At 68.6% G+C, this 55,001-nt stretch carries 52 protein-coding genes and 1 tRNA gene; 25 read left to right on the top strand and 28 right to left on the bottom strand.

The features are described 5' to 3' along the window. Positions 1 to 96: 96 nt before the first annotated feature. The gene (gene xseA, locus AVAK2825_RS17555; protein WP_284401209.1) at positions 97 to 1,416 is read right to left on the bottom strand and encodes an exodeoxyribonuclease VII large subunit; all 1,320 of its coding nucleotides are present in this window, start codon (positions 1,414 to 1,416) and stop codon (positions 97 to 99) included. 4 nt (positions 1,417 to 1,420) lie between these two features. Then, positions 1,421 to 1,804, bottom strand: coding sequence for a hypothetical protein (locus AVAK2825_RS17550; RefSeq protein WP_284401207.1), 384 nt, complete (start codon positions 1,802 to 1,804; stop codon positions 1,421 to 1,423). Here AVAK2825_RS17550 and AVAK2825_RS17545 point away from each other — a divergent pair. The 6 genes from AVAK2825_RS17545 to adk all read left to right on the top strand — a co-directional run bounded on the left by AVAK2825_RS17545 (position 1,791) and on the right by adk (position 5,738). Further along, entirely contained in the window at positions 1,791 to 2,420 is a 630-nt protein-coding gene (locus tag AVAK2825_RS17545) for a MotA/TolQ/ExbB proton channel family protein (RefSeq protein WP_272569077.1), read from the top strand. The genes AVAK2825_RS17550 and AVAK2825_RS17545 overlap by 14 nt on opposite strands. Before the next feature lie 32 nt (positions 2,421 to 2,452). Continuing rightward, the gene (locus AVAK2825_RS17540; protein ID WP_272569076.1) at positions 2,453 to 2,878 is read left to right on the top strand and encodes an ExbD/TolR family protein; all 426 of its coding nucleotides are present in this window, start codon (positions 2,453 to 2,455) and stop codon (positions 2,876 to 2,878) included. A gap of 5 nt (positions 2,879 to 2,883) precedes the next feature. Further along, positions 2,884 to 3,945, top strand: a complete 1,062-nt coding sequence (gene lpxK / locus AVAK2825_RS17535) for a tetraacyldisaccharide 4'-kinase (protein WP_284401204.1) — start codon at positions 2,884 to 2,886, stop codon at positions 3,943 to 3,945. Between the two features lie 19 nt (positions 3,946 to 3,964). Continuing rightward, positions 3,965 to 4,147, top strand: coding sequence for a Trm112 family protein (locus AVAK2825_RS17530; protein ID WP_272547767.1), 183 nt, complete (start codon positions 3,965 to 3,967; stop codon positions 4,145 to 4,147). Then, the gene (gene kdsB / locus AVAK2825_RS17525; RefSeq protein WP_284401203.1) at positions 4,144 to 4,941 is read left to right on the top strand and encodes a 3-deoxy-manno-octulosonate cytidylyltransferase; all 798 of its coding nucleotides are present in this window, start codon (positions 4,144 to 4,146) and stop codon (positions 4,939 to 4,941) included. The genes AVAK2825_RS17530 and kdsB overlap by 4 nt, the downstream gene beginning before the upstream one ends. Before the next feature lie 140 nt (positions 4,942 to 5,081). Continuing rightward, positions 5,082 to 5,738 (top strand): adenylate kinase, encoded by a 657-nt coding sequence (adk, locus tag AVAK2825_RS17520; protein ID WP_284401202.1) that lies wholly within the window; start codon positions 5,082 to 5,084, stop codon positions 5,736 to 5,738. 68 nt (positions 5,739 to 5,806) lie between these two features. On the opposite strand, the gene AVAK2825_RS17515 is transcribed toward adk, so the two are convergent. After that, on the bottom strand, positions 5,807 to 6,775 hold the full coding sequence (locus AVAK2825_RS17515; RefSeq protein WP_284401201.1) for an asparaginase: 969 nt from the start codon (positions 6,773 to 6,775) through the stop codon (positions 5,807 to 5,809). A gap of 84 nt (positions 6,776 to 6,859) precedes the next feature. Here AVAK2825_RS17515 and lexA point away from each other — a divergent pair, with 84 nt between their 5' ends. Both lexA and AVAK2825_RS17505 read left to right on the top strand, forming a co-directional pair. Next, on the top strand, positions 6,860 to 7,534 hold the full coding sequence (gene lexA, locus AVAK2825_RS17510) for a transcriptional repressor LexA (RefSeq protein WP_284401200.1): 675 nt from the start codon (positions 6,860 to 6,862) through the stop codon (positions 7,532 to 7,534). A gap of 139 nt (positions 7,535 to 7,673) precedes the next feature. Next, complete coding sequence (locus tag AVAK2825_RS17505) at positions 7,674 to 8,267, top strand: hypothetical protein (RefSeq protein ID WP_284401199.1); 594 nt, start codon at positions 7,674 to 7,676, stop codon at positions 8,265 to 8,267. Between the two features lie 200 nt (positions 8,268 to 8,467). Here AVAK2825_RS17505 and hrpA read toward each other — a convergent pair whose 3' ends face one another. Then, the gene (gene hrpA, locus AVAK2825_RS17500) at positions 8,468 to 12,649 is read right to left on the bottom strand and encodes an ATP-dependent RNA helicase HrpA (RefSeq protein ID WP_284401198.1); all 4,182 of its coding nucleotides are present in this window, start codon (positions 12,647 to 12,649) and stop codon (positions 8,468 to 8,470) included. 342 nt (positions 12,650 to 12,991) lie between these two features. Here hrpA and AVAK2825_RS17495 point away from each other — a divergent pair, with 342 nt between their 5' ends. The 3 genes from AVAK2825_RS17495 to argA all read left to right on the top strand — a co-directional run bounded on the left by AVAK2825_RS17495 (position 12,992) and on the right by argA (position 16,156). Then, positions 12,992 to 13,234: a hypothetical protein gene (locus tag AVAK2825_RS17495; protein WP_284401197.1), complete on the top strand. Its 243-nt coding sequence runs from the start codon at positions 12,992 to 12,994 to the stop codon at positions 13,232 to 13,234. A gap of 126 nt (positions 13,235 to 13,360) precedes the next feature. Further along, the gene (locus AVAK2825_RS17490; RefSeq protein WP_284401196.1) at positions 13,361 to 14,722 is read left to right on the top strand and encodes an NAD(P)/FAD-dependent oxidoreductase; all 1,362 of its coding nucleotides are present in this window, start codon (positions 13,361 to 13,363) and stop codon (positions 14,720 to 14,722) included. An 87-nt stretch (positions 14,723 to 14,809) separates the two neighbouring features. Then, positions 14,810 to 16,156: an amino-acid N-acetyltransferase gene (argA, locus tag AVAK2825_RS17485; protein WP_284401195.1), complete on the top strand. Its 1,347-nt coding sequence runs from the start codon at positions 14,810 to 14,812 to the stop codon at positions 16,154 to 16,156. 28 nt (positions 16,157 to 16,184) lie between these two features. Here argA and bla read toward each other — a convergent pair whose 3' ends face one another. Further along, entirely contained in the window at positions 16,185 to 17,111 is a 927-nt protein-coding gene (gene bla / locus AVAK2825_RS17480) for a class A beta-lactamase (RefSeq protein ID WP_284401194.1), read from the bottom strand. 129 nt (positions 17,112 to 17,240) lie between these two features. On the opposite strand from bla, the gene AVAK2825_RS17475 reads away from it, so the two are divergent. Together AVAK2825_RS17475 and trhO are read left to right on the top strand one after the other, a co-directional pair. Beyond that, on the top strand, positions 17,241 to 18,119 hold the full coding sequence (locus AVAK2825_RS17475; protein ID WP_284401193.1) for a LysR family transcriptional regulator: 879 nt from the start codon (positions 17,241 to 17,243) through the stop codon (positions 18,117 to 18,119). 53 nt (positions 18,120 to 18,172) lie between these two features. Further along, positions 18,173 to 19,846, top strand: a complete 1,674-nt coding sequence (gene trhO / locus AVAK2825_RS24820; RefSeq protein WP_349817180.1) for an oxygen-dependent tRNA uridine(34) hydroxylase TrhO — start codon at positions 18,173 to 18,175, stop codon at positions 19,844 to 19,846. Between the two features lie 71 nt (positions 19,847 to 19,917). Here the strand turns inward: trhO and AVAK2825_RS17460 are convergent, their stop codons facing one another. From AVAK2825_RS17460 to AVAK2825_RS17430, 7 genes are all read right to left on the bottom strand, one after another. Continuing rightward, positions 19,918 to 20,451 (bottom strand): disulfide bond formation protein B, encoded by a 534-nt coding sequence (locus AVAK2825_RS17460; protein ID WP_284401192.1) that lies wholly within the window; start codon positions 20,449 to 20,451, stop codon positions 19,918 to 19,920. 46 nt (positions 20,452 to 20,497) lie between these two features. Further along, complete coding sequence (locus AVAK2825_RS17455; protein ID WP_284401190.1) at positions 20,498 to 21,622, bottom strand: sulfate/molybdate ABC transporter ATP-binding protein; 1,125 nt, start codon at positions 21,620 to 21,622, stop codon at positions 20,498 to 20,500. Positions 21,623 to 21,635: 13 nt separating this feature from the next. After that, entirely contained in the window at positions 21,636 to 22,562 is a 927-nt protein-coding gene (gene cysW, locus AVAK2825_RS17450) for a sulfate ABC transporter permease subunit CysW (protein ID WP_284401188.1), read from the bottom strand. Next, complete coding sequence (cysT, locus tag AVAK2825_RS17445; RefSeq protein ID WP_272569058.1) at positions 22,559 to 23,446, bottom strand: sulfate ABC transporter permease subunit CysT; 888 nt, start codon at positions 23,444 to 23,446, stop codon at positions 22,559 to 22,561. The genes cysW and cysT overlap by 4 nt, the downstream gene beginning before the upstream one ends. A 3-nt stretch (positions 23,447 to 23,449) precedes the next feature. Next, a complete protein-coding gene (locus AVAK2825_RS17440; RefSeq protein WP_272569056.1) occupies positions 23,450 to 24,460 on the bottom strand; it encodes a sulfate ABC transporter substrate-binding protein in 1,011 nt (336 codons plus the stop codon). A 204-nt stretch (positions 24,461 to 24,664) separates the two neighbouring features. Then, positions 24,665 to 25,342 carry an RBBP9/YdeN family alpha/beta hydrolase gene (locus AVAK2825_RS17435; RefSeq protein WP_284401186.1) on the bottom strand — a complete coding sequence of 226 codons (678 nt, stop codon included), beginning with the start codon at positions 25,340 to 25,342 and terminating at the stop codon, positions 24,665 to 24,667. Between the two features lie 181 nt (positions 25,343 to 25,523). Continuing rightward, positions 25,524 to 26,480 carry a LysR substrate-binding domain-containing protein gene (locus tag AVAK2825_RS17430; RefSeq protein ID WP_284401348.1) on the bottom strand — a complete coding sequence of 319 codons (957 nt, stop codon included), beginning with the start codon at positions 26,478 to 26,480 and terminating at the stop codon, positions 25,524 to 25,526. Between the two features lie 135 nt (positions 26,481 to 26,615). Here AVAK2825_RS17430 and AVAK2825_RS17425 point away from each other — a divergent pair, with 135 nt between their 5' ends. Next, positions 26,616 to 27,260: an FMN-dependent NADH-azoreductase gene (locus tag AVAK2825_RS17425; RefSeq protein ID WP_284401184.1), complete on the top strand. Its 645-nt coding sequence runs from the start codon at positions 26,616 to 26,618 to the stop codon at positions 27,258 to 27,260. 71 nt (positions 27,261 to 27,331) lie between these two features. On the opposite strand, the gene AVAK2825_RS17420 is transcribed toward AVAK2825_RS17425, so the two are convergent. The 8 genes from AVAK2825_RS17420 to AVAK2825_RS17385 form a co-directional block, all read right to left on the bottom strand. Next, complete coding sequence (locus tag AVAK2825_RS17420) at positions 27,332 to 28,288, bottom strand: bifunctional helix-turn-helix transcriptional regulator/GNAT family N-acetyltransferase (RefSeq protein WP_502870558.1); 957 nt, start codon at positions 28,286 to 28,288, stop codon at positions 27,332 to 27,334. 122 nt (positions 28,289 to 28,410) lie between these two features. Then, positions 28,411 to 28,965 carry an NADPH-dependent FMN reductase gene (locus AVAK2825_RS17415; protein WP_284401180.1) on the bottom strand — a complete coding sequence of 185 codons (555 nt, stop codon included), beginning with the start codon at positions 28,963 to 28,965 and terminating at the stop codon, positions 28,411 to 28,413. 263 nt (positions 28,966 to 29,228) lie between these two features. Continuing rightward, entirely contained in the window at positions 29,229 to 31,277 is a 2,049-nt protein-coding gene (locus AVAK2825_RS17410; RefSeq protein WP_284401178.1) for a family 2A encapsulin nanocompartment cargo protein cysteine desulfurase, read from the bottom strand. Positions 31,278 to 31,293: 16 nt separating this feature from the next. Further along, on the bottom strand, positions 31,294 to 32,226 hold the full coding sequence (locus AVAK2825_RS17405) for a family 2A encapsulin nanocompartment shell protein (RefSeq protein WP_272547788.1): 933 nt from the start codon (positions 32,224 to 32,226) through the stop codon (positions 31,294 to 31,296). Positions 32,227 to 32,286: 60 nt separating this feature from the next. Next, a complete protein-coding gene (locus tag AVAK2825_RS17400; protein WP_284401174.1) occupies positions 32,287 to 32,556 on the bottom strand; it encodes a helix-turn-helix domain-containing protein in 270 nt (89 codons plus the stop codon). A gap of 69 nt (positions 32,557 to 32,625) precedes the next feature. Further along, the gene (epsC, locus tag AVAK2825_RS17395) at positions 32,626 to 33,525 is read right to left on the bottom strand and encodes a serine O-acetyltransferase EpsC (RefSeq protein ID WP_284401172.1); all 900 of its coding nucleotides are present in this window, start codon (positions 33,523 to 33,525) and stop codon (positions 32,626 to 32,628) included. Between the two features lie 70 nt (positions 33,526 to 33,595). After that, a complete protein-coding gene (locus tag AVAK2825_RS17390) occupies positions 33,596 to 34,075 on the bottom strand; it encodes a rhodanese-like domain-containing protein (RefSeq protein ID WP_284401170.1) in 480 nt (159 codons plus the stop codon). A 244-nt stretch (positions 34,076 to 34,319) separates the two neighbouring features. After that, positions 34,320 to 35,117 (bottom strand): MetQ/NlpA family ABC transporter substrate-binding protein, encoded by a 798-nt coding sequence (locus AVAK2825_RS17385; protein ID WP_284401167.1) that lies wholly within the window; start codon positions 35,115 to 35,117, stop codon positions 34,320 to 34,322. Between the two features lie 131 nt (positions 35,118 to 35,248). Between AVAK2825_RS17385 and AVAK2825_RS17380 the strand changes: the two genes are divergently transcribed. Beyond that, complete coding sequence (locus AVAK2825_RS17380) at positions 35,249 to 36,034, top strand: GNAT family N-acetyltransferase (protein WP_284401165.1); 786 nt, start codon at positions 35,249 to 35,251, stop codon at positions 36,032 to 36,034. A gap of 54 nt (positions 36,035 to 36,088) precedes the next feature. Here AVAK2825_RS17380 and AVAK2825_RS17375 read toward each other — a convergent pair whose 3' ends face one another. The 5 genes from AVAK2825_RS17375 to AVAK2825_RS17355 form a co-directional block, all read right to left on the bottom strand. Further along, complete coding sequence (locus tag AVAK2825_RS17375; RefSeq protein WP_272547794.1) at positions 36,089 to 36,754, bottom strand: methionine ABC transporter permease; 666 nt, start codon at positions 36,752 to 36,754, stop codon at positions 36,089 to 36,091. Position 36,755: 1 nt separating this feature from the next. Beyond that, entirely contained in the window at positions 36,756 to 37,823 is a 1,068-nt protein-coding gene (locus AVAK2825_RS17370) for a methionine ABC transporter ATP-binding protein (protein ID WP_284401157.1), read from the bottom strand. 344 nt (positions 37,824 to 38,167) lie between these two features. After that, positions 38,168 to 39,127, bottom strand: a complete 960-nt coding sequence (locus AVAK2825_RS17365) for an ABC transporter substrate-binding protein (protein ID WP_284401155.1) — start codon at positions 39,125 to 39,127, stop codon at positions 38,168 to 38,170. Positions 39,128 to 39,209: 82 nt separating this feature from the next. After that, entirely contained in the window at positions 39,210 to 40,355 is a 1,146-nt protein-coding gene (locus tag AVAK2825_RS17360) for an acyl-CoA dehydrogenase family protein (protein ID WP_284401154.1), read from the bottom strand. Next, positions 40,352 to 41,167: a class II aldolase/adducin family protein gene (locus AVAK2825_RS17355; protein ID WP_284401153.1), complete on the bottom strand. Its 816-nt coding sequence runs from the start codon at positions 41,165 to 41,167 to the stop codon at positions 40,352 to 40,354. Before AVAK2825_RS17355 ends, AVAK2825_RS17360 begins: the two co-directional genes overlap by 4 nt. A 235-nt stretch (positions 41,168 to 41,402) precedes the next feature. Here AVAK2825_RS17355 and AVAK2825_RS17350 point away from each other — a divergent pair, with 235 nt between their 5' ends. Further along, positions 41,403 to 42,437, top strand: a complete 1,035-nt coding sequence (locus AVAK2825_RS17350; protein WP_284401152.1) for an ABC transporter substrate-binding protein — start codon at positions 41,403 to 41,405, stop codon at positions 42,435 to 42,437. Positions 42,438 to 42,455: 18 nt separating this feature from the next. On the opposite strand, the gene AVAK2825_RS17345 is transcribed toward AVAK2825_RS17350, so the two are convergent. Further along, positions 42,456 to 43,694, bottom strand: coding sequence for an MFS transporter (locus tag AVAK2825_RS17345; RefSeq protein ID WP_284401149.1), 1,239 nt, complete (start codon positions 43,692 to 43,694; stop codon positions 42,456 to 42,458). A 98-nt stretch (positions 43,695 to 43,792) separates the two neighbouring features. On the opposite strand from AVAK2825_RS17345, the gene AVAK2825_RS17340 reads away from it, so the two are divergent. The 4 genes from AVAK2825_RS17340 to AVAK2825_RS17325 all read left to right on the top strand — a co-directional run bounded on the left by AVAK2825_RS17340 (position 43,793) and on the right by AVAK2825_RS17325 (position 48,967). Then, positions 43,793 to 44,749: a LysR family transcriptional regulator gene (locus AVAK2825_RS17340; protein WP_284401147.1), complete on the top strand. Its 957-nt coding sequence runs from the start codon at positions 43,793 to 43,795 to the stop codon at positions 44,747 to 44,749. 71 nt (positions 44,750 to 44,820) lie between these two features. Further along, positions 44,821 to 45,333, top strand: coding sequence for a sigma-70 family RNA polymerase sigma factor (locus AVAK2825_RS17335; protein WP_284401145.1), 513 nt, complete (start codon positions 44,821 to 44,823; stop codon positions 45,331 to 45,333). After that, the gene (locus tag AVAK2825_RS17330) at positions 45,330 to 46,334 is read left to right on the top strand and encodes a FecR family protein (RefSeq protein ID WP_284401143.1); all 1,005 of its coding nucleotides are present in this window, start codon (positions 45,330 to 45,332) and stop codon (positions 46,332 to 46,334) included. Before AVAK2825_RS17335 ends, AVAK2825_RS17330 begins: the two co-directional genes overlap by 4 nt. Positions 46,335 to 46,420: 86 nt before the next feature. Beyond that, the gene (locus AVAK2825_RS17325) at positions 46,421 to 48,967 is read left to right on the top strand and encodes a TonB-dependent siderophore receptor (protein WP_284401141.1); all 2,547 of its coding nucleotides are present in this window, start codon (positions 46,421 to 46,423) and stop codon (positions 48,965 to 48,967) included. A 66-nt stretch (positions 48,968 to 49,033) separates the two neighbouring features. On the opposite strand, the gene AVAK2825_RS17320 is transcribed toward AVAK2825_RS17325, so the two are convergent. After that, positions 49,034 to 50,140 (bottom strand): LLM class flavin-dependent oxidoreductase, encoded by a 1,107-nt coding sequence (locus tag AVAK2825_RS17320; RefSeq protein ID WP_284401139.1) that lies wholly within the window; start codon positions 50,138 to 50,140, stop codon positions 49,034 to 49,036. A 207-nt stretch (positions 50,141 to 50,347) separates the two neighbouring features. On the opposite strand from AVAK2825_RS17320, the gene AVAK2825_RS17315 reads away from it, so the two are divergent. Both AVAK2825_RS17315 and AVAK2825_RS17310 read left to right on the top strand, forming a co-directional pair. Continuing rightward, entirely contained in the window at positions 50,348 to 51,016 is a 669-nt protein-coding gene (locus tag AVAK2825_RS17315) for a cysteine dioxygenase family protein (protein WP_284401138.1), read from the top strand. 5 nt (positions 51,017 to 51,021) lie between these two features. Beyond that, the gene (locus AVAK2825_RS17310; protein WP_284401135.1) at positions 51,022 to 52,626 is read left to right on the top strand and encodes a rhodanese-related sulfurtransferase; all 1,605 of its coding nucleotides are present in this window, start codon (positions 51,022 to 51,024) and stop codon (positions 52,624 to 52,626) included. 73 nt (positions 52,627 to 52,699) lie between these two features. On the opposite strand, the gene AVAK2825_RS17305 is transcribed toward AVAK2825_RS17310, so the two are convergent. Further along, positions 52,700 to 53,167, bottom strand: coding sequence for a hypothetical protein (locus AVAK2825_RS17305; RefSeq protein ID WP_284401133.1), 468 nt, complete (start codon positions 53,165 to 53,167; stop codon positions 52,700 to 52,702). 147 nt (positions 53,168 to 53,314) lie between these two features. Between AVAK2825_RS17305 and AVAK2825_RS17300 the strand changes: the two genes are divergently transcribed. The 3 genes from AVAK2825_RS17300 to AVAK2825_RS17290 all read left to right on the top strand — a co-directional run. Continuing rightward, on the top strand, positions 53,315 to 54,265 hold the full coding sequence (locus AVAK2825_RS17300; protein WP_284401131.1) for a pseudouridine synthase: 951 nt from the start codon (positions 53,315 to 53,317) through the stop codon (positions 54,263 to 54,265). 11 nt (positions 54,266 to 54,276) lie between these two features. Next, positions 54,277 to 54,350: transfer RNA gene (locus tag AVAK2825_RS17295), tRNA-Gly, on the top strand. A 121-nt stretch (positions 54,351 to 54,471) separates the two neighbouring features. Next, positions 54,472 to 55,001: DUF6538 domain-containing protein (locus AVAK2825_RS17290; protein ID WP_284401128.1), on the top strand; the 530-nt coding region annotated here is incomplete at its 3' end.

Below are 55,001 nucleotides of genomic sequence, written 5' to 3'. Positions count from 1 at the left end.
GGGCCGGAGCGATCCGAACGGGCATTGTAGAAAGTAATAGCAGCGCCTGCTGTAGGCGAGGGCCAATGGCAGAAAAAGCGCCGCAGCCGCTCCCATTCACAGCAAGCGGCGTGGAGACACCTGCAGATCGATCTCACCGTCGGTCACCGCCGCCCAGACAGCGTCGCCTGGTCGGACCTGGGCCACCTTCGTCACCGGCTGGCCTTGCGCATCGGTGAGCAGTGCATAGCCCCGCTGCAGGACGAGATGCGGGTCCAGCAACTGCAGGCGCAGCGCCGCACGATCCAAGCGTTCGGACTGGCGGGCCATCCGTCTCTGCAGCATCTGCGGCATTTCTGCCTCCAGCGCTCGCTGGTCCTGGGCCAGGCGCTGCATTTTCAATAGCACGCTGTGGCGCATGCGCTCCGCCAGCCGTGCCAGGCGCGTCTGCTGGCGCACCACCAAGCCGGAAGGCCGGCCCAGGCGCTGGGCCACCAGGTCCAGGCGTTGATGGCGCACGTCGAATTGCGCCTGAACGCCGTCCGACAATCGATCGGCCAACAGGTCGATGGCGCCCAGCCAGACGGCCCGTGGCTGGGAGATGAGTTCAGCGGCGGCGGTCGGCGTCGGTGCGCGCAGATCGGCGCAAAAATCGGCAATCGTGAAGTCGGTTTCGTGCCCCACACCGCAAACCAACGGCACCGGACTCTGGACGATGGTGCGAGCCAACTGCTCGTCATTGAATGCCCACAGGTCCTCCATGGACCCGCCGCCCCGCACCAGAAGGATGACATCGATGGTGCACGGGGGCTGGCGGGACGCCGTGCCCTGCGCCCCGTTGCCCGCGTCTACCAGTGCGTAGAGCTTGGACAGCGCGGCACGCATCGACGCGGGGGCATTGGCACCTTGCACCAGCGCTGGCACCAGCGTGACCGGAATGTGCGGCACGCGCCGGCGCAAGGCGGTCACGACGTCATGCAGGGCAGCCGCCCCCGGGGAGGTGACCAGGCCGATGCCACGCGGTATCAGGGGCAAGGGCCGCTTTCGCGCGTTGTCGAAGAGCCCTTCGGCCTCCAGTTGCGACTTCAGCCGAAGGAATTGCTCGAACAAGGCCCCCTGGCCGGCCCGCTGCATGCTTTCGACGATGAGCTGCAGATCGCCGCGCGCCTCGTACACCCCCAGGCGGCCGCGCAGCTCGACCAGTTCCCCGTCCCGCGGGGCGAAGTCGAGCAACAGGGCGGCACGGCGGAACATGGCGCAGCGGATCTGGCCCTGGCCGTCCTTGATCGTGAAATAGCAATGCCCGCTGGACGCGCGCGAAAAGCCCGTGATCTCGCCCTGCACGGCCACGGGATTGAAGCGGGCCTCCAGGGTGTCAGCAATGGCGCGGCATAGCGCCCCAACCTGCCAGATACGTGGCGCCGTTGCGAGGTTCATGCCGTCAGACACCGATGGCGCAAGGGGTTGCAGGCCATTGCCAAGTGGCACTAGTCCACAGCGCGTGAGGATGGCCAATTTGCCTGGCATCCACGCACACATCCCCGCGCATCGCTAGCAGATACGTGCAACCCATTGATTTCAAACGTTTTTTCGGTGCGTTATTTTTCATCAATCTGTCAAATTCACGGGCTGGTGCCGCTTGGCGGGCCATCGCAGCCCGGTTGCCCACAAAGTTATCCACAGAAAATGTGGGTGACGGCAGGGGATGGGAAGGCGCAGAACGGGCCGGGCCGGCCGGCCGTTTTTCGGCACGGACCCCCGCATCAACTGGGCCATAATCGCGGATTGCTTCCATCTGCGCGGAGAGAGAATTGCTGTCGATCATACAAGCCGCAGGCTGGCCGATCTGGCCCTTGATAGCCTGCTCCGTCCTGGCGCTGGCACTCGTCGTGGAGCGCTTCATCGCCCTCAAAACCGCGCGGGTCGCACCTCCCAAGCTGCTGGATGAAGCGATCACCGTGTCTTCCCGCTCCGTTCCCACACCCGATGTGGTGAACCAGCTGGCGCAGAACTCCGCCTTGGGTGAGGTGCTGGCCAGCGGCCTGCGCACGCTCAACAGCAATCCGCAAAGCACCGAAGCCGACGTGCGCGCTGCGATGGAGAGTTCCGGCCGGGCCGTGGCCCACCGCCTCGAAAAATACCTCAGTGCGCTCGCCACCATCGCGTCCGCCGCCCCGTTGCTCGGCCTGCTGGGCACGGTGATCGGCATGATCGAGATTTTCGGCTCCCAGGCGGGTGCTGGGCAGTCCGGCGGCGGCAACCCGGCTCAGTTGGCGCAGGGCATTTCCATTGCGCTGTACAACACGGCGTTCGGCCTGATCGTGGCCATTCCGGCGCTGATCTTCTGGCGGTACTTCCGCAGCCGCGTGGACGCCTATCTGCTGACCCTCGAATTGGCCTCCGAGCAGTTCGTGCGGCACATCAGCCGGCTGCGCAAATAAATCATGGCCCACCTCCCATCGGCTGAACGGACATGAACTTTCGCTCCCGCCCCACCGAAGCGCCGGAAATCAACCTGATTCCGTTCATCGACGTGCTGCTCGTGGTGCTCATCTTCCTGATGCTGTCCACCACCTACAGCAAGTTCACCGAGCTGCAACTGACGCTGCCCGTGGCCGATGCCGAGCAGCAGCGCGATCACCCCAAGGAAGTGATCGTGGCCGTCGCCGCAGATGGCCGCTATGCCATCAACAAGCTGGCGGTCGAGGGCAAGAGCGTGGACGTGGTGGCCCAGGCATTGGCCACAGCGGCCAGCGCCGGCAAGGACAGCGTCGTCATCATCAGTGCCGACGCCAATTCGCCGCACCAGGCGGTGGTCACCGTCATGGAAGCCGCGCGCCGCGTGGGCCTGTCGCAGATCACCTTCGCCACCCAGTCCACGGCCAGCGCCGGCAAGTAGCCGCGATGGCTGCCGCCGGGCCGCAGCCGCCCTCTGCACCCTCTTCCACCGCCCCCCATACCCAGGCATCCACCCTGCAAGCGGCCTGGAAACGGCGTGGACCGCTGGCTTGGGCGCTGTGGCCGCTGTCCTGCCTGTATCGGACCGCTGTGGCCATCCGGCGAGCGCTTTATCGGCTGGGCGTCCTGCGCGCCGAGCGCATGGCGGTGCCGGTGATCGTGGTGGGCAACGTGATCGCCGGAGGGGCCGGCAAGACCCCGGTCACGCAGGCCATCGTGCGGCATCTCGTGGCGCGCGGATGGCAGCCTGGCGTGGTGTCGCGCGGCTACGGGCGGTCCACCGACGACTGCCGCGAAGTGTTCGCGGACAGCCGCGCGACCGAAGTGGGCGACGAGCCGTTGCTGATCGCGAAGCGCACGGGCGTTCCCGTGTTCGTGGCGCGGCACCGGGCAAAGGCGGGGCGCGCACTGCTGGCGCAGCATCCCCGCACCGATGTGATCGTTTGCGACGACGGCCTGCAGCATCTGGCACTTGCCCGCGACATCGAGGTCTGCGTGTTCAACGACGACGGCGTGGGCAACGGATTCCTCTTGCCCGCCGGCCCGCTGCGCGAACCCTGGCCCCGCCGTGTCGACTGCGTGCTTCATGCGGGAGGAGCGCCGGCCGGCGCATCCCCGGCGTTCTCCCTGAGACGCTCGCTCGGGCCGGACGCCATGCGTGCGGACGGCAGTGCCGCGCCGCTGGCGCAGTGGCGCCACCAGCCCTTGCACGCCGTGGCCGCCATCGCGAGGCCACAGGAATTCTTTGCCATGCTGCGGGCAAAAGGGCTCACGCTGCAGCAGACCACCGCCTTGCCGGATCACTATGATTTTGATAGCTGGAAAGGCAATCAACCCGCCGGCATGACGCTCGTTTGCACCGAAAAAGACGCCACCAAACTGTGGCGACTCCACCCCGAAGCGCTGGCCGTGCCGCTGCACCTGGAAATCGACAGCGCTTTTTTCTCCCTGCTGGACGAGCGTTTGCGGGCCGCCACGCGCCGCTCGCTATCATCGCCCTCCGAATGACCCCGAAGCCACTACCGCCATGGATCCCAAACTGCTCGAACTGCTGGTCTGCCCCGTCACCAAGGGCTCGCTCACTTTCAACCGGGAGCGGCAGGAACTGGTGTCGCGCAGCGCCCGCCTGGCCTACCCGGTGCGCGACGGCATTCCGGTGCTGCTCGAAAACGAAGCACGCACCCTGACGGACGAGGAGCTGGAGGCGTGACCGCGCCTGCCACGCCCTTCACCATCCTGATACCGGCGCGGCTGGCCTCCACGCGGCTGCCCGACAAGCCGCTGGCCGACATCGCCGGGCTGCCCATGGTGGTGCGCGTGGCGCAACGCGCGGCGCAAAGCCAGGCCACCCGCGTGGTCGTGGCCACGGACGATGCCCGCATCCTTGCAGCCTGCCAGGCGCATGGCGTGCAGGCCCTGCTCACGCGGCCCGACCATCCGAGCGGCAGCGACCGCCTGGCTGAGGCCTGCGAACAACTGGGCCTGGCAGGCGACGACATCGTGGTGAACGTGCAGGGCGACGAACCGCTGATCGATCCCGCGCTGATCAATGCCGTGGCCGCCCTGCTTCCGGCCCGCACGGACGCCAGCATGGGGACCGCCGCCCATGCCATCGGCACGCTGGCCGACTACACCAACCCCAATGTCGTGAAGGTCGTGCTCGATGCGCGCGGTCTGGCGCACTACTTCAGCCGGGCGCCCATTCCGCATGCACGCGACCATGCCGGCGCTGCCTGGTGGACGCAGGGGCCCGATGGCGCGGCCCCCGGCGTGCCGCCAGGGTATACGCCGCTGCGCCACATCGGCCTCTACAGCTATCGCGCCGCATTCCTTCGGCAGTTTCCGGCCCTGCCGCCTGCGCCCACTGAAGCGGTCGAGGCACTGGAGCAGTTGCGGGCGCTGTGGCACGGCCACCGCATCGCCGTGCATGTGACCGCTTCGGCACCTGGCCCCGGCGTGGACACCCCCCAGGATCTGGAACGCGTGCGAGCGCTGTTTTCCTAGCGTTTTCAAAGTCCCCGCCGTGTCAGGAAAGCGCGTGGACCCGCGTGCTATCCTTGCCCGCGATCAGAGCGCCGCATCCCGGGCCGGAGGCAAGCCCGTGGCCAGTGGCGCCAGCCGAATTCAACACTTAGAGGACATCCATGAGACTGATTCTTTTGGGCGCACCCGGCGCCGGAAAGGGCACGCAGGCCGCATTCATTTGCCAGAAATACGGTATTCCGCAAATCTCCACCGGTGACATGCTGCGCGCCGCCGTCAAGGCGGGCACGCCGCTGGGGCAGCAGGCCAAGGCCGTCATGGATGCGGGGGCGCTGGTCAGCGACGACCTCATCATCAATCTCGTGAAAGAGCGCATTGCACAGCCCGACTGCACGTCCGGCTTCCTGTTCGACGGATTTCCCCGCACCATCCCGCAGGCCGACGCCATGAAGGCCGCGGGCGTCAAGCTCGACTATGTGCTCGAGATCGACGTGCCCTTCGATGCCATCATCGAACGCATGAGCGGCCGCCGCTCCCACCCGGCCAGCGGTCGCACGTACCACGTCAAGTTCAACCCGCCCAAGGTGGAAGGCAAGGACGACGTGACCGGCGAAGACCTCATCCAGCGCGAAGACGACAAGGAGGCCACCGTCAAGAAGCGCCTGGATGTGTACAGCGCCCAGACCCGTCCGCTGGTGGAGTACTACTCCAGCTGGGCCAAGTCCGATCCGGCCGGCGCGCCCAAATACCGCGCCATCAGCGGCACGGGCAGCGTGGAAGAGATCACCCAGCGCGCGCTGGCCGCACTGGCTGGTTGATTTCTGACTGAACCCACACGGCACCTCGGCCGTGCCTGAAACGCCCCGCTCTGCGGGGCGTTGCCGTTTCAGGGGCGCCGAGGCCGGGCCAGCAGATCGAGCAGCAGGCTGATGCGGGCCTTCACCGGGCTCAACCCCTCCGAATGGGGCAAGGCGTCCCCCGGCTTGGGCAGCACCCGGCCCAGCGGGCAGCGGGTGGCCACGCGCACTTCCACTCCGCTCTCGTGCGCGCGCTCCAGGGCTTTGCCCAGGGCGTGGTGCAGCGTGCCGTTGCCCGTCGCCGCTACCACAAGGCCGTCCACGCCGTCGAGTACCAGCAGGTCGACGATGCGGCCGTCGGCGCCGACATGGTTCATGAGCACCTCCACCCGCGGCCAAAGGTAGGTATTGGCGATGTGGTGAAGCGCATCCGATCTCGGAACCGAAGGGGCTGGCCAGCCATTGGTCAGGCGAACCGCGCCCTCCTCCACCCAGCCCAGCGGCCCGGCGTCCCCTGAACTGAAGGCATCCACGCGATAGGGGTGCACTTTCTGCACGTTGCGCGCGGTGTGGATCGTGCCCGCCACCACGGCCAGCACCCCGCGCGCCCCGGGCGTGGCCGCCAGTGCCACCGCATCGAGCAGGTTCTGCGGGCCGTCCGGGGCGATCGCCGTCGCCGGCCGCATGGCGCAGGCCAGCACCACGGGGCGTTGGGTAGTGTCCAGGACCGAATCCAGGAACCATGCCGTCTCCTCCAGCGTGTCGGTGCCGTGCGTGACCACGATCCCGCGCACGTCGGGGTCCGCCAGCAGCTGCGTGCAGCGGTGGGCCAGTTGCCGCCATACGGCGAAATCCATGTCCTTGCTGTCGATCTGTGCGATCTGCTCGGCCTCGATCCGGCCACGGGCCGCCTGCGCCAACCCGGGAATCGCCTCCAGCAGCTGCCCCACGCCCACCTGACCGGCGGTATAGCCGATGTTGTCTCCGGCCTCGGCGGCCTTGCCCGCGATGGTTCCGCCGGTGCCCAGCACCACGATTTTTCCTGTGCCCACTTGCACGCTCCAAAAAACTGGTTAAAAATACAGTGACTGGATTAAAAAACAGGCCTCTCTCTGCCTATCCGTTCAGCACCGGAGTCACTCATGTTCGACAGTCCCAAGCTCACCGCCCGCCAGCAGCAGATCCTCGATCTGATCCAGACCGCCATCTCCCGCACCGGCGCGCCCCCCACCCGGGCGGAAATTGCCGCCGAGTTCGGCTTCAAATCCGCCAACGCGGCAGAAGAGCACTTGCAGGCCCTGGCCCGCAAGGGCGTCATCGAACTGGTCAGCGGCACGTCGCGCGGCATCCGGCTGCGCAGCGACACGGTGCGCTCCATCAATGCCGCCCGCGGCACCCAGTTCAACCTGCCCATCCCGGGTCTTTCGCAGCTGTCGCTTCCCCTGGTGGGGCGGGTGGCGGCAGGGTCGCCCATTCTCGCGCAGGAACATGTCGACCAGACCTACAGCGTGGAGGGCAGCCTGTTCCAGCACAAGCCGGATTACCTGCTCAAGGTGCGCGGCATGTCCATGCGCGATGCGGGCATCATGGACGGCGACCTGCTCGCCGTGCAATCCACCCGCGAGGCGCGCAACGGCCAGATCATCGTGGCCCGGCTGGGCGATGACGTCACCGTCAAGCGCCTGCGCCGCACGGCCACGGCCATCGAGCTGCTGCCCGAAAACCCCGACTACCCCGTCATCACCGTGCATCCGGGCGAGCCTTTCGAAATCGAAGGGCTCGCCGTGGGCCTGATCCGCAACACCATGCTGATGTAGCCCAGCGCACACCGCCGCAGGTGGCGGGCGTCTGGCGGCCAGGGGCATGAAGCCCTGGCCAGCCAACCCTGCGGCAGTGTGTTTTTCCTCGGCAATCCTGCCTGTGTTCAACCCCCTCGCACTTCGCTGGAGTTTTCACATGGGATTTGCCCTGCTCGCTTTTTCTTCCTTTTCGCAACCGCTGAATGCGTTGGCGCGGTGGCTGCGTGCCCCTGCCTGCCGCCCTCCGCAGCAGGACCGCAGGGCCGCCGCAGGCCAGCCGGGCGGCGGCGCCAGCGGCAGAGGCACGGTGCATGCCGTTGCCCCGGGCCTCCATGCCGACGCCATCGGCCCGTCCGCCACGCGGCGGGCAGCCATCGAACCGCTGCCATGCACCGCCTTGGAAAGTGCGGCGGCAGAGGGCCTGCCGTGTCCTCCAGCGCTTGCTCCGCTGCCCCGGCGCTTCGTGGTGGTTCGGCCGCGGCAGGTACCGCCCGACCAGCCCGTTTCAGCATGGCCTCCCACGCCGGCGGCCACCCCGTCTGCACGGGCATGGTCCAGTACCAGCGCCAATGACAGTGCGGCATTTGCGGGTTGCAGCCGCCCCCGGCCCGCTGTGCGCCCGCTGCGGGTGCTGGATCGCCGCGGTCCCGGTGCGGCGGCGCGCGTGCTGATCTCCGGCCGCATGGCCGATGTCTGCGCGGAACTGGACCGCCTCGTGCGGGCCGAGGCGGCCTTGCAGGCGCCCCATTGAGGCCGCACATCCCGGCCGCACCGAAAGCCCGGCAGCGCTGAAGCACCCGGAGGTGCTTGGTGGGTGCTCAGGAGAAGCCGCTCCGCGATGAATGGGGACAAGCAGCATTGGGCGAGTCATCCACCATGGGTCCCGTGCCCCGCCGCCCACCGTACCGGTGTCGATGCGAAGCGCCGCGCGGCACAGCCTGGCTGCCCGCCTCAGCTGTTGAGTTGCGCCCAGAGCTTGTCCAGCCGCTTCACGCTCACCGGCTGCGGGGTTCGCAACTCCTGGGCGAAAAAGCTCACCCGCAACTCTTCCAGCAGCCAGCGCAGTTCCTGCATGCGCGCATCCACCGCGCCCTTGCGTTCGGCCACCAGGCGCCAGTAGCGCTGCTCCTGCGGGCGCAGTTCGGCAAGCTTGGCGGCGTCGCGCGCCGGATCGGCGCGGTATTTGTCCAGCCGCAGCGTGATCGCCTTGAGGTAGCGGGCAAAGTGCGCCAGTTGCGCCCACGGTGCCGCGGCCAGGAACGCCTTGGGCATGAGGCGCTGCAACTGCTGCTGCGCGTCCTGCACGGCTTCGGGTGCGTTCTTGGTGTCCTTGATCTTGCGGGCTGCGGCAGCGTACTCCAGCAAGATCGTGCCGGCGAGCCGAGCGACCTCGTTGGCGATCAGGGTGAGCCGGCCGCGCCCCTCGTCCACCCGGCGCTTGAATGCGGCTTCATCGGTGGGCAACGGATCGAGCAGGAAGGCCCGGTCCAGCGCCACGTCGATGATCTGGCTGCGCAGTTCTTCCTGCGTGCCCAGCGGCATGTAGGCCACGGCCATCTTCTGCAGGTCGGGAATGTTCTTTTCCAGGTACTTGAGCGCGTCCTTGATCTGCAGCGCGAACAGGCGGCGCAGGCCCGCACGGTGCCGGGCGGCGGCCAGCTCGGGCTCGTCGAACACCTCGATCGTGACGGCATCGCCGCCGTCGATGAGCGCGGGAAAGCCGATCAGCGTCTGGCCGCCCTTGCGGATCTCCATCAGCTCGGGCAGCTCGCCAAAGGTCCATGCGGTGTGGCGCTGACCGGCGGGCGCCTGCCGGGCCGCAGCGGCGGCTGGCGCGAAAGCGGCCGGAGCCGTCACCGCCGCAGCGCTGCGGCGCCCCGCTGCATCGGGAGATGCTTCACTTTTGATAGCAGCATGCCCTAGTACTTCTTGCGCTGGAGCCTGTTTTTCTTCAAAACCCTTGGCATCGCCACCCAGCTTGAGCCCTGCCAGGGCCTGGAAGGCGCCGCGCGCCTTCGCACCCCATTCGGCCTTGAGGGCGCCCAGGTTGCGCCCATGGCCGAGCTGGCGCCCGTGTTCGTCCACCACGCGGAAGTTCATGAACAGGTGCGGGCTCAGCATGTCGAGCTTGAAATCGGCCCGCTTGACGTCGAGCGAGGTCTCATCGCGCACCTGCTTGAGCAGCACCTCGACCAGGCCGCCGTGGCCGAAGCGTTCGGGCGTGCCGAGCAGCCCGGCCAGCCGGGCGGCGCTGTCGGGCAACGGCACGAACCGGCTGCGGGGGCGCTGCGGCAGGCTCTTGAGCAGGGCCTGGATCTTGGGCTGCAGCATGCCGGGCACCAGCCATTCGCAGCGCTCGTCGCTCACCTGGTTGAGCACGAACAGCGGCACGGTGACCGTGATGCCGTCGCGCGCATCGCCCGGCTCGTGCAGGTAGCTCGCGGCGCAATCCACGCCGCCCAGCCGCACCGTGCGCGGGAAGGCATTGCCGGTGATGCCCGCGGCCTCGTGGCGCATGAGTTCTTCGCGCGTCAGCTTGAGCAGGTCGGGGTTCGACGCGCTCGCCTCGCGGTACCACGCCTCAAAGCTGTGCCCGCTGCACACGTCGGCCGGCAACTGCTGGTCGTAGAAGGCATAGATCAGTTCGTCGTCCACCAGCACGTCCTGTCGGCGCGACTTGTGTTCGAGCTCTTCGACCTTGGCGATGAGCTTGTGGTTGGCAGCCAGAAAAGGCAGACGGGTTTCCCACTGCCCGCCGATCAGCGCCTCGCGAATGAAGATGTCGCGCGCTGCATAAGGGTCCACCTTGCCGAAGTTCACCCGCCGGTTGTTGTAGATGACGATGCCGTACAGCGTGGCGCGCTCCAGCGCGTTGACCTCGGCCGCCTTCTTTTCCCAATGCGGGTCGAGCAGCTGCTTCTTGAGCAGGTGCCCGCCCAGTTGCTCGATCCACTGCGGCTCGATGGCCGCGATGCCCCGGCCGAAGAGGCGCGTGGTCTCCACCAGCTCGGCCGCGACGATCCAGCGCCCGGGCTTCTTGGACAGGTGCGCGCCCGGGTGCTTGTAGAACTTGATGCCGCGTGCGCCCAGGTACCAGTCGTCCTCGTCGCTCTTGACGCCGATGTTGCCCAACAACCCGGCCAGCATGGACAGGTGGATCTGCTCGTAGCTGGCAGGGCGGTCGTTGATGCGCCAGCGGTGTTCGGTCACCACGGTCAGCAACTGCGTGTGGATGTCGCGCCACTCGCGCAGTCGGCGCACGCTGATGAAGTTCTGGCGCAGCAGCGATTCGTACTGGCGGTTGCTGAGCTTGTGGGTGGGCGCAGCCGCTGCGGCCTCGGTGGCCGCTGGCGGCATCACGGCCGCCGCGGCCATGCGCTGTGCCACGGGCAGCACGGCCTGCGAGGGTGCGCCCTTGCGTGCGGCCTGCTTCTGCATGCGCGCCGACGGCAGGGTGGTCGCGCCACCCCGCGCTTCGTTGATCCATTTCCACAGCTTGAGGTAGCCGCTGAACTCGCTCTTTTCGTCGTCGAACTTGGCGTGGGCCTGGTCGGCCTGCTGCTGCGCATCCATGGGGCGGTCGCGCACGTCCTGCACGCTCAGGGCGCTGGCGATGATGAGCACCTCGTCCAGCGCCTGGCGCTCCCTCGCCTCCAGGATCATGCGGCCCACGCGCGGGTCGAGCGGCAGGCGCGACAGCTCCTGGCCCATCGGCGTGAGTTCGTTGGATTCGTCCACCGCGCCCAGTTCGCCCAGCAACTGGTAGCCGTCGGCGATCGCGCGGCCCGAAGGCGCCTCGATGAAAGGGAACTGCGCCACGTCGCCCAGGTGCAGCGACTTCATGCGCAGGATGACGCCGGCCAGCGAGGACCGCAAAATTTCTGGGTCGGTGAACCGGGGCCGGCCGTTGAAGTCGGCCTCGTCGTAGAGCCGGATGCAGATGCCGTTGGCCACTCGGCCGCAACGGCCCGCGCGCTGGTTGGCGGCGGCCTGGCTGACGGGCTCGACCATCAGCTGTTCCACCTTGCTGCGGAAGCTGTAGCGCTTGACGCGCGCGGTGCCGGCATCGATCACGTAGCGGACGCCAGGCACGGTGAGCGAGGTCTCGGCCACGTTGGTGGCCAGCACGATGCGCCGGCCCGTGTGCCCGTCGAAGATGCGGTCCTGCTCGGCCTGCGACAGCCGCGCGAACAGGGGCAGCACCTCGGCATTGCGCATCACCGGCTGGTGCGCCAGGTGCTTGCGCAGATGGTCGGCCGCCTCGCGGATCTCGCGCTCGCCGGGCAGGAAGACGAGGATGTCGCCGCCCGCGTTGCCGGCCCACAGCTCGTCCACGCCGTCGGCGATGGCTTCGTTCAGGCCGTAGTCGCGCGACTCTTCGAACGGGCGCCAGCGCTGCTCGACCGGAAAGGTCCGGCCCGACACGTAGATGATGGGCGCCGGAATCAGCTCCGCGCCCTGCGGCCCTGCGGTGTGGGGCGCATCGCCTGGTTTGGAGCGGCCCGGCAGGCGCCGCGGCAAGGCGAAATGTTTGGCAAAGCGGTCGGCATCGATGGTGGCCGACGTGACGATCACCTTCAGGTCGGGCCGGCGCGGCAGGATTTGCCGCAGGTAGCCCAACAGGAAATCGATGTTCAGGCTGCGCTCGTGCGCCTCGTCGATGATGAGCGTGTCGTAGGCCTTGAGCAGCGGGTCGGTCTGGGTCTCCGCCAGCAGGATGCCGTCCGTCATGAGCTTGACCGAGGCGTCGCGCGACAGCCGGTCCTGGAACCGCACCTTGTAGCCCACCACGTCGCCCAGCGGGGTCTGCAGCTCTTCGGCGATGCGCTTGGCCACGCTGCTGGCAGCGATGCGCCGCGGCTGCGTGTGGCCGATGAGCTGGCCTTTCTGTCCCGGCGCGGCGTTGCATTTGCCGCGCCCCAATGCCAGCGCGATCTTGGGCAGTTGCGTGGTCTTGCCCGAGCCGGTCTCCCCGCACACGATGATGACCTGGTGCTCCCGCATCGCCGCCATGATTTCGTCGCGCCGCGCCGAGACGGGCAGCGACGGCGGGAAGGTGATGCGCAACGGCGCGTTGGGCGCCCCGGGGGTGGAGGAAGAAGGGGAAGAAGAGGAAGGCGCGGATTCGGTCATGAAGGGCTGCATTATCCGAGCCCGCCGTTGGCCCTGCACAACAAGGGCCGCCAGGGGCCACGGCAGGCCTTGCCACGCCCGCGAAGCCGCTTCGATAATCGCGCCTTCGCTTCACCAGCGCAGCAACGAGCACCCTTGCTGCGCACCTTTCAGGAGCTGTCTTTCCATGCCTCATTTGTTCAACACCCCCCACTGAACACGGTTCCTCGCCCCGGCTGAACCGTGTCGCTCACACACCGTTCAGCCAAGGCTGCTGCGCTCCCCCGCCCATTCGAATGGGGGTGCGCCGCACGAAAGCCCTGGCTTGCTCAGCCGGGGCTTTTTGCTTTTCAGGAATCGCACATGAGTGCTCAGAAACGTTCCCGCGCCTTCCAGCAAGGCCGGGTCAAGGCCTTGCGCCGCATGAAGCAGCCGATGGTGCTGCACCTCGAAGCCAGCGCAGCGCCGCGCAACCCGGTGGCCCGCGCGCTGGCGGCGCGCGGCACCAGCGCCGCGGCGGGCAAGCACATCCGCAGCCAGGGCGCGCAGCGCCGCGCCGACCGAGTGGCGCTGCAGCGTGCCGTGCGCCGCGGCGCGGACGGCTGATCCGCCGGTGCTCACCGGGCACCAGGCCGGCAGGGCACCGTGGACCGGACCCTTCCGTGGAAAAATGACACGATCGGGTCCGGCCCACACCCCCTCTTCTCCTCGCTGCCCTGCGCAGCCGCACACATGCCCGCCACAGCCTCCGCCACTCCCGCCCTTGCCGAACACGCCACCCAGGCCAGGGCGGCCGGGCCCGCCGACCGGCGCCGGCACGTCGTGGTGATCGGGGCCGGCATCGTAGGCACGGTGTGCGCGATCGAGATGCTGCGCTCCGGCCGCCAGGTCACGCTGCTCAACCCCCATGCCCCCGCCGGCGAAGAAGCCACCAGCTACGGCAATGCGGGCTGGCTGTCTTCCCACTCCATTCTTCCGCCCGCAGGGCCCGGCATGTGGAAGCAGGTGCCTGGCTACCTGCTGGACCCGCAGGGCCCGCTCACCGTGCGCTGGGGCTACCTGCCCCGCGCCCTGCCGTGGCTGTGGCGCTTCTTGCGCTCGGGCCGCACGCCCGCGCACGTGGCCCGCACCGCGCATGCCCTGCGCCAATTGCTGCGCGATGCGCCGGCGCTGCATGCCCGGCTGGCCAGCGAAGCCGGCGTCCCGCATCTGGTGGCCCAGCGCGGCCTGCTGCACGCCTACCGCTCGCGGGCGGACTTCGAGGCAGATGCGCTGGGCTGGCGGCTTCGCGGCGAGGAAGGCATCGCGTTCGAGACGGTGGAAGGCGCCAGCCTGCGCGCGCAGGAGCCCGACCTGGCCTCGGCTTACGGCTTCGGCGTGCGCGTGGCCGAAGCCGGCCACTGCGCCAACCCCGGCGCCTACCTCGCTGCCCTGGTGGCCCATGCGCAATCCCTCGGCGCGCGCTGGGTCACGGGCCAGGCCACCGGGCTGCACATCGAGGCAGGCCGTCTGCACGCCGTGCGGACCGACCAGGGCGACCTGCCCTGCCAGGGTGCGGTCATCGCGGCGGGCGCCTATTCGCGGCCGCTGGCCCGAGCCGCCGGCGACCGTGTGTGGCTGGACACCGAGCGCGGGTACCATGCGATGCTGGACGTGCAGGCCCGCGCCGGGGAGCGCCCGCCCGCCGGCCCCCGTACCTCCACGATGGTGATGGACCGCAAACTCATCGTGCACCAGATGGCGCACGGCCTGCGGGTGGCGGGCCAGGTGGAGATCGCCGGCCTGCACGCCGCACCCGACTGGCGCCGCGCCCGCATCCTGCTGGGACACCTATTCGATCTGTACCCTTCGCTGCCCCGCGCCGCACTGGAGGACGGCGCCCGCTTCTGGATGGGTCGGCGTCCGAGCACCAGCGACGGACTGCCCTGCATCGGCCCCGCCAGCGCCTGTGCTGACGTCATCCATGCCTATGGCCACGGCCATGTAGGCCTGGGCGCTTCGGCCCGCACGGGACGGGTGGTGGCGCAGTGCATGGACGGGCAGCCTCCCGAGATCGACCTGGCGCCGTTCCGTCCGCAGCGATGGCGACGATAATTCGGCCGCAGCGGAAAACGCCCCGCCCTCCCCACGCAACCTGCGCCGCTCCGCAGGGTGCAGTCCCCGCTCTCTTCACCTTTCGCCATGTCCGCCGTCTTCAACTTCACCTTCGTCCCCTGGTTCCGCTCGGTTGCGCCGTACATCCACAAGTTCCGCCACCAGACCTTCGTGATCGGGCTCACGGGCGAGGCCATCGCGGCCGGCAAGCTCCAGGCCATCGCGCAGGACCTGGCCATGATCCAGGCGATGGGCGTGAAGATCGTGCTCGTGCACGGCTTTCGCCCGCAGGTGAACGAGCAGCTCGCGGCCAAGGGGCATGCCGAGAAGTATTCGCACGGCATCCGCGTCACCGATTCGGTGGCGCTCGACTGCGCGCAGGAGGCCGCGGGCCAGTTGCGCTACGAGATCGAGGCCGCCTTCAGCCAGGGCCTGCCCAACACGCCGATGGCGGGCTCCACGGTGCGCGTGATCTCCGGCAACTTTCTGACGGCCCGGCCCGTGGGCATCGTGGACGGGGTGGATTTCCAGCATTCGGGCCTGGTCCGCAAGGTGGATGTGGCGGGCATCCGGCGCTCGCTCGACATGGATGCGCTGGTGCTGCTGTCGCCCTTCGGCTTCTCGCCCACCGGCGAGGCCTTCAACCTGACGATGGAAGAGGTCGCGACCTCGGTGGCGATCGCGCTCAAGGCCGACAAGCTGGTCTTCGTGTGCGAGGTGCCCGGCATCCGCATGAACCCCGACGAACCCGAAAGCGACGACAACCCCATCGACACGGAACTGCCGCTGGCCCAGGCCCGGCAGATGCTGGCCCGCGTGCCGCCCAGCCAGCGGCCGACCGACACCGCGTTCTATCTGCAGCACTGCGTGAAGGCCTGCCAGAACGGCGTGGAGCGCAGCCACATCATTCCTTTCGCGGTGGACGGTGCGCTGCTGCTGGAGATCTACGTGCACGACGGCATCGGCACCATGGTGGTCGATGAAAAACTGGAAGAACTGCGCGAGGCGACGCCGGACGACGTGGGCGGCATCCTGCAGCTGATCGAGCCGTTCGAGAAGGACGGCACGCTCGTCAAGCGCGACCGCACCGAGATCGAACGCGACATCGCCAACTACACCATCATCGAACACGACGGCGTGATCTTCGGCTGCGCGGCGCTCTACCCCTATCCGGAGGGCCGCACGGCCGAGATGGCGGCCGTGACCGTGTCGCCGCACAGCCAGGGCACGGGCGATGGCGAAAAGCTGCTCAAGCGCATCGAGCAGCGGGCGCGGGGGATGGGGCTGACCAGCCTGTTCGTGCTGACGACACGCACCATGCACTGGTTCATCAAGCGCGGCTTCCAGCCCGTGGACCCCGAGTGGCTGCCCGAAGCCCGCAAGCGCAAGTACAACTGGGACCGCCGCAGCCAGGTGCTCGTCAAGAAACTGTAGGCGGCGGCCCGGCCTGCGGCCACACCGCTCAGGCAGCGACCGCCCGGGCCACCTGGCGCGCCACCTCGGCGATGGTGGCATCGCGCTTTTCAGGTGCCGCCGTGGTCTGGGTCATGTAGCAGGTGACCACGATGGGGGCGCCGCCGCCGGGCGGCCACAGCACGCCGATGTCGTTGGAAGAACCCTGGTTGCCCGTGCCTGTCTTGTCGCCCACCTGCCAGCCCGGCACGCCGGCACGCAGCCGCTTGTCGCCCGTCTTCGTGGCCACGATCCATTCGACCAGCTGGGCGCGCGAGGCCGGGCTCAGTGCATCGCCCAACGCCACCTTGCGCAGCGACTGCAGCATGGCCTGCGGCGTGGTGGTGTCGCGCGGATCGCCCGCGATGGCCTCGTTCAGCGTGGGCTCGGTGCGGTCCAGCCGCGTCACCGTGTCGCCCAGGCTCCGCGCGAAGGCGGTGAAGCCCTGCGGGCCGCCGTGGCGCGACAGCAGCAGGTTGGCCGCGGTGTTGTCGCTCAGCGTGACGGTGCCTTCGCACAGCTCGCCGACCGTGATGCCGACGTCGCCCACGCGCTTTTCCGTCACCGGCGAATAGGCCACGAGCGCCGACCCGTCGAAATGCACCCGGCGGTCCAACGCCTCCTGGCCCCGGTCGACCCGCTCCAGCATCCACGCGGCCAGCAGCAGCTTGAAGGTGCTGGCCATGGGAAAGCGCTCGTCCTGGCGCCAGCCCAGCGACAGCCCGGAGCCCGTGTCGAGCATGGCGACCCCGAGCCGCGCCTTGGGGTGGCCGTCCAGTGCCGATTCAAGCTGCCGCATGGCGGCCTGCCAGGCCACCTCCCGCGCGTTGCGCTGGCCCGCTGGCGCGGCGGCATGGGCCGGGCCGGCCCACAAGGCGGCCGTCGAAGCGGCGGCCACGGCGGCGAAGAGATCAAAGGAAAACTGGCGTCTTTGCATGGAATGAACCTGTCGTTGGAAGCAAGAAGACCCGAACGATAGAGACATGTCGGCCAGAGCACCATCGACAATAATCGGGAAGAGCCCCAAGAAAAACTACTTGCTACTTGCCTGCCTGATTCCGACGCCATGCACCTGCCCCTCAATGCCCTGCGCGCCTTCGAGGTCTCGGCGCGCCACCTCAACCTCACCCGTGCAGCCCAGGAGCTGTGCGTGACCCAGACCGCGGTCAGCCAGCACATCCGCAACCTCGAAGAGCGCCTGGGCAAACCGCTGTTTCGGCGCCTGCCGCGTGGACTGGCACTGACGGACGAAGGCCTGGCTCTGCTGCCGGTGCTGGCCGACGCGTTCGGCCGCATTGCCGGTGCCCTGGAACAGTTCAGCGACACCCGCCCCCGCGAAGTGCTCACCGTCGGCGCCGTGGGCACCTTCGCCGTGGGGTGGCTGCTGCCGCGGCTGCGCGAGTTCCAGCAGGCGTGCCCCTTCGTGGACCTGCGCCTGCTGACGCACAACAACCGGGTGGACATCGCGGGCGAGGGACTGGACTGCGCCATCCGGTTCGGGGACGGCGCCTGGCATGGCACCGAGGCCGACCGCCTGCTGGAAGCGCCGCTGTCCGCCATGTGCGCGCCCTCCATCGCACCCCGGCTGCGGGCGCCGGCCGACCTGGCGCACGAATCGCTGCTGCGTTCTTACCGCGCGGACGAGTGGGCCGCCTGGTTCAGCGCCGCCGGTGTGCCCTGCCCGCTCGTGCGGGGCACGGTGTTCGACTCCTCCCTGGCCTTGGCCGAGGCCGCCGCGCAGGGCGCGGGCGTGGCGCTGCTGCCGGTGCGGCTTTTTCAAAGGGAGTTGCAACAGGGGCGGCTCGTGCAGCCCTTCGGCACGCGCATCGCATTGGGTGCCTACTGGCTCACGCGCTTGAAATCCCGCCCGCCCAGTGCTGCGCTGCAGGCCTTTCGCGGCTGGCTGCTGGCCGGCTGCGGCAGCCTGCCGGGAGAACCGGCCTGATCGCCCCTCACACGCTCCGCTCGTTCCAGACGCGCCGCTATCATCGCCACCCCATGCCCGAGATCCTCACCGCCGCCCTCTACCATTTCGTCGATCTGCCCGACTGCGCCGCACTGCAGCCACCGCTGCAATCCGTGTGCGAGACCCATGGCGTGCGGGGCCTGCTGCTGCTGGCGCCCGAGGGGATCAACGGCACGATCGCAGGGGAGCCCGCAGACGTGCGGGCCGTGCTGGCCTGGCTTCGCGCCGATGGGCGGCTGGCCGGCCTGCGCCACAAGGAGGCGCTGGGCGACCGCATGCCGTTCTACCGCATGCGGGTGCGGCTCAAGCGCGAGATCGTCACCCTGGGCGTGACCGGACTGGACCCGGCGCGCAATGCCGGCACGCACGTGCCGCCGGCGCAATGGAACGCCCTGATCGACGACCCCGAGGTGGTGGTGATCGACGTGCGCAACGACTATGAAGTGGGCATCGGAAGCTTCGCCCGGGCGATCAACCCGCGCACGCGCAGCTTCACGGAGTTTCCGGCCTGGGTGGAGCAGCAGCGCGCGCCGGGCGGCGTGCTGGCACACCGGCCCAAGGTGGCCATGTTCTGCACGGGCGGCATCCGGTGCGAGAAGTCCACCGCCCTGCTCAAGTCGCAGGGCTTCGACGAGGTGTTCCACCTGGACGGCGGCATCCTGCAATATCTGGAAGACGTGCCCGCCGAAGACAGCCGCTGGCACGGCGATTGTTTCGTGTTCGATGAACGCGTGTCGGTCGGCCACGGCCTGTCCACAGGCCGGCACCAGCTGTGCCGGTCCTGCCGCATGCCGCTGGGCGAGGCCGAGCTCGCATCGCCCCAGTACCGCCCCGGCGTGAGCTGCCCCTATTGCCATGGCACGCGCACGCCCGAGCAGGAGCGCGCCCTGGCCGAGCGCGAGCAACAGATGGTGCTCGCGCGGCAGCGCGGGCAGGACCACATCGGTGCGCGCCTGGGTTCCTCAGATGCGGCGCAGTCCGATGGTCAGCCCTCAGACGCGCCCAGCGGCCTGCCCGTGCTGTATTCCTTTCGCCGCTGCCCCTACGCCATGCGGGCCCGCATGGCGATCGCAGCCAGCGGGCAGGCCTGTGAATTGCGCGAGGTGGTATTGCGCGACAAGCCGCAAGCCTTGCGGGACGCATCGCCCAAAGCCACGGTGCCCGTGCTGGTGCTGCCCGATGGCCAGGTGCTGGAACAAAGCCTGGAGATCATGCGCTGGGCGCTCGCTCGCCACGACCCGCAGGGCTGGATGGCCGAAGATGCCGCAACGGCCCGGGACGCCGATGCGCTCATCGCGGCCTGCGACGGCACCTTCAAACAGGCCCTGGACCGCTGCAAGTACCCGAACCGCTATCCGCAGCAAACCGGCACGGGGGACGGCGTGGAGGACGCGCCAACGCCCCAGGCCACCGCCACCGCGTTCCTGACCCAGTGGGACGAGCGGCTGGCGCAACACGCCTTCCTGTGCGGCCCGCGGCCCACGCTGGCCGACGTGGCCATCATGCCGTTCGTGCGCCAGTTTGCAGGCATCGACGCCACTGACTGGCAGGTGGGCCCCTGGCCCCATGTGCGAAAGTGGCTGGCAGCATGGGAGGCCAGCACGGCGTTCACGCAGGTGATGGACAAGATGGCGCCCTGGGTGCCCGGAACCCGGGGCCCTGTGTTTCCCGCCCAGGATCCCATGGCAACGCCGGCACCGATCTGACAGATTTGCAACGCCCAAAAAAAGGCGCCTGTTCAGGGCGCCTTTTTCATTCAACGGAGTGCAGTCGGGTTTCAAGCCGCAGCCAGCCGGCGGCGGTTGGCGCCCCCTCGCCCGCCGCGGGCCAGCAGCACCAGCAGCACGACGGCCATGAGCACGAAGCAGATGAACGACCAGTTGGCGATGGAGCCGCCGAGGAAGGTCCAGTCCACCGCAGCGCAGTCGCCTGAACCGCGGAAGATCATGGGGATCGCGCGGCCGATGGGGAAGTGCTCGATCATTCCGTAGAAGTCGCGACCGCAGGTGGCGATCTCGGGCGGGTACCACTGCAGCCAGCACTGCCGGGCCGCCACGAAGGCGCCGAATCCCGACGACAGCAGCGCCAGGAAGGCCCACGACATCCACCAGCCCCGGGTGCCCCGGGCGCTGGCCAGGGCCGCAAACACGGCGACCCCGATGAGCGCATAGCGCTGCACGATGCACATCGGGCAGGGCTCGAGCCCCACGACATGCTGCAGGTACATGCCAAAAGCCAGCATGGCCACGCAGGCCGCCGCGATGAGGCCCAGCACGCGGCGGGGCGCGGCATCCAACCAGTTCAACACCATTGTTCTTGTCCTTGAAGGCCGCGGTCGGCAGCCCTCGAAGGCTGCATCAGATACCGGCGGCGTGGTCCAGAAAAACGCGGGCGCGGCGCGGTGTGACCACCAGCGTTTCACCCTCCCTGAAACCCATCTCCCGGTACTGCTGCGCAGGAATCTGCGCTTCGATCACCGAGTCGGGGCTCGCATTGTCCGCTGGTTTGTGGTCGGCATCGGGAATAAGTTCCAGGCGCGCGATCGGCCCCACGACGATGGCACGGCTGAGCTGCGCGACGATGCCGCGCGGGCGCCCATCGGCGTCAACGCCCTCGCCGGGCGAGTAGCGCTGCACGTCCAGGTCGTGCGGACGCACATAGGCAAAGGCGCTGGCGTTCTGGGCGCCCGCATGCTCGGGCGAATCGATGGCCATGCCCTCCACGTGCACCAGCCCTTCGTGGGCGCGGCCGCGAAACAGGTTCACGTCGCCCAGGAAACCATAGACGAACGGGCTGGCCGGCTGTTCCCACACCTCCTGGGGCGAGCCGCTCTGCTCGATCCGGCCCTGGTTGATGACCACCACGCGGTCGGCCACTTCCAGGGCTTCCTCTTGGTCGTGGGTCACGAAGATGCTGGTCACGTGCAGTTCGTCGTGCAGGCGGCGCAGCCACCGGCGCAGTTCTTTGCGCACCTTGGCATCGAGCGCGCCGAAGGGCTCGTCCAGCAGCAGCACCTTGGGCTCCACCGCCAGGGCGCGCGCAAGGGCGATGCGCTGGCGCTGGCCGCCGGACAATTGCGACGGATAGCGGTCGGCCAGCCAGTCGAGCTGCACGAGCTTGAGCAGGTCGGTCACCTTCTGCTTGATCTGCGCATCGCTCGGGCGCTCGCCGCGCGGCTTCACGCGCAGGCCGAAGGCGACGTTCTCGAACACCGTCATGTGCCGGAACAGCGCATAGTGCTGGAAGACGAAGCCCACGCCGCGGTCGCGCACGTGCACGTCGGTCGTGTCCTCGCCCGAGAAGTGGATGGTGCCGACGTCGGGCGTCTCCAGCCCCGCGATGATGCGCAGCAGGGTGGTCTTGCCGCAGCCCGAGGGGCCGAGCAGCGCGATCAGTTCGCCGGACTGGATGTCCAGGCTCACGTCGCGCAGTGCCTGGAAGCTGCCGAACTGCTTGCTGATGTTGCGGATTTCAATGCTCATGGTGTGCTTTCGTTCAGCGCGCGCCCACGGCGGCGGGTGCGGGGCGCTCGGGCGGCAGCGCGGCCGCGGCCTTGCGCTCCTGCTCGTTGCGCCATTCGGCAATGGACTTGGTGACCAGCGTGACCAGTGCCAGCAGGGCCAGCAGCGAGGCCGCAGCGAACGCCGCCACGGACTGGTATTCGTTGTAGAGAATCTCCACGTGCAGCGGAATGGTGTTGGTCTGCCCGCGGATGTGGCCCGAGACGACCGACACCGCGCCGAACTCGCCCATGGCGCGCGCATTGCACAGGATCACGCCGTACAGCAGGCCCCACTTGATGTTGGGCAGCGTCACGTACCAGAAGGTCTGCCAGCCGCTCGCGCCCAGCACGATGGCCGCCTGCTCCTCGTCGCTGCCCTGGGCCTGCATGAGCGGAATCAGCTCGCGCGCGATGAACGGGAAGGTCACGAAGATCGTCGCCAGCACGATGCCCGGCACGGCGAAGATGATCTTGACGTCGTGCGCCGCCAGCCAGGGGCCGAACCAGCCGTTGGCGCCGAACATCAGCACGTACACCAGGCCGGCCACCACGGGCGAGACGGAAAACGGCAGGTCCACCAGCGTGGTCAGGAACGCCTTGCCCCGGAACTCGTACTTGGCGATGGCCCACGCCGCCGCCACGCCGAACACCAGGTTCAACGGCACCGCGATGGCCGCGGTGATGAGGGTCAGCCGGATGGCGGCCCAGGCATCGGGCTCCTTGAGCGCCGCCACGTAGGCGCCGAAGCCCTTGCGCAGCGCCTCGGTGAACACGGCGGCCAGCGGCAGCACGAGGAACAGCAGCAGGAACGCGAGCGCGATGCCGATCAGCGTCCAGCGCACCCAGAGGGCCTCGGTCGTGCCGGCCTGGGCGCGGCGCACCACGTTGCGCCCGCCGGAGTTGGAAGCGGTGGAAGTCATGCCGGGGCTCCTGCGTGGCGGCGCTGCCAGGCCTGCAATGCGTTGATGACGAGCAGCAGCGCGAAGGAGATCACCAGCATCACCACCGCGACCGCCGTGGCGCCCGCGTAGTCGTACTGCTCCAGCTTGCCGATGATGATGAGGGGCGTGATCTCGGAGATCATGGGCATGTTGCCCGCGATGAAGATGACCGAGCCGTATTCACCCACCGCCCGCGCGAACGCCATGGCAAAGCCCGTGAGCAGCGCCGGGGTGATCGCGGGCAGGATGACGCGCGTGAAGATCTGCCAGCGCGTGGCGCCCAGGCTGGTGGCGGCTTCTTCCAGTTCCTTCTCGGCGTCTTCCAGCACCGGCTGCACCGTACGCACCACGAAGGGCAGCCCGATGAAGATCAGCGCGATCACCACGCCGGCGGGCTTGAACGCCAACTGGATGCCCAACGGCTCCAGGTACTGCCCGACCCAGCCGTTGCCGGCCAGCAAGGCGGTGAGCGAAATGCCCGCCACCGCCGTGGGCAGCGCGAACGGCAGGTCTACCAGGGCATCGACGATCTTCTTGCCCGGAAAGCGGTAGCGCACCAGCACCCAGGCGATCAGCAGGCCGAACACGAGGTTGACCACCGCCGCGATGAACGACGCGCCGAAGGTGAGCCGGTAGGACGCCAGCACGCGCGGTGCGCTGATGGCGGTCCAGAACTGGTCCCAGGTCAGCGTGAAGGTCTTGAAGACCAGCGCCGACAGCGGGATGAGCACGATGATGCTCAGGTAAAAGATGGTGTAGCCCAGCGTCAGGCCGAAGCCGGGCAGAACCCGCTTCGGGCTGCGCCGGGCCCCGCCCGTGGACGCCACGGCGGCGCCGGGCAAGGCAGAGGTCGCAGCGTTCATGTCTTACTTGGCGCCGGGGGTGTAGAGCTTGTCGAACTGGCCGCCGTCGTTGAAGTGCACCTTCTGTGCCTCGCCGAGCGAGCCGAAGTACTTGGCCACGGTGAACAGCTTGACGGGCTTGAACAGGTCGGCGTGCTTTTTCAGCACCGCTTCGGAACGCGGACGCAGCGCGTGGCGGGCCGCGATCTCCTGCGCCTCATCGGAGTAGAGGTAGTCCAGATAGGCCTTGGCCAGTTCGCCCGTGCCCTTCTTGGCGACGGTGCGCTCGACCACCGCGACGGGGTTTTCGGCCAGCACGCTGCTGGAGGGGTACACCGCATCGACCTTGCCCTTGCCGAATTCGCGCTCGATGGACAGCACCTCGGATTCGAACGTGATCAGCACATCGCCGGTGTTGCGCTGCAGGAAGATGCTGGTGGCATCGCGCCCGCCCTTGCCCAGCACGGGGACGTTCTTGAACACCTGGCCCACGAACTCAGCGGCCTGGGCGTCGGTGCCGCCCTTCTCGCGCACGCTGCCCCAGGCCGCCAGGTAGGCGTAGCGGCCGTTGCCGCCGGTCTTGGGGTTCACCACGACGACCTGCACGCCGGGCTTGGCGAGGTCGTCCCAGTCCTTGATGTTCTTGGGGTTGCCCTTGCGCACCAGGAACAGCATGGTCGAGGTGGTGGGCGATGCATCGTTGGGGAAGCGCTTGGCCCAGTCCTTGGCGACCACGCCGTTGGTGGCAAGGAAGTCGATGTCGGTCGTGGTGTTCATCGTGACCACGTCGGCGTCGAGGCCGTCGTTCACCGCGCGGGCCTGGGCGCTGGAGCCGCCATGGGCCTGGTCGATCTTCACGTCCTTGCCGGTGGTCTTCTTGTAGTGGGCGGCGAAGGCGGGGTTGTAGTCCTTGTAGAACTCACGGGCCACGTCGTAGGAAGCGTTCAGCAGCGTGGACGTCTGTGCCGACGCGACGCCGCCAGCCACCAAGGCCACCACGGCCAGGAAAGTCTTGAGTTTTGTCCGGGAAGTCATGTCTGCGCCCTCGTTACTGAAAAAGTGAAACCGATTGTGGGCGGCAGCGCTTAAAACTCAAAAGAATATATTTTTGTTAATTAATCGACTTCCAGAATATAGAACACCGGCAAAAACAAGGGGCGGTGTAGCAGGTTTGAGCAAAAAATGCCCCCAGTGCAATGGATACTAGGGCGTATAGCTACAAAAACAATAGCAACCTCATCAGGCGGCGGAACGGCTTTCCGTGGCACCATGGCCGAGGCCCCACTCCGCGCCATCGACCAGCGAATGCAGCAGTGCCCAGCCCAGGGGCCATTCGCCATGGCCCGAGTCCACGTTCACATGCCCCGCCTGCGGCAGGCGAACGAACTCGCTGCCCCAGGCCCTCGCGTAGGCGCCGGCCAGGCGGATGGGGCAGTAGGGATCGTTGCTGCTCGCCACCAGGATGCTGCGGTACGGCAGCGGCGCGTAAGGCACGGGGGCGAAGTCGCTCAGCACCGCCCGGCGCTCCGGATCGGCCGGGGCGACCAGCAAGGCGCCCTGCACCCGGGCCGCGGCCGGTTCGCCCATGTGCGTCGCGGTGATGCAGCCCAGGCTGTGCGCCACCAGCACGACGGGGTGCGGCGCCTCCAGCACGGTGCGCTCCAGCGCCGCCACCCAGGGCGCCCGCGCGGGCGTGACCCAGTCGTCCTGCACCACGCGCCGTGCGCCGGGCAGCCGCTCCGCCCACAGGCTTTGCCAGTGGCCAGGTCCGGAATCGCGCCAGCCCGGGACGATGACCACCGAGACCGGGCCGCCCGCAGCGGTGCGTGCGGACGGGGCCGCCTGCGGCGCTGCGCCGTCGAGCCGGCCGACCGGCCGCCCGGATGCGGACAAAGGCGTGGGTGCGCTGCTGCTCATGGCCGGCAGGGCACGGTGGCCAGGGCATGGAACAAGGGAAAGATTCGAACCCCACGGGAGGTGCGGAACGACAGTGCAGTGGCCATGGAACAGGCTCCTCAACGGTGGATGCGGCCCATTCTGCGATTCCGCCCTTAAAACCCAAACGAATATATTCTTTTGAATTAATCGCGAATTGATCTTAAGAAGCGACCGACGCCGCGCTGCCGAGGCCCTCGGTCTCGGATGCCGGCACCGCCGTTGTCGCGCCTTGCAGCGTCTCGCCCAGAAAGTCCAGAAACCGCCGGACCGCGGGCGTCAGGCCGCGTCGGGAGGGGAACACCGCGTGCATCACCCCACGCTCCGGGGCCCATTCGGGCAGCAGGTGCACCAGCCGGCCGCTGCGCAATTCGTCCTGGCACATGTAGTCGGGCAGCCAGCAGATGCCCACGCCGCCCTGCGCGGCCAACTTGAGAGTGAGCAGGTCGTCGGCCACATAGCGCGGGCTGTGCTGCCACACCGCCTCCTGCCCTCCGGGGCCGACCAGCCGCAGCGAAGCACGGCCGTCGGCGGCCGACATGGCGATGCTGTCCATGCGTGACAGTTCCTCCAGGGTGTGCGGCGTGCCCTGGCGCGCCAGTTGGGTAGGGCTGGCGACCAGCAGCAGGTCGCCCTCGCTCAGCCGCTTGATGACCATGCTGCCGCTGTCGTCCAGCTTGGCCCGCACGCGCAGCGCCACATCGACGCCCTCCTCCACCAGGTTGACCACGCGGTTGCTCACCTGGATCTCCACCCGCACGAGGGGGTAGCGCGCCATGAACACCGGCATCATCTCGCCCAGCAGGGTCTGCGCGATCGTGACGGGGCACACCACGCGGATCGTGCCGCGCGGCTCAGCCTGGACGTGGGCCACCGTGTCGGCCGCCGCCTGCGCGGACTCGCGCATGGCCTGGCAGTGGCGCAGATAGGCCTCGCCCACCTCGGTGAGCGACAGCTTGCGCGTGGTGCGCTGCAGCAGCCGCACGCCCAGTTGTGCCTCCAGATCGGAGACGCGGCGCGACAGGCGCGACTTGGGGATGCCGAGCGCCCGGCCCGCAGCGGCAAACCCTCCGCGCTCGACAACCTCGGCGAAATACAGCATGTCGTTGAGATCTTGCACAGTCATCCCTTGCAGATTGTTCCACCTATAGAACAATCTATCGCAAACCGGCCGGCTTATCAATCAATGCACTCATCTGCACAATCTATCCAACGCTGCACACCGGGTGCGGCCCCATCCTGAGGAGAACCTTCCATGCAACTGCTGCACATCGATTCCGCCATCACCGGCGAACAGTCCGTCTCGCGCCAACTCACCGCCCGCGCCGTGGCGGCGTGGGTCAAAGCCCATCCCGGCACGCAAGTGCAGCACCTGGACCTGGTCGCCCAGGCACCGGCCCATTTCACGATGGAGGCCATGGCGCCGCGCACCGGCCAAACTGAAGGCCTGAGTGAAACACAGCGCCGTGAAAACGCCGTGTCCGAACAACTGGTGAGCCAGTTCCTGGCGGCCGATGTGATCGTGGTCGGCGCGCCGCTCTACAACTTCGGTGTTCCCACGCAGCTCAAGGCCTGGATCGACCGCATCGCCCAGCCGGGCCGCACGTTCACCTACACCGCCACGGGCCCACAGGGCCTGGCCAAGGGCAAGACGGTGATCGTCGCCTCCAGCCGCGGCGGTGTGTATTCGACGAGCGATGCCGGCCGCGCCATGGAACACCAGGAGAGCTACCTGCAGACCGTGTTCGCCTTCTTCGGCATCACCGACGTGCGCTTCGTGCGCGCCGAAGGCGTGGCCATGGGACCGGACGCCAAGTCCAAGGCCCTGGACAGCGCGGATTCCGACATCCGGGCACACGTGGCGCAATCCCGCCAGGAAGCCGTGGCCGAAGCCGCCTGATCCACCGGACAACTGCGCAGTCACCAGGAAGCCGGCCTTGCGCCGGCTTTTTTGCGTGCGCCGCAAGGCGCCTACAGCGCACGCGTCCAGGTCTCGCCCACCAGGGACTGGCCGTAGGCGGTGTAGGGTTCCGAGGCCACGAGCGTGAAGCCGCGCTGCGCATACAGGTGGCGGGCAGCGGCCAGGCAGCTGTTGGTCCACAGCGTCATCTCCGCGTAGCCCTGGCCCCGCGCGAAGGCGATGCACTCATCCACCAACCGGCCGCCCAGTCCCATGCCCCGCGCCTGGGGCGCCAGGATCAGCATGCGCAGCCGGGCGGTGGTGTCAGACTCGCGCACCACGAAGGCCGCCCCCATGCGCTCGCCATCCACCTCGGCGATCCAGCACCGGTCGAACCCGGGCTGGAATTCGCGCACGAACCGCGCGGCGATCTCGGCCACCATGGCCTCGAACGCCTGGTTCCAGCCGTATTCGCGCCAGTAGATTTCGCCATGCATCTGCACCACCCAGCCCATGTCACCGGGCACCGGGTCGCGCAGCACCACAAGGCGGGGGCGGCTGGGCGGTTCGGAAGACAACAGCGTCTCCAGGCGCTGCATGGCGGCCAGCGCGTCGGCCTGCTGCGCGGGCGACAAGCGCGCCAGGATGGCTGCCGCCTCATCGCGCGAGCGCTGCTGCAGCGGGGCGAATGCGGTGTGTCCGGCGTCGGTCAGGCGCAGCAGGCTCTGGCGCGCATCCTTTGCGCCCGGGCGGCGCTCCAGCCAGCCGGCCTTCTCGAACCGGCGCAGGATGCGGCTCAGATAGCCGGCGTCCAGGCCCAGGTCCCTGGCGATGTCGGTGGCGACGGGCTCGGTGCGGTGGGCCAGCTCGTAGAGCACGCGCACGTCGGTCAGGGACAGGTCGCTGCCCAGATAGGCGTCGAGCACGCCGATGCGGCGCGTGAAGAACCGGTTGAACTGCCGAAGCGCCTTGACCGCGGCCGCGGGGACGGGCGCAGGCGCGGGAGCGACCTGGGGATCTGACGCCATTTTCATTTGCCTTCATCAAACAATTGGTTGACTTTAGCAACCAATAACGCGAATGGCAAATAAAAAGTCCGGCCACCCATCACAGGACGGCCGGACTGGAGGCGCTGAAAACCAGCGGCCGGTCAGAGCTTGGCGTGCTGCTTGACCCAGGCCACGTACTTCTCGACCCAGCCCTGCAGGAACTGGCGGCTGGCCTCGCCGATGTTGCCGTCCTCATCGAACAGGCCATCCTTGGCCTGAACGAAGGCTTCGGGCTGGCCCAGCGTGGGCACGTCGAGGTAGGCCAGCACGTTGCGCAGGTGCTGCTGGGCCATGGCCGTGCCGATGGCGCCGATCGACACCCCGATCACGCCAGCCGGCTTGCCGCCCCAGGCGCTCTGCCCATAGGGGCGGGAGGCGTGGTCCAGCGCGTTCTTGAGCACGCCGGGAATCGAACGGTTGTATTCGGGCGTGACGAACAGCAGGCCCTGCGACTGGGCGATCTCGGTCTTCAGGCGCAGCACGGCGGGAGCCGGATGGGCATCGTCGTCCTGGTTGTACAGCGGCAGGTCGTCGATGCGCAGCTGCGTGAAGTGAAAGTCCGGCGGCGCGAGCCGGGCCAGGGCCGTGGCCAGCTTGCGGTTGAACGAGTCCTTGCGGAGACTGCCGACGATGACGGCGATCTGGTATTGGTCCATGAGCACTCCTTGTGAAACAGCCAAAAAGACGGAACGGCGCGGGGCCGCAACGGGCCATGATAGACACGGCCTGCGGCGTTCCAGCGCTGCGCGAGGCGCCTTCAGGGCCCGCTTTCGAGGAACGCCAAAGCGTCATTTGCTATTATTTTTGTAGCTATATGCCCTAGTATTGATTGCGCTGGCGCCCTTTTCAAGCAAAACACCCCCGGCGCTGCAGCGCAGCATCCGGGGGTGCGGGGTCATGGCGCAAACGCGCGCTTGTCCTACCCGGCGCGGCGCTGGCCGGCGAGGCGGCGCACCACATGCACCAGCCGGTCGATCTCATCGAACGTGTTGTAGAACGCGAGCGACGGCCGCACGGTGGTCTCCACGCCGAATCGCCGCAGGATGGGCTGCGCGCAGTGGTGCCCGGTGCGCACGGCGATGCCTTCGTCGTTCAGCGCCTTGCCCACTTCCTCGGTCGAGTAGCCGGCCAGCACGAACGACATCACGCTGGCCTTGTCATCGGCCGTGCCGATCAGCCGCACGCCCGGGATGGCGCGCAGCTGCTGCATGCCGTACACCAGCAGCTCGTGCTCGTAGCGCGCGATGTTCTCGATCCCCACGCGGTTCACGTAGTCGATCGCCGCGCCCAGGCCCACCGCGTCGGCGATGTTGCCCGTGCCGGCCTCGAACTTGTTCGGGATCGGCTGGAACACGGTCTTCTCGAACGTCACGTCGGCAATCATGTTGCCGCCGCCCTGCCATGGGGGCATGTCTTCGAGCACTTCGCGCCTGCCCCAGACCACGCCGATGCCGGTCGGCCCGAACACCTTGTGGCCCGAGAACACGAAGAAGTCCGCGCCGATGTCCTGCACGTCCACCCGCATGTGCGAGACCGACTGCGCGCCATCGACCAGCGCCTTCGCGCCCGCACGGTGGGCCAGCGCCACGATCTCCTTGACCGGCACCACGGTGCCCAGCGCGTTGGAGACCTGCGTGACGGCGACGATCTTGGTGCGGTCGTTCAGGAGCTTCTGGTATTCATCGAGCAGCACCTGGCCCGAGTCGTCCACCGGAATCACGCGCAGCCTCGCCCCCTTGGCGGCAGCGAGCTGCTGCCAGGGCACGATGTTGGCGTGGTGCTCCAGATGGCTGACGATGATCTCGTCGCCCTCGCCCACGTGCTGGCCGCCCCAGCTCTTGGCCACCAGGTTGATGGCCTCGGTGGTGCCGCGCACGAAGATCACCTCGTTCACATCGGGTGCGTTGATGAACGTCTTCACGCGCTGGCGGGCGCCTTCGTAGGCATCCGTGGCGCGGGCGGCAAGTTCATGCGCCGCGCGGTGGATGTTCGAGTTCTCGTGCGCGTAGAAGTGGCTGATGCGGTCGATCACCGCCTTCGGTTTGTGCGTGGTAGCCGCATTGTCGAACCACACCAGCTGGCGGCAGTTCACGCGCTCGGACAGCACGGGAAAGTCGCGCCGGATGGCGTGCACGTCGAACGGCGGGTGCTGCCCCTGGCCCGCCAGCGGCACCGTACCGTGCGGCGCGGGCTTGGCCGGGGTGACGTAGCCGCTGGGCAGCACCACCGCGTCCACGAAGTAGAACTTCGGATCGGACGACGGCGCAGCCGCCAGGCTGGCCGGTGCGGCCGGGGCCTGGCCCGCATGCGCTGCCTGCGGCTGCGCGAACGGCAGGCGCGCCAGCGCATCCAGCCGGTCGCCGGACGGCGGCGTGGGCACCGGCGCGCCCCGGGGCGATGGCTGCGCCTGGCGCTCGCCGACGAAGTAGTACGGCGAGGCCGGAGAGGCAGGCGCTGCCGGATGGGCCGCCGCCTGCGATGCGCTCGCGCCCGAGGCCTCGGGCACACCCAGCACCCCGCTGCCAAGGCGCGGCTCGTAGGCCGGAAGCGTGCTCACCACCGTGTCGGGCAGGCCGTTGGCCGCCGTGGCGTGCGGCAGCAGCGCGGGGGCGCGGTGGCCGAGCGACAGCACCTGCGTGGGCGAAGCCGGCAGCAGGTTGGTGCCGGGCACCTGGCCCTGCGGGATCGGCGTGCCGGGCACGCTGGGCCCGAAGCCGGCGGGGCTGGCCAGGGGCGAGCCGGGCGGCGCGATGTTGGCCGGCGCCTGCACGCCCGGCGGCACGGCGCCCAGGCCGGGCACGGACGAAGGCGGCACCGAAGGCAGGCCGCCTGCGGAGTGCACGCCCGCAGGCGATGCCGCCTCGCCCGGCAGCGCCGAGAACAGGGCATTGGCCATGCGCGCGATCAGCGCCGGGTCGATGGGGGCGCCGGACGCGTCGGCGCCCGGCGAGAAGGAAGCGAGGGTCATGGCCGCTCCTTGCGCTTCACTTGTAGGTGTCCGGGTAGTCGTGGTACTTGTTCACCTCGACATCGTCCAGCACGGCCAGCGCATCGCTGGTGAGCACGGCCAGCGAGCAGTACTGCGAGATCAGGTAGGACGCGATGGCGTGGTTGTTGATGCCCATGAAGCGCACCGACAGGCCCGGCCCCTGCTCGCCCGCCAGGCCCGGCTGGAACAGGCCCACCACACCCTGGCGCTTGTCGCCCACGCGCAGCAGCAGGATCTTGCTCTTGCCGTCGGCCACCGGCACCTTGTCGGACGGAATGAGCGGAATGCCGCGCCACGTGATGAACTGCGAGCCGAACAGGCTCACCGTGGGCGGCGGCGTGCCGCGGCGCGTGGCTTCGCGGCCGAAGGCGGCAATGGCGAGCGGGTGGGTGAGGAAGAAGGCGGGCTCCTTCCACACCTTGGTGAGCAGCTCGTCCAGGTCGTCCGGCGTGGGGGCCCCGGTGAGCGGGAAGATGCGCTGCGCGTCGGTCACCTGGGCCAGCAGGCCGTAGTCGGGGTTGTTGATGAGCTCGCTTTCCTGGTTTTCCTTGATCGTCTCGATCGTCAGGCGCAGTTGCTCCTTGATCTGGTCGTGTGGGCTGCTGTACAGGTCCGACACGCGGGTGTGCACGTCCAGTACCGTGCTCACGGCGTTCAGGAAGAATTCGCGCGGGTTTTCTTCGTAGTCGACGAAGGTGCGCGGCAGCTGGTTTTCTTCTTCCTTGGCCGTGCAGGTGACGCGGATGGATTCCGGGTTCTTGACCTTGTTCAGGCGGTAGATGCCCGCCTCCACCGGCACCCATTGCAGCAGGTGCGTGAGCCAGCGGGGGCTGATGGTTTCGAGTTGGGGGACCGTCTTGGTCGCGTTGGCCAATTGCCGTGCGGCGTTGTCACCCAAGGCGGTCGTACCGCCCACAGTTGCAGACATGGAGAACTCCGTGCGTTGTTGAAGAAAGCCTGGGCAGTGTCAAAGCTTCCAGCGCATCGCTCAACAGGCTATAGCCGTCAATTGCAGTCCCCGCACGAGATTCGCATCGCCGATCGACTCGCCCCGCGTGACCAGCGCCGAGGGCCGCACGCCCAAGGCGCCGGCCAGCTTTTCCACCGTGAGCAGCGAGGCGATGGCGGCGCCCCGCTCGATCTCCCCGACGTAGGAGCGGTTCAGGTCCGAATGCTCGGCCAGCCGCTCCTGCGACCAGCCTTGCGCCTCGCGCGACTGGCGCACCGCGACCCCGAAGTTCTTGATCAGTACAGACATGCGTTTCCCTGTTTCTTTTTGCTGATACTTTTACAGCGCTGCGCCCTGCTTTCGGGGGCTGCGCCGCACCTACCCTTCTCGCGACACCGCCTGCGTGACGTTGCCGCCCGGCGGCACATCGTGAGTGACCCACACGTTGCCGCCGATGACTGCCCCACGCCCCAGAGTGACCCGGCCCAGCACGGTCGCGCCCGCATAGATGACCACGTCGTCCTCGACGATCGGATGGCGCGGCAAACCTTTCTGCAAGTGACCGTCGGCATCCGTGGGAAAGCGCTTGGCGCCCAGCGTGACGGCCTGGTACAGGCGCACGCGCTCGCCGATTACCGCCGTCTCGCCGATCACGACGCCCGTGCCGTGGTCGATGAAAAAACCCGCGCCGATCTGCGCGCCCGGATGGATGTCGATGCCGGTCTGGCCGTGCGCCAGTTCGGCCACGATGCGCGCCAGCAACGGCAGGCCCAGCGTGTAGAGGCGGTGCGCGATCCGGTGGTGGATCATGGCCAGCACGCCTGGATAGCACAGCAGCACCTCGTCCACGCTGCGCGCGGCGGGGTCGCCCTGGTAGGCGGCGAGCACGTCGCTGTCCAGCAGCCGGCGGATGTCCGGCAGCGATGCGGCGAACGCCTGCGCGGCCTCCAGCGCCTGCGGCTCGATGGCCGTGCCGTCGCCCGAGCCCTGCTGGCGCGCGACGTAGCGCAGCTCCAGCCGGATCTGCGCCAGCAAGGTGTGCAGCGCCAGGTCGAGCGTGTGGCCCACGTACCAGTCCTCGCTTTCCTGGCGCAGGTCGTGCGGCCCCAGACGCATGGGAAAGAGCGCGCCCTTCAGTTGCTCCAGCGCCTGTGCCAGCGCATCGCGCGACGGAAATTCGCGCCCGCCGGGTTCCTGGGAGCGCTTTTGGGAATCGCGCCATTCGCGGCGGACGGCGTGCAGCGACTGCACGATGTGATCGATCTCGAAGACAGCCATCAAGGCCTCCTGCCTGGGATGAAAAAATGGCGGCCCTCGGCGGGCCGCCGGTGGGGCCGCGAGGCCGCCGTCAGTCCTGCACCCAGGGCAGGCGGTGATGGCGCCAGCCGTCCGACGCGCCGCGCTGCTGGCGGTCGTCGATCTCGCCTTCGAAGCCCTCGGTCACATTGAAGACATTCTGCAGGCCCGCCTTGGCCGCGGCCTCGGCCGCCAGCACCGAGCGCTTGCCGCTGCGGCACAGCAGCAGCACGGGGGCATCGCGCGTGGCGGCCTTGGTGATGGCGGCCTCCAGTTCGCGCACGAAGCGGGGGTTGCGGGTGAGCGCCGTGCCCGTGGCCCAGGCCACGTGCAGGCTGCCCGGCACATGGCCGACGAACTTGCGTTCCTCGCCTGATCGCACATCCACCAGCAGGGCCTGGCCCGAGGTGAACAGGTCCCACGCAACCGTGGGCGGCACGCCGCCGGCGTGGGCCAGGCCCAAGGCCTGGGCGTCGTTGTGGGCGGCTTGCAGTGCGGGGGGCAGTTCGGTGTCTTGCACAGCGGTGGACATGGATCGTTCCTTTGAATCTGTGTGAATGGGTGGCTGCAGCCGTCCGTTTGGCGGGGCCTGGCCGTCCAAAGCCAATGTAGAACCGCTCCGGCGCGAATCCAACGAATAAAAAATCGGTTTCTCCATCGAAAAACATCTAAGCAACTCGTTGACTCTCTTTACGGCCCACCTCGGCGTCCCGCACCCATGAAAAAAGCCGCCAGCACCCGGGAAGGCGCTGGCGGCTTGATCGAACGCGGGCCGATCAGAAGCCCGGCAGCACGGCGCCCTTGAATTCCGTCTGGATGTACTGGCGGATTTCTTCCGACTGGTAGGCCTTCACGAGCTTGGCGACCCAGGGCTTGTCCTTGTCGGCCTCGCGCACGGCGATCAGGTTGACGTAGGGACTCTTGGCGCTTTCCTGCGCGATGGCGTCCTTGGCGGGGTTCAGGCCGGCGGACAGCGCGAAGTTGGTGTTGACCGCGGCGGCGTCCAGATCGTCCAGCGAGCGGGCCAGTTGCGCGGCATCGAGTTCGACGAACTTCAGCTTCTTGGGGTTGGAGACGACGTCCAGCGGCGTGGCCTTCAGGCCGGCGCCTTCCTTGAGCTTGATGAGCCCCTTGTCCTGCAGCACCAGCAGCACGCGGCCGCCGTTGGTCGGGTCGTTGGGAATGCCGAACTTGGCGCCTTCCTTCAGGTCTTCGAGCTTCTTGACCTTCTTGGAATACAGGCCGATCGGGAAGTTGACCGTGTAGCCCGCCGACACGAGCTTGTAGCCGCGGTCCTTGACCTGCGCGTCAAGGTAGGGCTTGTGCTGGTAGCTGTTGGCATCCAGGTCGCCGGAAGCCAGCGCCGCATTGGGCTGCACGTAGTCGCTGAACTCGACGATCTGGAGCTTGAGGCCGTCCTTTTCAGCGACCTTCTTGACCTGCTCGAAGATCTGCGCATGCGGTCCGGCGGTGACGCCGATCTTCAGCGGCTTGTCCTGGGCCAGAGCGCCGGTCTGGAAGCCGGCGGCCAGGGCCAGGGCGAGGGTCGATTGCAGCAGGAAACGCTTGTTCACGGAAAACACCTTTTGAGAAGAGATGTCGGCATCTTAGGGTTTGCCTTATAAAACCCATAAGAATACGTTTTCATTTCCTTACTACGGGTGGACATAAAAACAAGGGCAGAGGGCGCTGCTATAAATCCTGCATGCCCTCCCATGCCACCTCTGCTCCGGATTTCGACCTGCCCACTGTGCGCGCCCTGGAAGAACGCGCATTCAATGCCTGGCCCGCCCGCCAGACCGTTTTCCACCAGGGCTGGGTGTTCCGCCTCTCCGGCGGTTTCACCAAGCGGGCCAATTCGGTCAATGCGCTGGAACCCGGAATGCCGTTCGACGGCGTGCTCGAGGCGGCGCAAACCCTCTACGCCAGCCAGGGCCTGCGGCCTGTGTTCCGGATCTCGCCGCTGGTGAGCGCCAGCGCCGAACAGGCGCTGCAGGACGCGGGCTATGCCCTTTTCGAGCCCACATGGGTCATGCAGGCGCCTCTGCTGGAGGGCGCGCCACCGCAGCCCTCGGTGGAAATCGCGCAGGCGCCGACGGCTGAATGGCTGGACGGGTTCGCCGCCGCCAACGGCGTGGCAGCGGCGCACCACGCCACGCACCATGCCATGGTGCAGTCGATCGCCCTGCCCTGCGCCTTCGCCACCGTGCGCCAGCATGGCCACGCCGTGGGCTTCGGCCTGGGCGTGCGCGAGCGCGGGGCCGTCGGTTTGTTCGACATCGTGGTGGCGCCCGCGCACCGCGGCCAGGGCCATGGCCGCGCGCTGGTCCAGGCGCTGATGCAATGGGGCCGCGCGGGCGGCGCGGGCTCGGCCTACCTGCAGGTGCGCGGCGAGAACGCCACGGCCCGGCGGCTGTACAGCGCGCTGGGGTTCACCGACACCTACCGCTACCACTACCGGGTGCCGGCAGAACCTGGATCCACCCCTTGATGCGGGCGGCCGCCGGACCACGCGATCCGGCCCGGGCGCCCTCCTGCGGGCCGCTCAGCGGTGGCTCAGCCGGCGCACCGCCCAGTCGCCCAGGCTCTGAACGGCCTGCACGAAGAAGATCAGCACCACCACCACCGCCAGCATCACGTCGGGCAGGAAACGCTGGTAGCCGTAGCGGATGCCCAGGTCGCCCAGGCCGCCGCCGCCGATCGCGCCAGCCATGGCCGAGTAGCCCGTCAGGCTGACGAAGGTGATGGTCAGGCCCGCGACGATGCCGGGCAGCGCCTCGGGCAGCAGCACCTTCCAGACGATCTGCCCGGTGGTGGCGCCCATGGCCTGGGCCGCCTCGATCAGGCCGTTGTCCACCTCGCGCAGCGAGGCTTCCACCAGCCGCGCCACGAACGGCGCCGCGGCCAGCGTCAGCGGCACCACGGCCGCGGCCGTGCCGATGGACGAGCCGGTGATGAGCCGCGTGAACGGGATGATCGCCACCAGCAGGATGATGAACGGCGTGGAGCGCACGGCGTTCACGATCCAGCCCACCGTCTTGTTCAGCGGGCCGTTCTCCAGCACGCCGCCGCGGTCGGTCAGCCGCAGGAACACGCCCAGCGGAATGCCCAGCAGCGCGCCGACCACGCCCGAGATGCCCACCATGATGACCGTCTCCCACAGCGAGGTGGCAAACAGCTCCAGCATCATTTCCGAAAAATTCTCGAACATCTCAGGCCCCGCTCTCTTCGCTCGCTTGCACTTCCTGCACCACCACCCCTTCGGCGCGCAGTTGCGCGATCGCCGTGGCCAGCCGCGCGGCGTCGCCGCTGGCATACACCGCGAGCGAGCCGAAGGTCTGGCCCTGGATCTCGTCGATCTGCCCGTGCAGGATCGACAGGTCCAGCCCGTGCTCGCGGATCAGGCGCGACAGGATGGGCTGATAGGCGCGCTCGCCGGCATACGACAGGCGCAGCAACTGGCCCACGCCGCCCTGGCCCGCAGCCCGCAGCTGCGACGCCAGGTGACGCACGTGGTCCAGCACGCTGGCGGGCAGTTCCTGCGGCACGATCTCGTCGATCAGGCTTTTGGTGATGGGCTGCTGGGGCCGGGTGAACACGTCCAGCACCGGGCCCTGCTCCACGATGCGGCCGGCATCGATCACGGCCACGCGGTCGGCCACCTGCTTGATGACCTGCATCTGGTGGGTGATGAGCACCACCGTCAGGCCCAGCTCCTGGTTCACCTGGCGCAGCAGCGCGAGAATGGAGCGGGTCGTTTCCGGGTCGAGCGCCGAGGTGGCCTCGTCCGACAGCAGCACCTTGGGCCGGCTGGCCAGTGCCCGGGCGATACCCACGCGCTGCTTTTGCCCGCCGCTGATCTGCGCCGGATAGCGGTCGCGCAGGGCCGACAGGCCCACCAGCTCCAGCAGCGGATCGACCCGGCCGCGGATGGCGGCCTTGTCCATGCCGGCCAGCTCCAGCGGCAGGGCCGCGTTCTCGAACACCGTGCGTGAGGACAGCAGGTTGAAATGCTGGAACACCATGCCGATGTCGCGCCGCGCCTCGCGCAGTTGCGCATCATTGAGCCGGGTCAGGTCGCGACCCGCCACGATCACCTCGCCCCGGGTGGGCCGGTTCAGCAGGTTGATGACGCGCACCAGCGAGCTCTTGCCCGCGCCGCTGCGCCCGATGATGCCGAACACTTCGCCCGGCGTGATGTGCAGGTCGATGCCGCGCAGCGCCTCCACCGGCCCCTGCGAGCCCTGGTAAATCTGGGTGATACCCCGTAAATCGATCATGAAAATGCCATGGCGCCACCGGGGCCCGCAGGCCGCGGCGGCGCTGAAAAGGAAAAATGCGGATGCGGGAATGTACGGGCTTGCACCCCAAACGCCAACGACCCTGAAATTGGGTGCTAAGACATTGCGGTTATGTAGCCGCGCCGAAGTCGTGGCAAAACGATCTTTTCCCGCGCTGGGGTTTCGGGCCGTTCGGGATGGCCGGGCGGTGGATCGCAGCGGGCCTCGACCCGCGCCCAACCTGCACCGGGTGGATTCGATTGCTATTTATTTCATAGCAATATGCCCTAGTGGATATTGTGCTGGAGGCATATTTCATCCAAAACTCCAGCCAAGGCCCCGGCTCACGCCTGGCCCCGGTTGAACCCCGTATCGAAAGTCTGCCGCACATCCAGCCGCTGGCGCAGCAGCCCTGCGGCCAGGTAGAAGTCGGCCGTGCGCTGCTGGTCGGCCACCACCGCGGCGTCGATGTCCACCCATTTCGTCGCACGGCGCTCGAACTGCAGCTGCGCCGCCTCCACCGGGATGCCGATGATGCGCGACAGCGATTCGGCGAACGGCCGGGCGTTGCGGTACGACCAGAGCTGCGCGCGCTCCACGCGCTCCTTGAAGTCGCGCAGGGCCTCGCGCTTGGTGTCCAGCGCCCCCTGCGTGGCCGCGAGAAAGCTGAGCCCGCTCGACAGCCCCCGCCCGTTGACCAGCACCCGCGCATGCCCGCTCGTCTCGGCCAGCGCCGTATACGGTTCCCAGGTGGCCCAGGCATCGACCGAGCCCTGCGTGAGCGCGAGCTTGGAGTCGGCCGGCGGAATGAACCGCACGTCGGCGTCCGCACCCTTCAGGCCCGCGGACTCCAGCGCCTTGAGCGTGACGAAGTGGCCGATGGAGCCGCGGTTGGTGGCGATGCGTTTGCCCTTGAGGTCGGCCGCCGTCTTCAAGGGTGAGTCGGGCCGCACCAGCACCGCCGTGCCGTACGGGTCGGAGCGGTTGGCGGCGAACGCCCGCACCTGGCTGCCGGCCGCCAGGGTGAAGAGCAGCGGCGCGTCGCCGATAGGGCCGAAGTCCACTGCGTTAGCGTTCAGCGCCTCGGCCAGCGGGGCGGCGGCCGGGAACTCGCTCCACTGGATGTCGTAGGGCAGGCCCTTCAACTCGCCCGCCGCCTCCAGCAGCGCGCGCAGCCCGCCCTTCTGGTCGCCCGCGCGCAGTGCGATCCGCTGCTGCGCGTGCCCCAGCACGGGCGAGAGAAAGGACGCTGCGGCCACCGAGGCCGTCATGAAGCGGTGGAAATGTCGCCGTTGCAAGGCCATGGAAGCTCCGTGTTCTGAAAGGGAAGAAAAAAGGAAGAGGAAAAGGAAGGAGACGGCGCCACCGCGCCGGGCGGGCCATCGATCACAGCCCCAGCGCGCGGCGCCCGGCGGCGAGATAAACGCTGTCGTCCTGCGGCGTGTGCACGCGCCCGCACAGCACGTCGCGCAGGTGGCGTTCCAGCGGGTTTTTGCGCGCCAGGCCGTGGTTGCTGGTCAGCGCCAGGGCCGACTGCACCGCTTCGATGGCGTTGTGGGTGGTGATGGCCTTGACCAGCCCGCTCTCTTCGGAGGGCAGCGGAGCGCCGGTGTCGAGCGCGGCGGCCAGCGCGGCGATGAGCCGGTCGTTGGTGAACAGCAGGCCCTCGATGCGGCCCACCGCCTCCTGCGCGCGCGCCAGCGTGGCCAACGGCGCGCCCAGGCTGGCGGGCTTTCGGTCCTGCAGAAAACCCACCAGCCAGTGGCGCGCCGCGCGGGCCACACCGGTGTAGAGCGAACCCAGCATCACCGCCATCTCGGCCTGCATGGCGGGCTCGCCGCGCGCCCAGTCCTTGGGCAGCCGCAGCTCCAGCACGTGGTCGGCAGGCACCGCCACCTCATCGAACAGCACATCGTGGCTGCCGCTGGCCCGCAGGCCCAGGTGGTCCCATGTGGGCTCGATGCGCACACCGGGCTGGCCGGCCCGCACGAGGAAGGAGCCCGTGCGCGGCTCGGCATCGTCCGTGCGCGCCCACACCACGTACCAGCGCAGCGCCGGCGCGCCGGTGCTGTACACCTTGTGCCCGCTGAGCCGCCAGCCCTCTGCCGTGCGCCGCGCCACGGTGGCCGGCAGCCCGCCGCGCGCGGGCGAGCCCAGCTCGGGCTCCACCCGCAGCGCGTTGATGAGCGAAACGCCCTGCACCGCCTCCTGCACCAGCTGGCGGGCCCGCTCCACCGGCCAGGCATTACCCGGCCGGCCCATGCCGCGGTGCTGGATGTACTGCATCGTCAGCACCAGTGCCGTGGCGGGGCAGCCTTGCGCCACCGCGCCGATCACCTCGCCCAGTTGCGCGGCACTCGCGCCCTGCCCGCCCAGGGACCGGGGCGCAGCGAGCGCCAGCAGGCCGGCCTGCTGCAGATCGGCGAAGTTCTGGTGCGGAAAACTGGCCTCGCGGTCGTGCGCCGCCGCGCGCGCGCCGAACTCGGCGGCCAGCGTGCGGGCCCGCTGGCCGGCGGTGAGCGGTGCGTTCACTGCAGCACCCCGGGGTCTTCGCGCACCACGGTCTCGAACAGGCTCTTGAACGTGAAATGCGCCCCGCCCGGCCCGCCGATCTGGCCATGGGTGTGGCGCGCAACCTCGTGCCGGATGGGCTGCGGCGTGCCGGCGGCCTCGGCCAGCAACTGGGTGTGGCAGGCGTTTTCCAGCGCGATGTACCACCACGCGGCCGACTCCACGCTGGGCCCGGCCGTGAGGATGCCGTGGTTCTTCAGGATGACCGCCTTGCGCGCGCCCAGCGCCTCGCTGATCCGAAAGCCCTCGTCCGTTTCCCACACCACGCCCGTGAAGTCGTCGAACAGCGCATGGTCTTCGTAGAAGATGCAGGCGTCCTGCGACAGCGGATCGAGCGTGCGCCCCAGCGTGGACCATGCCTTGCCGTACGTGGAGTGCGTGTGCGCGGCGGCCACGATGTCGGGCCGCGCCTCGTGCAGCGCCGCGTGGATGGCGAATGCCGCGCGGTTGAGCGGCCCCTCGCCGATGGCGATCTCGCCGCGCGCGTTCACCAGCAGCAGGTCCGACACGCGGATGCGCGAGAAATGCAGGCCCAGCGGGTTCACCCAGAAGTGGTCGTGCCACTCGGGATCGCGCGCCGTGATGTGGCCCGCCAGCCCGTGGTCGAAGCCATGCCGCGCGAACAGCCGGAACGCCACGGCCAGTTGCTCCTGGCGGTGGCGGCGCTCGGCCTCGACCGTGGGGCGCGGCGGCGGCGCGTCGAACCAGTCCTTGCGCTGGGGATCGGGGCGGCGCTGCAGCGCGACGGTCGGGAGCGAGAGAACGGCGGACATCGTGGGATGGGCTTTCGGTCGGGAACGAGGGATGGGACTGCGCCCACCTTAGGAGCGCGCGGCGCCCCCACCAACGAAGAAAAGCGCGTGAACACATGCGGTTTCGGCATGAGGCGCACCCCGGGGGCCGGCGCGGCTTTTCCGCATGAGCTTGCTACGGATCCGTTGTTGGCGATGGCGCCCTCCGGCCGCACGCTCGGGCATTCGACTCAACCGCCCGAAGCGAGGACCTGCCATGCGCCCCGACACCGCCGCCCTTCCCCCGTCCCCGCAGCGCCGCGCGCTGCTGCAACGCTCGCTGGCCGCCGGTGCCGCCGCCGCGCTGGGCCTGCCGGCCCTGGCGCGGCCATCGGCCGCGGGGCCCGACTTGTCCGGCGTCACCTTGCGCATCGGCACCTACAAGGGCCTGTGGCGCCCGCTGATCAGCGCGGCCGGCCTGGCCGCCACGCCCTACCGCATCGAGTGGCGCGAGCTGAACAACGGCGTGCTGCACATCGAGGCCATCAACGGCGATGCGCTGGACCTGGGGTCGGGCAGCGAGATCCCGGCACTGTTCGCGGCGCGGCAAAAGGCCCAGGTACGCTTCGTGGCCGTGACGCGCGAGGACCTCAACAACCAGGTCACGCTGGCGCGCAAGGACGCGCCCATCCACCGCATCGCTGATTTGAAAGGCAAGCGCGTGGGCTATGTGCGGGCCACCACCTCGCATTACTTCCTGAGCCGCCAGCTGGCCGAGGTGGGCCTGTCGTTCGCGGACATCACGCCGGTCAGCCTCACGCCGTCCGACGGCCTGTCGGCCTTGGACCGGGGCGACCTGGATGCCTGGGCCATCTACGGCTACAACGGCCAGATCGCCCGGCTGCGCTACGGCGCGCGGGTGCTCAAGACCGGGGTGGGCTACCTGTCGGGCAACTTTCCGCTCTACGCCAACCCGCGCGCGGTGGCCGATCCACTGCGCCATGCGGCATTGGCCGACTACCTGCAGCGGCTGCGCCGCGCCTACCTGTGGGCCAATGGCAACTACCTGGACTACGCGCGGGCCCAGGCCGCCGAAACCCGGGTGCCGGTGGGCGATCTGATCGAGCTGTGGAACAACCGCAGCACCGACTACGACCTGCGCCCCGTGACCGAGGCCGTGGTGCAGGGCCACCAGTCCGTGGCCGATGCCTTCCTGCAACTGGGCGTGCTCGACGGCAAGGCCCAGGTGGCGCCGCTGTGGGACCGCAGCTTCGGCCCGGTGCTGGCGGGCGCGGACCCCGCCGCCGCCTGAGCACCGCGCGCCACACGCTCAGATCGCCGCAGCGGTGGCAGCCCCGCGCCCCGGCAGGCACCGCACGGCCAGGGCCGCGGCCGAAGCGGCGGTGGCCAGCGCCACCACCCCCAGCCAGCCCCATTGCGCCAGCGCCAGGCTGCCCAGCGCCGCACCGGCCGACATGCCCACGAACATGCCGGTGAACAGCAGCGCGTTCAGGCGGCTGCGGGCGGCGGGCTCAATGCCGTACACGATGGTCTGGTGCGCCACCAGCGTGGCCTGCACCCCGAAGTCGAACCCGATGGCGCTCGCCACGATCAGCCCCAGCTGGGCTTGCGGCGGCAGCCAGTGGGCCAGGCCCATGGCGGCGAACGAGACCACGGCCAGTCCGGCGCCGAGCCGCGTCACCCGCTCCGGGCCGCTGCGGTCGGCGATGCGGCCGGCCAGCGGCGCGGCCAGGGCACCCGCCGCGCCGGCCAGGCCGAAAGCGCCAGCGGCTGCGCTGCCCAGATGGAACGAGCCATGCAGCATCACGGCCAGGGTGGACCAGAAGGCGCTGAAGCCCACCGACAGCAATCCCTGTGCCCAGGCGGCGCGGCGCAGCGCGCCATGGCGGCGCCACAGTGCGGCCATCGATCCGATCAACGCCCGGTACGGCAGCGGCGTGGTGGGCGCAAAGCTGGGCAGGCCTTTCCAGGCAGCCACGCCGATCAGCGCGATCGACACGGCAGCGGCCACGTACACGGCGCGCCAGCCGAAGTGCTCGGCCACGAAACCGCTCACCACCCGCGACAGCAAAATGCCCAGCAGCAGCCCGGTCATCACCGTGCCCACCACCTTGCCGCGATGGGCCACCGGGGCCAGCGTGGCCGCGGCCGGCACCACGTCCTGGGCCAGCGTGGCCGACAGGCCGATGGCCAGGCTGGCAACGAGCAGCCAACCGATGCCGGGAGCGAACCCGCTCATCAGCAACGCCAGGGCCAGCACGGCGGCCTTGGCCAAAATGATGCGGCGGCGGTCGTAGCGGTCGCCCAGCGGGGCCAGAAACAAGATGCCCAGCGCATAGCCCAGCTGCGTGAGCGTGGGCACCAGGCCCACGGCGCGCTCGCTGGCGTGGATGTCCGGGCCCAGCACGCCCAGCATGGGCTGGCTGTAGTAGAGCGAGGCCACGCTCAAGCCCGCGGCAGTGGCCAGCAGCAGCAACAGCGGCGCCGGCACGCCCGTGGAAGGACCACCCGTCTCAGCGGCTGCATGCAGGTTTTGAATGGAAGACATGGGGAAGACCCTTGAATGGAAGCGATGGGCCGGAGTTTGTGCGAACCGCCTCGCTCTGGGTAGTGGGCTCATGCGCACATCTGCTATACGCTTGGCGTATGAAGCAAGCCTCTGCCACGGCCTCCCTTGCCGGCGTCGATCGCATCGAACTCATGCAGACCTTCGTGCGCATCGTCGAAGCCGGCAACCTCTCCGCCGCCGCCCAGCAACTGGGTACCACCCAGCCCACGGTGAGCCGCAGGCTCCAGGCGCTGGAGCGGTCGCTGGGGCTCAGGCTGCTGCAGCGTTCCACCCATGTCATGAAGCTCACCGAAGACGGCGAGCGCTGCTTCGCGCATGCCAAGGCGCTGCTGGACGACTGGCGTGCGATGGAGGCCGACCTGCGGGGCGCGCACGACACACCGCGCGGCACACTGCGTGTGCTGGTGCCCCATGCCTTCGGGCAGGAGCAGCTCATCGCCCCGTTGGCGGACTACCTGCGGCAGTATCCCGAGGTGTCGGTCGAATGGCTGCTGCACGACCGCCGGCCCGACTTCATCGCCGAGGGCATCGACTGCGCAGTGCAGGTCGGGGCGGTGGACGACCCCTCGGTGGTCGCCATCCACCTGGCCGAGGTGCCGCGCATCGTCGTCGCGGCGCCGCAACTGCTGCCGGGCGGCGCCGTGCCCGAGCACGCGAGCGCGCTGCGCGACCTGCCCTGGCTGGCCCTGCGCACCTACTACCAACGCGAGGTGTCCCTCACCCGCGTGCCGGACGGCGCGGTGGAGCGCTTCGCCATCCACCCGCGCATGGGCACCGACAGCCTCTATGCCCTGCGCAGCGCGGCGCTGGCGGGCCTGGGCGCGGCAGTGGCCTCCGCCTGGGCGGTGGAGGCCGACCTGCGCCAGGGCCGCCTGCGGCACCTGGCGCCCGCGTGGCAGGCGGCGCCGCTGCCGGTGTACCTGGTCTATCCGCATGCCCGGTTCTATCCGGCGCGGCTGCGGCGGTTTCTGGATGCGATGCGCGCTACCTTGCCAACCTTGACCGGCATGCGAGCGCCAGGTGGAGCCGGGTGACAGGGCCGGCCTACCAGGACGAATAGAATGCGAATGGTTCGCATCCCTGTCCTCCGCCTTCGCTTGCCCACATGCCCACTTCACTGCACCCTGCGGCCGTCGCCACCGTTGACGCGATCTATCGGTCCCACCACGGTTGGCTTCTCGGTTGGTTCCAGCGGCGGCTGGGCAGCGCGTGCCAGGCGGCCGATCTTGCGCACGACACCTTCCTTCGCCTGATGGCGTCGCGCGATGTGGCGGCGCTGCGCGAACCGGGTGCTTTCCTGCGCACCCTGGCGCATGGCGTGGTGGTGAACCACTGGCGGCGGATCGACATCGAGCGTGCCTGGGCCGCGGCAGTCTCGGCTCAGCCTGAGCCGGTCACCCCGTCCCCGGAGGAGCGCGCGGTGGCGCTCGAGACACTGTGCCGCATCGACGAAATGCTCGATCGGCTCAATCCCAAGGCACGCAGCGCCTTCCTGCTATCGCAGCTCGACGGCCTGGGCTACGCCCAGATCGGCGAGCAACTCGGGGTATCGGAGCGGATGGTCAAGAAATACATGGCCCAGGCGATGCTGCAGTGTCTTTTGCTGGCAGGCGAATGACGGAGGCGGGGGAGGCGTCCCCCTCCTTCGAGGACCTGCAGCAGGCGGCAGATTGGTTCGCCGTGCTGCAGGGCGGCGCAGTCAGCGAAGAGGAACGGCAGGAATGGCAGCGCTGGCTGGACACCGGGCCCCGCCAACGTGCGGCCTGGGACCAGGTGCTGGCCGTGGCGGACGTCTTCGCCGGCGCTGCCAACCCTTTGGCGCGGCAGGTGCTGGAGCGCCGCCCTGCCGTATCGCGGCAACGGCGCACCGTGCGGCGCGCGCTGCTGGTGGCGCCCGCAGCGGTCCTTGCCGGCTGGGCGGTGTCGCAGCTTGGCCCTTGGCGCGGATGGGTCGCTGCCTATCGGACCGACACGGGAGAGCAGCGCGCCGTCGCCTTGTCCGACGGCAGCGAACTGTGGCTCAACACGGCGACGGCCCTGGATGTCGATTACTCCGCCACGCTGCGCCGCCTTGTGCTTCATCGGGGGGAGGTGCTCATCACCTCCGGCCATGACCCTTCCAGTCCGCCAAGGCCCTTGGTGGTGGATGTGGCACCCGGAAGGCTCACGGCGCTGGGCACCCGTTTTTCCGTGCGCTACCAAGATGACGGCGGTGTCAGCGTGGATGTGTTCGAGGGTGCGGTACGCGTGGCACCCCGAGGCCGAGGCGAGCCGGTCGTCGTCCCTGCAGGGCGCGGCGCGCTGCTGCTTCACGACCGGGTGCACCTGACGCCAGGACAGGCAGGCGCGCTACCGGACTGGCAGCGCGGCATGTTGGTGGCTGACGGCATGCGGCTGGGCGACTTCATTGCCGAGCTGCGCCGCTACCGGCGCGGTTACCTGGCCTGCGCGCCGGAGGTGGCGGATTTGCGCATCGTCGGCTCTTATCCGCTCGCGGATACCGACCGCATCCTGTCGGCCCTGCAGGCCACCTTGCCGGTGCAAGTCCGCCAGACCATGCCCTGGTGGACCGTGGTCGAGGCCCGCGCCAGTCCGGCCGCAGGAGCTGCCGCGCGTTGATTTTTTGGGCAGCGGGGTTCCCCTTTCGCGGGTTGGATTGGCATACCCCATGCCGACCCAACTTTTTTTCTGAACCCACCGCCACCATGCCTGCCTACCCGACCTTGCCACGCCGTCTTTCGGTTTCACCCCTGCTGCGCCCAGTGCGCCCCCGTGCGCTGCGGTTCGCCGCAGTCGCGGCGGTGCCTCTCGCGGCCTGCATCGCGGCCATGCCGGTGCAGTCCCAAACCGCGGCGCCTGCCGCACGGGACTACGCCATCGCCGCCGGTCCATTGAGCACGGTGCTGAGCCAGTTCGCGGGCCAGTCCGGTATCTTGCTGTCGTCGAGCGCAGCCCTCACCGAGGGCATTGCCAGCGCGGGCGTGCGCGGGCGCCTGACCGTGGACGAGGGCCTGGCCCTCGCTTTGGAAGGCACCGGCCTGCGGGCTGTGGCGGCCCCCGGCGGGATCTACACCTTGCAACGCAGCGCACCCACTGCTGCCATGCCCGAAGTGCGCGTCACAGGCCAACGTCCGGCAGCGAGCGCTGCGACCCTGGCGCCGGTGACCGTCACCGCGGCCGCAGAGGTGGAGTCGGGCAAGGGCCCAGGCACCGGTTTCGTCGCACGCCGGGCCACTGGCGGTACCAAGACCGACACGCCGCTGATGGAAACACCCCAGTCCATCTCGGTCGTCACGCGCGGCCAGATGGAATCCCAGGGGGCCACCACGCTGGTGGAAAGCCTGCGCTACACGCCGGGGATCGTCGCGCAGTACGGAAACACCGATTTGCGCTACGACTGGTTCACCCTGCGCGGCTTCACCCCGCCGGCGCGCTACCTCGACAACCTGCGCCTTCCCTTCGGTGCGCGTGGCTATTCGCAGCCCCGCATCGAACCCTGGGGACTGGAGCGCACCGAAGTCGTCAAGGGACCGTCGTCCGTTCTGTACGGGCAAGCCGCGCCAGGCGGGCTCATCAACATGGTCAGCAAGCGCCCGACCGTGGTGCCGGTGCGCGAGATCGAACTGCAGGCGGGCAGCCACGAGCGCAAGCAGGCCGCCTTCGACCTCGGCGGGGCATTGGACGCCGACGGCGTCTGGAGCTATCGGCTGGTGGGCCTGCGCCGCGAAGCCGACACCTCGTTCGATGCGGTATCGGAGAAGAAGACCTACTTCGCTCCGTCACTGACGTTTCGCCCGGCGGATGCGACCCAGGTCACCCTGCTGGGCCAGTGGCAGTCCCTCGATTCGCCCGGCGGAGGCGGGGCACCCGCCCTGCCCGCTGCGGGCACGTTGGATACCAGCAGGTATGCCGCGCTGCCGACCCGCACCTTCGTCGGCGAGCCAGGCTTCGACCGCTACCAGAATCGGCAGCGCTTCGTCGGCTACGAAGTGGAGCACCGCCTTGCAAGCGACCTCACGCTGCGGCAGAACCTGCGTTACGGCAAGGTCACGGCAGAAACGCGCCGCATCCAGGCCTTCTGCCAGGGCGCCTGCAACCCCGCGGCCCTGGCACGCTATGCCTGGGCTTTTCCGGAAGCGGCGGACCTGTGGACCGTGGACACGCAGGCGCAGGCCGATGTCCGCACCGGCTCGGTGGCGCACACCGTGCTGGCCGGCATCGACTTTTCGGACGAGCGGGCGGCCTATGACGAGAGCAACCTGCGTGTGCTTGCCAGGCCTTTCAACGCCTACGAGCCGGTGTACGGCACCGACAGCGGCGTGGTGCCGACGGTGGGCAGCCATATTGAACAAAAGCGTCGCCAGGTGGGTGTTTATGCGCAGGACCAGATGCGGTGGCAGCGCTGGACCGGCGTGTTCGCCGGCCGATACGACCGGGCAGACACGGCCACCCGCACGCTGACCACGGCCACCGGCCGGTCGGTGGCCACGAACCAGGAAGACGGCCAATGGACCGGCCGCGCCGCGCTCATGTACACGTTGGACGGCGGCGTGGTGCCCTACATCAGCTACTCCACCTCGTTTCAGCCTGCGGCTGGCACCGACCGGCTCGGCGGGGTCTTTGATCCCACGACCGGGCGTCAGGCCGAAGTGGGCGTGAAGTACCAGCCGGAGGGATCGCCCGCCATGTTCACGGCCTCCGTTTACGAGCTGACCCAGCGCAATGTGCTCACGCCGGATCCGCTCAGCCGGTCGTTCAACGAGCAGACGGGCGAGGTGCGGGTGCGCGGACTGGAGCTGGAGGCGCGTGGCCCCCTCGCCCGGGGCCTGGACGCCATTGCCTCCTATGCCTACACCGACAGCCGCGTCACGCGTGCCAACGCCAACGCGGCCGGCACCAGCATCCAGAACAATCGGTTCGCCTTCGTGCCGCGGCAGCAGGCGGCGCTGTGGCTGGACTATGCGCTGCAAAGCGAAGACTTCGCTGGCCTGTCGGTGGGCGCGGGTGCGCGGCACACGGGCAGCAGCTATGGGGACAACGCCAACCTCTTCCTCGTCCCCAGCGTCACGCTGTTCGACGCCGCCATCCGCTGGGACCTTGGCCGGGTGCAGGCATCGCTCAAAGGCGTGCGGCTGGCACTGAATGTGGCCAACCTCACCGACAAGCGGTACGTGGCCTCGTGCATCGCATCCACGGGGTGCTACTACGGCGAGCGGCGCAGCGTCTATCTGACGGCGCGCTATAGCTGGTGATCCAGAACTGCGAGCGCGGTGGGCTGCCCTGAGCACACCGCGCTCGGAGACGCGGACACGACGGAATCAGGCCACCTTCAACGCCGCCCGATTGGCATTCACCCGATCCCGCTCGGCCACCTTCGCCCGCACCAGCGGCAACAGTTCGCGGCCGTACTCGATCGCATCCACCAGGGGGTCGAAGCCGCGGATCAGGAACGTGGTGATCCCTAAGTCGTAGTACTTGAGCAGCGCGTCGGCCACCTGCTCGGGCGTGCCCACGAGCGAGGTGGAGTTGGACCGACCGCCGGTCTCGCGCGCGATGGCCGTCCACAGCCGCTCGTCCACGCGGTCGCCCTTGGCCGCATCGGCCAGCAGGCGCTGCGCACCCTCGCTCTGCTGCGGTCCGGCGCCGCGCGCGTGGCCCTGGGGCACGCCCAGGCGGCGGGTGGTTTCCAGGATCTGGTCCGCGCGGGCCCAGGCCTCTTCCTCGGTGCGGCCCAGGATGGGGCGGAACGAGATGCTGAATTCGATGTGCCGGCCATGCTGCGCGGCCTCGGCGCGCACCTGGCGCACCAGGTCGCCGGCCTGGGCGAGCGACTCGCCCCACAGGGCATACACGTCGGCATGCTTGCCGGCCACCTTCAGCGCGGGCGCGGAGGCGCCGCCGAAGTAGATGGGCACATAGGGCGCCTGCAGCGGCTTGACCTCGGACGCGGCGGCTTTCACCTGGTAGTAGGTGCCGTGGTGGTCGAAGGGGCTGTCCTCGGTCCACACGCGCCGCAGCAGCGTGAGGTATTCGTCGGTGCGGGCATAGCGCTCGTCGTGGCCCAGGAAATCGCCGTCGCGTTGCTGGTCGGCATCGGAGCCGCCCGAGATGTAGTGCACCGCCACACGGCCGCCGGTGTAGTGGTCCAGCGTGGCCAGCTGGCGCGCGGCCAGGGTCGGCGCCACGAAGCCGGGGCGGTGCGCCAGCAGGAAGGCGATTTTCTGCGTCGCCGAGGCGGCGTAGGCCACGGTCAGCAGCGTGTCGGGGCCGGTGCCGCTGGCCGGCACCAGGATGCGGTCGAAGCCCGCGTGCTCATGCGCCTGGGCAAAGGCCCGCACGTACGCCGGGTCCACGGCCGGGCCCTTGCGGGCGATGGTTTCTGACACCTCGTGCGGCTGGATCATGCCGATGAACTGGACACCCATGGAGACTCCTTGAAGGAACGTGAGACAGACAGCGAGCCACCGATGATGGGCATCGCGCCCACCCGCGCCAAAGAAGAAAAACGCCTGTGGTCATTCGGTTTCTGCCGGGGCGCCGTGGGTCCGGGTTGCTGGAGGAAAGAAGAAAAACATGCATGCATATGAAAAACCCGCTTCCCTTGCCGGTGGCCGGGCTGGTGCAATGGCGGCATGCCAACCGCCTCCTCGCCCACCGCCCCCGTGAACAACCCGCCCAACACGGCCCGCCTGCGCCACTTCGTGCAGCAGATCGCCGCCCTGCTGGAGCCCTGCCCGGCCGAGCCCGACATCCTCGCGCGCGGAAGCGCCCTGCTGGCCGACCTGGTCTCGCACGACGACTGGCTGCCGCCGGAATATGCCCAGCCTGATCCCGAGCGTTACCAGCAATACCTGCTGCATGCCGATGCGCTGGGGCGCTTTTCGGTGGTGAGCTTCGTCTGGGGTCCGGGCCAGGCCACGCCCATCCACGACCACACGGTGTGGGGCCTGGTGGGCATGCTGCGCGGCGCGGAGCTGTCTCAGGCCTACGGGCAGGACGGCGATGGCCGGTGGCAGCCCCGCGGCGCCCCCCACCAGCTGCAGCCGGGCGACACCGAGGCCGTCTCGCCCACCATCGGCGACGTGCACCGCGTGAGCAACGCGCTGGCCGACGCGACCTCCATCAGCATCCACGTGTACGGCGCCAACATCGGGGCAGTGCAGCGGTCGGTGTACCGCGAGGACGGCTCCGTGCGCCCCTTCGTCTCCGGCTACAGCAACGCCACCCTGCCCAACCTCTGGAACCAGCCGCTCGCCGGCCCGGCCTCCCACACCGCTCCCTCCGCCTCCGCCGCCCCATGAGTGCCATGACCGATACCGCCGCCTTTGCCACCACCCGCCCCCACCAGGTCCGCCAGGCCCTGCTCGACCAGCAGGAGATCGCACTGCTCGACGTGCGCGAAGAGGCCCCGTTCGCCGAAGGCCACCCGCTCTTCGCCGCCAACCTGCCCGCCGGGCGGATCGAGCTGGACGCCTGGACCCGCATTCCCCGCCGGACCACGCCCATCGTGGTGTACGACCACGGCGAAGGCCTGGCCGAGCCTGCGGCGCGCACCCTGCGCGCGCTGGGCTACAGCGACGTGTCGCTGCTGGAAGGCGGCCTGCAGGGCTGGAAGGAGGCCGGCGGCGAGCTCTTCATCGACGTGAACGTGCCCAGCAAGGCCTTCGGCGAACTGGTGGAGAGCGAACGCCACACGCCCTCGCTGCCGGCCGAGGAGGTGCAGGCGCTGCTGCAGGCCAAGGCCGACGTGGTGGTGCTGGATGCGCGCCGCTTCGACGAATACCAGACCATGAACATCCCGGGCGGCATCAGCGTGCCCGGTGCGGAACTGGTGCTGCGCGCCCAGGCGCTCGCGCCCGACCCGGCCACCCGCATCATCGTGAACTGCGCCGGGCGCACGCGCAGCATCATCGGCACGCAGTCGCTGGTGAACGCGGGCCTGCCCAATCCGGTGGCCGCGTTGCGCAACGGCACCATCGGCTGGCTGCTGGCCGGCCAGACGCTGGAGCATGGCGCCGACCGCCGCTTCCTGCCCGTGCCGCCGGAGCAGCGCGCCGCTGCCGCCGCCCGCGCCCGTGCGGTGGCGGACCGCGCCGGCGTGCGCCGGGCCAGCCCGGCCGATCTCACCCACTTCGCCGCCGAAGCCGGCCGCACCACCTACCGCTTCGACGTGCGCACGCCCGAGGAGTACGAGGCCGGGCACCTGCCCGGGTTTCGCAGCGCGCCGGGCGGCCAGCTCGTGCAGGAAACCGACCATGCGGCGCCCGTGCGCGGCGCCCGCATCGTGCTGGCCGACGACGATGGCACGCGAGCGAACATGACCGCGTCCTGGCTCGCCCAGATGGGCTGGGACGTGTGGGTGCTGGACGGCGCCGATCCTGCCGCCGCGCTGGAGACGGGCCAGCCCCCGCCGCTCGCGCCCGAGCCGCACGGGCCGCTGACCTGGGTCGCGCCGCGGCAGCTCGCCCGCTGGCTGCGCGAGGAGCCCGAGGGGCACACGGTGGTGCTGGACTTCACCGCGAGTGCCGCCTATGTGCGGCGCCACATTCCGGGCGCCTGGTTCGTCCTGCGGTCGCAACTGGCCCAGGCGCTGGCGCACATACCGGCCGGCAGCCGCTACGTGCTGACCTGTGGCACCAGCGCCCTCGCCCGCCATGCCGCCGAAGCCGTCGCCCGGCTGACCGGCGCGCCCACGGCCGTGCTGCAAGGCGGCACCTTGGCATGGATCGAAGAAAACCTGCCCCTGGAGCACGGCGAATCGCGCCTGGCCTCCCCACGCATCGACCGCTATCGCCGCCCCTACGAAGGCACCGACGCCCCGCGCGAAGCCATGCAGGGCTATCTGGACTGGGAGTTCGGACTGGTGGAGCAACTGGCGCGCGACGGCACGCACGGCTTTGCGGTCGCCTGAAGGAATTGCTATTTAATTGATAGCATTAAAGGCATGAAACCCTAGGGCATCGGGCCCAAAAGGCTTCAGGCTTTCAGCCTTGAGTTCTGCCACCGCCTGCGGCGCCAATGCAGGGCCTCAGCACCGCCTCGAAATCGTTCATCGCCTGCGCCGCGCCCAGGTCGGCGAGGTAGGCACCGCCGGCCTTGAGGGTCAGCGTGGCCTCGCCGCCCCCGGGCGGGCGCTCGATGCGCATGCGAAAGCCGCTGCGGTTCCACTCCGGAAAGTGGCCCGACTCCAGCAGGCCCTGTGCATCGTCCCTGCGCGTGATCCCCGGCCACGCACTGCTGGCCTCGGACATGCGCGCCAGGCTGGCCGCAGCGCAGTCGAACAGGCGCGGGGTGGGCAGGTCGGCGGGCACGGCCAGAACGCGCGATGCGCTTGGCGGATAGCCGGCCGTGCCGGTCAGCGCGCAGCCCGACAGCACGCAGGCCAGGCCGGCCGCCACGCCCATGGCGGGCCATCGCACCCTGCAACGGAGTGGCGTCGCGCTGTCTGGCATGGCGGTTCCTTCGGGTGAGAGATTTCGGGGCCCTAATGGACCACGCCGGGCCATTCCAGCCAACCCCCCTTCGGTGGGGGGGCACGAAATCGCCATGGCGCGGGGGCAGCGGGCCCAGGCGGAGCGGCTCACTACAATCGGCCCGCCATGTACAACCGCCACGATCCCCGCGTCCTGCCCATGCGCGACGGGGTGAGCCCCAGTTGCGTGGCGCTGCCCTCGACTGGCGAAGGCAGCCTGCTGGACTTTCTGGTGGAGCGCTTGCCCGCCGTGGGCCGCGAAGGCTGGCTGCAGCGCATGGCCGCGCGCGAAGTGGTCGACGAGTTCGGCGTGCCGGCCACGGCCGAGCGGCCCTTCGTTCCCGGCATCCGGCTGTACTACTACCGGGCCCTGGAGCAGGAAACCACCATTCCCTTCGAGGAAGCCGTTCTCTACCGGGACGACCACATCCTCGTGGCCGACAAGCCGCATTTCCTGCCCGTGGTGCCCACGGGCCGCTACCTGCAGCACACGCTGCTGGTGCGGCTCAAGCGCCGCCTGAACCTGCCCGACCTCACCCCCGTACACCGCATCGACCGCGACACCGCCGGGCTGGTGCTGTTTTCGGTGCAGCGCGAAACGCGCGGTGCCTACCAGGCCCTGTTCCGCGACCGCCGCATCGCCAAGACTTATGAAGCCGTCGCGCCGTGGCGCGACGACCTGGCCTTTCCCCGCGAGCACGCCAGCCGCATGGAGGAAAGCCCGCAGTTCTTTCGCATGCAGGAAGTGCCGGGAGAAACCAACACGCTCACGCGCATCGAGGTGCTGCAGGTGGTCGGCGCCTGGGCCCGCTACCGCCTGTCGCCGGTGACGGGCAAGCGCCACCAGTTGCGCGTGCACATGGCCGCGCTGGGGCTGCCGCTGCGCGGCGACGCGTTCTATCCCGTGGTCAACGATCCGCCCGAAGGCGACTTTTCGCAGCCGCTGCAGTTGCTGGCGCGGTCGCTGGTGTTCGACGATCCGGTGACGGGCGCCGCGCGGCGTTTCGACAGCGCCCGCGAACTGCGGCCGCTGGACGGAGGGGTGGATCGATCAAATCGCGCCCCGCCGTGCCTATAATCCGCACCGCTGCGGGTGTAGTTCAATGGTAGAACGGCAGCTTCCCAAGCTTCATACGAGGGTTCGATTCCCTTCACCCGCTCCATCTCTTGTAAGTCGTTGATTCATAACGATTTTTTCCAATAGATGAAGAACGCAACTCACACCTAGAACTCACACAGTTGCTAGAAATTTAGGCAGTTGGAGCTTCCAACATGCCGATCCCCATGCCCCGGCTCATCCGGGACAAAAAGTCAGGTGTCTACTTCTTCAGGGTGGTCCTGCCTCGCGCAGTCGCAGGTACACAACAGAAGTGCCTGTATTTCTCCCTCAAAACTCGTGAAAATAAGGTAGCAAGGGCAAAAGCTGCCGTATTGAACCTGCGAGTTGAAATGACCAAGCCATTTATTAATCTGGATAATATTCGGGAGCTGATTAATATTGACCTGAAAAATGGAATTTTTCAGGCTGATACCGCTGAAGAGCAGGAGCGCGGATTGAAAATCCTGGAGGCGATGGGCAAAGCCCACGCTGCTGGTTATTCACTGCAAGCAGCACCAGTTAATAATATCAAAATCACTACTTATGATGAGGCGGTGGCTGGTTTCCTGTCTGAGCTCACCCCCACCCTCAAGAGTACAACGGTCTACAAATACAAAAAATCCTTTGAGTTTTTCCGCAATTATTTTTCAAGCGTAGATATCAACTCCTACTCAAAAGAAGATATTAAAACCTTCAAAAATAAGATGCTGGCAGA

The sequence above is a fragment of the Acidovorax sp. SUPP2825 genome, from assembly GCF_030158995.1.
GTDB lineage: Bacteria > Pseudomonadota > Gammaproteobacteria > Burkholderiales > Burkholderiaceae_C > Paracidovorax.
This window is presented reverse-complemented; position numbering and strand designations above follow the sequence as displayed.

What these genes read in the sequence shown, in the direction of transcription:
- lexA (WP_284401200.1), top strand. Translation starts at nt 6,860, where the DNA reads ATGTTCGACAGTCCCAAGCTCACCGCCCGCCAGCAGCAGATCCTCGAT.
- AVAK2825_RS17305 (WP_284401133.1), bottom strand. Translation starts at nt 53,167, where the DNA reads ATGCCAGACAGCGCGACGCCACTCCGTTGCAGGGTGCGATGGCCCGCC.
- cysW (WP_284401188.1), bottom strand. Translation starts at nt 22,562, where the DNA reads ATGACTTCCACCGCTTCCAACTCCGGCGGGCGCAACGTGGTGCGCCGC.
- AVAK2825_RS17370 (WP_284401157.1), bottom strand. Translation starts at nt 37,823, where the DNA reads ATGATCGATTTACGGGGTATCACCCAGATTTACCAGGGCTCGCAGGGG.
- AVAK2825_RS17455 (WP_284401190.1), bottom strand. Translation starts at nt 21,622, where the DNA reads ATGAGCATTGAAATCCGCAACATCAGCAAGCAGTTCGGCAGCTTCCAG.
- epsC (WP_284401172.1), bottom strand. Translation starts at nt 33,525, where the DNA reads ATGGCTGTCTTCGAGATCGATCACATCGTGCAGTCGCTGCACGCCGTC.
- AVAK2825_RS17495 (WP_284401197.1), top strand. Translation starts at nt 12,992, where the DNA reads ATGAGTGCTCAGAAACGTTCCCGCGCCTTCCAGCAAGGCCGGGTCAAG.
- AVAK2825_RS17420 (WP_502870558.1), bottom strand. Translation starts at nt 28,288, where the DNA reads ATGGCGTCAGATCCCCAGGTCGCTCCCGCGCCTGCGCCCGTCCCCGCG.
- AVAK2825_RS17435 (WP_284401186.1), bottom strand. Translation starts at nt 25,342, where the DNA reads ATGAGCAGCAGCGCACCCACGCCTTTGTCCGCATCCGGGCGGCCGGTC.
- AVAK2825_RS17320 (WP_284401139.1), bottom strand. Translation starts at nt 50,140, where the DNA reads ATGGGTGTCCAGTTCATCGGCATGATCCAGCCGCACGAGGTGTCAGAA.
- AVAK2825_RS17490 (WP_284401196.1), top strand. Translation starts at nt 13,361, where the DNA reads ATGCCCGCCACAGCCTCCGCCACTCCCGCCCTTGCCGAACACGCCACC.
- AVAK2825_RS17315 (WP_284401138.1), top strand. Translation starts at nt 50,348, where the DNA reads ATGCCAACCGCCTCCTCGCCCACCGCCCCCGTGAACAACCCGCCCAAC.
- AVAK2825_RS17505 (WP_284401199.1), top strand. Translation starts at nt 7,674, where the DNA reads ATGGGATTTGCCCTGCTCGCTTTTTCTTCCTTTTCGCAACCGCTGAAT.
- AVAK2825_RS17405 (WP_272547788.1), bottom strand. Translation starts at nt 32,226, where the DNA reads ATGTCTGCAACTGTGGGCGGTACGACCGCCTTGGGTGACAACGCCGCA.
- AVAK2825_RS17380 (WP_284401165.1), top strand. Translation starts at nt 35,249, where the DNA reads ATGCCCTCCCATGCCACCTCTGCTCCGGATTTCGACCTGCCCACTGTG.
- AVAK2825_RS17310 (WP_284401135.1), top strand. Translation starts at nt 51,022, where the DNA reads ATGACCGATACCGCCGCCTTTGCCACCACCCGCCCCCACCAGGTCCGC.
- AVAK2825_RS17390 (WP_284401170.1), bottom strand. Translation starts at nt 34,075, where the DNA reads ATGTCCACCGCTGTGCAAGACACCGAACTGCCCCCCGCACTGCAAGCC.
- AVAK2825_RS17340 (WP_284401147.1), top strand. Translation starts at nt 43,793, where the DNA reads ATGAAGCAAGCCTCTGCCACGGCCTCCCTTGCCGGCGTCGATCGCATC.
- AVAK2825_RS17400 (WP_284401174.1), bottom strand. Translation starts at nt 32,556, where the DNA reads ATGTCTGTACTGATCAAGAACTTCGGGGTCGCGGTGCGCCAGTCGCGC.
- bla (WP_284401194.1), bottom strand. Translation starts at nt 17,111, where the DNA reads ATGCAAAGACGCCAGTTTTCCTTTGATCTCTTCGCCGCCGTGGCCGCC.
- AVAK2825_RS17440 (WP_272569056.1), bottom strand. Translation starts at nt 24,460, where the DNA reads ATGACTTCCCGGACAAAACTCAAGACTTTCCTGGCCGTGGTGGCCTTG.
- AVAK2825_RS17365 (WP_284401155.1), bottom strand. Translation starts at nt 39,127, where the DNA reads ATGGCCTTGCAACGGCGACATTTCCACCGCTTCATGACGGCCTCGGTG.
- AVAK2825_RS17325 (WP_284401141.1), top strand. Translation starts at nt 46,421, where the DNA reads ATGCCTGCCTACCCGACCTTGCCACGCCGTCTTTCGGTTTCACCCCTG.
- AVAK2825_RS17330 (WP_284401143.1), top strand. Translation starts at nt 45,330, where the DNA reads ATGACGGAGGCGGGGGAGGCGTCCCCCTCCTTCGAGGACCTGCAGCAG.
- adk (WP_284401202.1), top strand. Translation starts at nt 5,082, where the DNA reads ATGAGACTGATTCTTTTGGGCGCACCCGGCGCCGGAAAGGGCACGCAG.
- AVAK2825_RS17475 (WP_284401193.1), top strand. Translation starts at nt 17,241, where the DNA reads ATGCACCTGCCCCTCAATGCCCTGCGCGCCTTCGAGGTCTCGGCGCGC.
- argA (WP_284401195.1), top strand. Translation starts at nt 14,810, where the DNA reads ATGTCCGCCGTCTTCAACTTCACCTTCGTCCCCTGGTTCCGCTCGGTT.
- AVAK2825_RS17300 (WP_284401131.1), top strand. Translation starts at nt 53,315, where the DNA reads ATGTACAACCGCCACGATCCCCGCGTCCTGCCCATGCGCGACGGGGTG.
- AVAK2825_RS17350 (WP_284401152.1), top strand. Translation starts at nt 41,403, where the DNA reads ATGCGCCCCGACACCGCCGCCCTTCCCCCGTCCCCGCAGCGCCGCGCG.
- AVAK2825_RS17530 (WP_272547767.1), top strand. Translation starts at nt 3,965, where the DNA reads ATGGATCCCAAACTGCTCGAACTGCTGGTCTGCCCCGTCACCAAGGGC.
- AVAK2825_RS17425 (WP_284401184.1), top strand. Translation starts at nt 26,616, where the DNA reads ATGCAACTGCTGCACATCGATTCCGCCATCACCGGCGAACAGTCCGTC.
- AVAK2825_RS17410 (WP_284401178.1), bottom strand. Translation starts at nt 31,277, where the DNA reads ATGACCCTCGCTTCCTTCTCGCCGGGCGCCGACGCGTCCGGCGCCCCC.
- AVAK2825_RS17335 (WP_284401145.1), top strand. Translation starts at nt 44,821, where the DNA reads ATGCCCACTTCACTGCACCCTGCGGCCGTCGCCACCGTTGACGCGATC.
- cysT (WP_272569058.1), bottom strand. Translation starts at nt 23,446, where the DNA reads ATGAACGCTGCGACCTCTGCCTTGCCCGGCGCCGCCGTGGCGTCCACG.
- AVAK2825_RS17540 (WP_272569076.1), top strand. Translation starts at nt 2,453, where the DNA reads ATGAACTTTCGCTCCCGCCCCACCGAAGCGCCGGAAATCAACCTGATT.
- AVAK2825_RS17355 (WP_284401153.1), bottom strand. Translation starts at nt 41,167, where the DNA reads ATGTCCGCCGTTCTCTCGCTCCCGACCGTCGCGCTGCAGCGCCGCCCC.
- lpxK (WP_284401204.1), top strand. Translation starts at nt 2,884, where the DNA reads ATGGCTGCCGCCGGGCCGCAGCCGCCCTCTGCACCCTCTTCCACCGCC.
- xseA (WP_284401209.1), bottom strand. Translation starts at nt 1,416, where the DNA reads ATGAACCTCGCAACGGCGCCACGTATCTGGCAGGTTGGGGCGCTATGC.
- AVAK2825_RS17460 (WP_284401192.1), bottom strand. Translation starts at nt 20,451, where the DNA reads ATGGTGTTGAACTGGTTGGATGCCGCGCCCCGCCGCGTGCTGGGCCTC.
- AVAK2825_RS17375 (WP_272547794.1), bottom strand. Translation starts at nt 36,754, where the DNA reads ATGTTCGAGAATTTTTCGGAAATGATGCTGGAGCTGTTTGCCACCTCG.
- AVAK2825_RS17345 (WP_284401149.1), bottom strand. Translation starts at nt 43,694, where the DNA reads ATGTCTTCCATTCAAAACCTGCATGCAGCCGCTGAGACGGGTGGTCCT.
- hrpA (WP_284401198.1), bottom strand. Translation starts at nt 12,649, where the DNA reads ATGACCGAATCCGCGCCTTCCTCTTCTTCCCCTTCTTCCTCCACCCCC.
- trhO (WP_349817180.1), top strand. Translation starts at nt 18,173, where the DNA reads ATGCCCGAGATCCTCACCGCCGCCCTCTACCATTTCGTCGATCTGCCC.
- AVAK2825_RS17415 (WP_284401180.1), bottom strand. Translation starts at nt 28,965, where the DNA reads ATGGACCAATACCAGATCGCCGTCATCGTCGGCAGTCTCCGCAAGGAC.
- AVAK2825_RS17550 (WP_284401207.1), bottom strand. Translation starts at nt 1,804, where the DNA reads ATGATCGACAGCAATTCTCTCTCCGCGCAGATGGAAGCAATCCGCGAT.